At 68.2% G+C, this 57671-nt stretch carries 47 protein-coding genes and 14 pseudogenes (1 of these 61 running past the window's edge); 32 read left to right on the top strand and 29 right to left on the bottom strand.

Going from position 1 to position 57671, the window contains the following annotated elements; genetic code table 11:
* Positions 1-171: 171 nt before the first annotated feature.
* Positions 172-2469 carry a hypothetical protein gene (locus AC5677_RS39505; protein WP_497192665.1) on the bottom strand — a complete coding sequence of 766 codons (2298 nt, stop codon included), beginning with the start codon at positions 2467-2469 and terminating at the stop codon, positions 172-174.
* A gap of 232 nt (positions 2470-2701) precedes the next feature.
* Positions 2702-3280, bottom strand: a complete 579-nt coding sequence (locus tag AC5677_RS39500) for a glutamate-cysteine ligase family protein (protein ID WP_497196924.1) — start codon at positions 3278-3280, stop codon at positions 2702-2704.
* Between AC5677_RS39500 and AC5677_RS39495 the strand changes: the two are divergent.
* Positions 3275-3610: pseudogene (locus AC5677_RS39495) on the top strand (cytochrome P450); the annotation flags it as partial. The gene AC5677_RS39500 and the pseudogene AC5677_RS39495 sit on opposite strands and share 6 nt — an antisense overlap.
* 62 nt (positions 3611-3672) lie before the next feature.
* Here AC5677_RS39495 and AC5677_RS39490 read toward each other — a convergent pair.
* Positions 3673-4032 carry a CAP domain-containing protein gene (locus AC5677_RS39490; RefSeq protein ID WP_497192664.1) on the bottom strand — a complete coding sequence of 120 codons (360 nt, stop codon included), beginning with the start codon at positions 4030-4032 and terminating at the stop codon, positions 3673-3675.
* Between AC5677_RS39490 and AC5677_RS39485 the strand changes: the two genes are divergently transcribed.
* Together AC5677_RS39485 and AC5677_RS39480 are read left to right on the top strand one after the other, a co-directional pair.
* Entirely contained in the window at positions 4016-4306 is a 291-nt protein-coding gene (locus tag AC5677_RS39485) for a hypothetical protein (RefSeq protein ID WP_497192663.1), read from the top strand. The two genes, AC5677_RS39490 and AC5677_RS39485, sit on opposite strands and share 17 nt — an antisense overlap.
* 825 nt (positions 4307-5131) lie before the next feature.
* Positions 5132-6004 (top strand): annotated as a pseudogene (locus AC5677_RS39480) (MFS transporter); the annotation flags it as partial.
* Positions 6005-6424: 420 nt separating this feature from the next.
* Here AC5677_RS39480 and AC5677_RS39475 read toward each other — a convergent pair.
* A pseudogene (locus tag AC5677_RS39475) lies at positions 6425-6565 on the bottom strand (flavin reductase family protein); the annotation flags it as partial.
* Between the two features lie 251 nt (positions 6566-6816).
* Here AC5677_RS39475 and AC5677_RS39470 point away from each other — a divergent pair.
* Both AC5677_RS39470 and AC5677_RS39465 read left to right on the top strand, forming a co-directional pair.
* Positions 6817-7660 (top strand): IS5 family transposase gene (locus tag AC5677_RS39470; RefSeq protein ID WP_497192662.1). Its coding sequence is split into 2 segments (ribosomal slippage): positions 6817-7176 and positions 7178-7660, totalling 843 coding nucleotides; the frame shifts between segments, so codons are not numbered across the junction.
* Between the two features lie 537 nt (positions 7661-8197).
* Positions 8198-8872 (top strand): HdeD family acid-resistance protein, encoded by a 675-nt coding sequence (locus AC5677_RS39465; RefSeq protein ID WP_497192661.1) that lies wholly within the window; start codon positions 8198-8200, stop codon positions 8870-8872.
* A gap of 157 nt (positions 8873-9029) precedes the next feature.
* On the opposite strand, the gene AC5677_RS39460 is transcribed toward AC5677_RS39465, so the two are convergent.
* The 8 genes and pseudogenes from AC5677_RS39460 to AC5677_RS39425 all read right to left on the bottom strand — a co-directional run bounded on the left by AC5677_RS39460 (position 9030) and on the right by AC5677_RS39425 (position 17260).
* The gene (locus AC5677_RS39460) at positions 9030-10022 is read right to left on the bottom strand and encodes a diacylglycerol/lipid kinase family protein (protein ID WP_497192660.1); all 993 of its coding nucleotides are present in this window, start codon (positions 10020-10022) and stop codon (positions 9030-9032) included.
* A 190-nt stretch (positions 10023-10212) separates the two neighbouring features.
* Complete coding sequence (locus tag AC5677_RS39455; RefSeq protein ID WP_497192659.1) at positions 10213-11259, bottom strand: NAD(P)-dependent alcohol dehydrogenase; 1047 nt, start codon at positions 11257-11259, stop codon at positions 10213-10215.
* A 23-nt stretch (positions 11260-11282) separates the two neighbouring features.
* Positions 11283-12551, bottom strand: a complete 1269-nt coding sequence (locus AC5677_RS39450) for a cytochrome P450 (protein ID WP_497192658.1) — start codon at positions 12549-12551, stop codon at positions 11283-11285.
* 58 nt (positions 12552-12609) lie between these two features.
* Positions 12610-14013 (bottom strand): NAD(P)/FAD-dependent oxidoreductase, encoded by a 1404-nt coding sequence (locus AC5677_RS39445; RefSeq protein ID WP_497192657.1) that lies wholly within the window; start codon positions 14011-14013, stop codon positions 12610-12612.
* Positions 14010-14249: a ferredoxin gene (locus AC5677_RS39440; protein ID WP_497192656.1), complete on the bottom strand. Its 240-nt coding sequence runs from the start codon at positions 14247-14249 to the stop codon at positions 14010-14012. Before AC5677_RS39440 ends, AC5677_RS39445 begins: the two co-directional genes overlap by 4 nt.
* Before the next feature lie 690 nt (positions 14250-14939).
* Positions 14940-15585, bottom strand: a pseudogene (locus tag AC5677_RS39435) (integrase core domain-containing protein).
* A gap of 192 nt (positions 15586-15777) precedes the next feature.
* Positions 15778-15987, bottom strand: coding sequence for a transcription antiterminator/RNA stability regulator CspE (gene cspE, locus AC5677_RS39430; protein WP_497192655.1), 210 nt, complete (start codon positions 15985-15987; stop codon positions 15778-15780).
* Between the two features lie 250 nt (positions 15988-16237).
* A complete protein-coding gene (locus AC5677_RS39425) occupies positions 16238-17260 on the bottom strand; it encodes a hypothetical protein (RefSeq protein WP_497192654.1) in 1023 nt (340 codons plus the stop codon).
* A 308-nt stretch (positions 17261-17568) separates the two neighbouring features.
* On the opposite strand from AC5677_RS39425, the gene AC5677_RS39420 reads away from it, so the two are divergent.
* From AC5677_RS39420 to AC5677_RS39405, 4 genes and pseudogenes are all read left to right on the top strand, one after another.
* Positions 17569-17769 carry a hypothetical protein gene (locus AC5677_RS39420; protein ID WP_497192653.1) on the top strand — a complete coding sequence of 67 codons (201 nt, stop codon included), beginning with the start codon at positions 17569-17571 and terminating at the stop codon, positions 17767-17769.
* A 4-nt stretch (positions 17770-17773) separates the two neighbouring features.
* Positions 17774-18217 (top strand): annotated as a pseudogene (locus AC5677_RS39415) (transposase); the annotation flags it as partial.
* A 217-nt stretch (positions 18218-18434) separates the two neighbouring features.
* Complete coding sequence (locus AC5677_RS39410) at positions 18435-18638, top strand: cold-shock protein (RefSeq protein WP_497192652.1); 204 nt, start codon at positions 18435-18437, stop codon at positions 18636-18638.
* Positions 18639-18968: 330 nt separating this feature from the next.
* Positions 18969-19355, top strand: a pseudogene (locus AC5677_RS39405) (transposase family protein); the annotation flags it as partial.
* Between the two features lie 123 nt (positions 19356-19478).
* Here the strand turns inward: AC5677_RS39405 and AC5677_RS39400 are convergent.
* Positions 19479-20102 carry a DJ-1/PfpI family protein gene (locus AC5677_RS39400; RefSeq protein ID WP_497192651.1) on the bottom strand — a complete coding sequence of 208 codons (624 nt, stop codon included), beginning with the start codon at positions 20100-20102 and terminating at the stop codon, positions 19479-19481.
* A 99-nt stretch (positions 20103-20201) separates the two neighbouring features.
* Here AC5677_RS39400 and AC5677_RS39395 point away from each other — a divergent pair, with 99 nt between their 5' ends.
* From AC5677_RS39395 to AC5677_RS39375, 5 genes are all read left to right on the top strand, one after another.
* The gene (locus tag AC5677_RS39395; protein WP_497192650.1) at positions 20202-21539 is read left to right on the top strand and encodes an aminotransferase-like domain-containing protein; all 1338 of its coding nucleotides are present in this window, start codon (positions 20202-20204) and stop codon (positions 21537-21539) included.
* Positions 21540-21795: 256 nt separating this feature from the next.
* Complete coding sequence (locus AC5677_RS39390; protein WP_497192649.1) at positions 21796-21966, top strand: hypothetical protein; 171 nt, start codon at positions 21796-21798, stop codon at positions 21964-21966.
* Between the two features lie 302 nt (positions 21967-22268).
* A complete protein-coding gene (locus tag AC5677_RS39385) occupies positions 22269-22613 on the top strand; it encodes a hypothetical protein (RefSeq protein WP_497192648.1) in 345 nt (114 codons plus the stop codon).
* 365 nt (positions 22614-22978) lie between these two features.
* Positions 22979-23623: a LysE family translocator gene (locus AC5677_RS39380; RefSeq protein ID WP_497196923.1), complete on the top strand. Its 645-nt coding sequence runs from the start codon at positions 22979-22981 to the stop codon at positions 23621-23623.
* 71 nt (positions 23624-23694) lie between these two features.
* Positions 23695-24996 (top strand): LmeA family phospholipid-binding protein, encoded by a 1302-nt coding sequence (locus AC5677_RS39375; protein WP_497192647.1) that lies wholly within the window; start codon positions 23695-23697, stop codon positions 24994-24996.
* A gap of 251 nt (positions 24997-25247) precedes the next feature.
* Here AC5677_RS39375 and AC5677_RS39370 read toward each other — a convergent pair.
* Positions 25248-25507 (bottom strand): annotated as a pseudogene (locus AC5677_RS39370) (response regulator transcription factor); the annotation flags it as partial.
* Between the two features lie 127 nt (positions 25508-25634).
* Between AC5677_RS39370 and AC5677_RS39365 the strand changes: the two are divergent.
* Positions 25635-26090 (top strand): VOC family protein, encoded by a 456-nt coding sequence (locus AC5677_RS39365; RefSeq protein ID WP_497192646.1) that lies wholly within the window; start codon positions 25635-25637, stop codon positions 26088-26090.
* A 59-nt stretch (positions 26091-26149) separates the two neighbouring features.
* Here AC5677_RS39365 and AC5677_RS39360 read toward each other — a convergent pair whose 3' ends face one another.
* Positions 26150-27007: an alpha/beta fold hydrolase gene (locus tag AC5677_RS39360; protein WP_497192645.1), complete on the bottom strand. Its 858-nt coding sequence runs from the start codon at positions 27005-27007 to the stop codon at positions 26150-26152.
* Positions 27008-27107: 100 nt separating this feature from the next.
* Between AC5677_RS39360 and AC5677_RS39355 the strand changes: the two genes are divergently transcribed.
* Positions 27108-27518: a winged helix-turn-helix transcriptional regulator gene (locus AC5677_RS39355; RefSeq protein ID WP_497192644.1), complete on the top strand. Its 411-nt coding sequence runs from the start codon at positions 27108-27110 to the stop codon at positions 27516-27518.
* Positions 27519-27570: 52 nt separating this feature from the next.
* Here the strand turns inward: AC5677_RS39355 and AC5677_RS39350 are convergent.
* From AC5677_RS39350 to AC5677_RS39325, 6 genes and pseudogenes are all read right to left on the bottom strand, one after another.
* Positions 27571-27874, bottom strand: a pseudogene (locus tag AC5677_RS39350) (SAM-dependent methyltransferase); the annotation flags it as partial.
* A 213-nt stretch (positions 27875-28087) separates the two neighbouring features.
* Positions 28088-29584 (bottom strand): D-alanyl-D-alanine carboxypeptidase/D-alanyl-D-alanine endopeptidase, encoded by a 1497-nt coding sequence (dacB, locus tag AC5677_RS39345; protein ID WP_497192643.1) that lies wholly within the window; start codon positions 29582-29584, stop codon positions 28088-28090.
* 583 nt (positions 29585-30167) lie between these two features.
* Positions 30168-30908, bottom strand: coding sequence for a DUF4097 family beta strand repeat-containing protein (locus AC5677_RS39340; protein ID WP_497192642.1), 741 nt, complete (start codon positions 30906-30908; stop codon positions 30168-30170).
* Between the two features lie 11 nt (positions 30909-30919).
* Positions 30920-31105, bottom strand: coding sequence for a hypothetical protein (locus AC5677_RS39335; protein WP_497192641.1), 186 nt, complete (start codon positions 31103-31105; stop codon positions 30920-30922).
* The gene (locus AC5677_RS39330; protein WP_497196922.1) at positions 31102-32439 is read right to left on the bottom strand and encodes an FtsX-like permease family protein; all 1338 of its coding nucleotides are present in this window, start codon (positions 32437-32439) and stop codon (positions 31102-31104) included. The genes AC5677_RS39335 and AC5677_RS39330 overlap by 4 nt, the downstream gene beginning before the upstream one ends.
* Positions 32439-33164 carry an ABC transporter ATP-binding protein gene (locus AC5677_RS39325; protein WP_497192640.1) on the bottom strand — a complete coding sequence of 242 codons (726 nt, stop codon included), beginning with the start codon at positions 33162-33164 and terminating at the stop codon, positions 32439-32441. The genes AC5677_RS39330 and AC5677_RS39325 overlap by 1 nt, the downstream gene beginning before the upstream one ends.
* A gap of 162 nt (positions 33165-33326) precedes the next feature.
* Here AC5677_RS39325 and AC5677_RS39320 point away from each other — a divergent pair, with 162 nt between their 5' ends.
* The 9 genes and pseudogenes from AC5677_RS39320 (at position 33327) to AC5677_RS39280 (ending at position 42885) form a co-directional block, all read left to right on the top strand.
* Positions 33327-34499 (top strand): sensor histidine kinase, encoded by a 1173-nt coding sequence (locus AC5677_RS39320; RefSeq protein ID WP_497192639.1) that lies wholly within the window; start codon positions 33327-33329, stop codon positions 34497-34499.
* Between the two features lie 36 nt (positions 34500-34535).
* Positions 34536-35201 (top strand): response regulator transcription factor, encoded by a 666-nt coding sequence (locus AC5677_RS39315; RefSeq protein WP_331749020.1) that lies wholly within the window; start codon positions 34536-34538, stop codon positions 35199-35201.
* Between the two features lie 194 nt (positions 35202-35395).
* Positions 35396-36993 (top strand): annotated as a pseudogene (locus tag AC5677_RS39310) (ISL3 family transposase).
* Positions 36994-37099: 106 nt separating this feature from the next.
* Entirely contained in the window at positions 37100-37855 is a 756-nt protein-coding gene (locus AC5677_RS39305) for a site-specific integrase (RefSeq protein WP_497192638.1), read from the top strand.
* Positions 37856-38134: 279 nt separating this feature from the next.
* Positions 38135-38821: pseudogene (locus AC5677_RS39300) on the top strand (GlxA family transcriptional regulator); the annotation flags it as partial.
* A gap of 250 nt (positions 38822-39071) precedes the next feature.
* Positions 39072-39854: an alpha/beta fold hydrolase gene (locus AC5677_RS39295; RefSeq protein ID WP_497192637.1), complete on the top strand. Its 783-nt coding sequence runs from the start codon at positions 39072-39074 to the stop codon at positions 39852-39854.
* A 1548-nt stretch (positions 39855-41402) separates the two neighbouring features.
* A complete protein-coding gene (locus AC5677_RS39290) occupies positions 41403-41576 on the top strand; it encodes a hypothetical protein (protein WP_497192636.1) in 174 nt (57 codons plus the stop codon).
* A complete protein-coding gene (istB, locus tag AC5677_RS39285) occupies positions 41567-42325 on the top strand; it encodes an IS21-like element helper ATPase IstB (protein WP_497196921.1) in 759 nt (252 codons plus the stop codon). Before AC5677_RS39290 ends, istB begins: the two co-directional genes overlap by 10 nt.
* A 35-nt stretch (positions 42326-42360) precedes the next feature.
* Positions 42361-42885: a DUF1877 domain-containing protein gene (locus tag AC5677_RS39280; protein ID WP_497192635.1), complete on the top strand. Its 525-nt coding sequence runs from the start codon at positions 42361-42363 to the stop codon at positions 42883-42885.
* Between the two features lie 297 nt (positions 42886-43182).
* On the opposite strand, the gene AC5677_RS39275 is transcribed toward AC5677_RS39280, so the two are convergent.
* Entirely contained in the window at positions 43183-43875 is a 693-nt protein-coding gene (locus AC5677_RS39275) for a DUF6461 domain-containing protein (protein ID WP_497196920.1), read from the bottom strand.
* Here AC5677_RS39275 and AC5677_RS39270 point away from each other — a divergent pair.
* Together AC5677_RS39270 and AC5677_RS39265 are read left to right on the top strand one after the other, a co-directional pair.
* Positions 43863-43967: pseudogene (locus AC5677_RS39270) on the top strand (hypothetical protein); the annotation flags it as partial. The gene AC5677_RS39275 and the pseudogene AC5677_RS39270 sit on opposite strands and share 13 nt — an antisense overlap.
* Positions 43968-44008: 41 nt before the next feature.
* Positions 44009-44155 (top strand): DUF6207 family protein, encoded by a 147-nt coding sequence (locus AC5677_RS39265; protein WP_497192634.1) that lies wholly within the window; start codon positions 44009-44011, stop codon positions 44153-44155.
* Positions 44156-44284: 129 nt separating this feature from the next.
* Here AC5677_RS39265 and vph read toward each other — a convergent pair whose 3' ends face one another.
* The 4 genes from vph to AC5677_RS39245 all read right to left on the bottom strand — a co-directional run bounded on the left by vph (position 44285) and on the right by AC5677_RS39245 (position 50295).
* Positions 44285-45148 (bottom strand): viomycin phosphotransferase, encoded by an 864-nt coding sequence (gene vph / locus AC5677_RS39260; protein WP_497192633.1) that lies wholly within the window; start codon positions 45146-45148, stop codon positions 44285-44287.
* A gap of 52 nt (positions 45149-45200) precedes the next feature.
* Positions 45201-46322 carry an IS630 family transposase gene (locus tag AC5677_RS39255; RefSeq protein WP_497192632.1) on the bottom strand — a complete coding sequence of 374 codons (1122 nt, stop codon included), beginning with the start codon at positions 46320-46322 and terminating at the stop codon, positions 45201-45203.
* A gap of 215 nt (positions 46323-46537) precedes the next feature.
* Positions 46538-49888, bottom strand: coding sequence for a P-loop domain-containing protein (locus AC5677_RS39250; RefSeq protein WP_497192631.1), 3351 nt, complete (start codon positions 49886-49888; stop codon positions 46538-46540).
* Positions 49889-49902: 14 nt separating this feature from the next.
* The gene (locus tag AC5677_RS39245) at positions 49903-50295 is read right to left on the bottom strand and encodes a Het-E N-terminal domain-containing protein (RefSeq protein WP_497192630.1); all 393 of its coding nucleotides are present in this window, start codon (positions 50293-50295) and stop codon (positions 49903-49905) included.
* A gap of 1819 nt (positions 50296-52114) precedes the next feature.
* On the opposite strand from AC5677_RS39245, the pseudogene AC5677_RS39240 reads away from it, so the two are divergent.
* Together AC5677_RS39240 and AC5677_RS39235 are read left to right on the top strand one after the other, a co-directional pair.
* A pseudogene (locus tag AC5677_RS39240) lies at positions 52115-52384 on the top strand (Vgb family protein); the annotation flags it as partial.
* A 131-nt stretch (positions 52385-52515) separates the two neighbouring features.
* Positions 52516-53399: pseudogene (locus tag AC5677_RS39235) on the top strand (IS5 family transposase).
* Positions 53400-53481: 82 nt separating this feature from the next.
* On the opposite strand, the gene AC5677_RS39230 reads toward AC5677_RS39235, so the two are convergent.
* Complete coding sequence (locus tag AC5677_RS39230; RefSeq protein WP_497192629.1) at positions 53482-53901, bottom strand: cold shock domain-containing protein; 420 nt, start codon at positions 53899-53901, stop codon at positions 53482-53484.
* Positions 53902-54102: 201 nt separating this feature from the next.
* Between AC5677_RS39230 and AC5677_RS39225 the strand changes: the two genes are divergently transcribed.
* The 3 genes and pseudogenes from AC5677_RS39225 to AC5677_RS39215 all read left to right on the top strand — a co-directional run bounded on the left by AC5677_RS39225 (position 54103) and on the right by AC5677_RS39215 (position 55366).
* Positions 54103-54345, top strand: coding sequence for a recombinase family protein (locus tag AC5677_RS39225; RefSeq protein ID WP_497192628.1), 243 nt, complete (start codon positions 54103-54105; stop codon positions 54343-54345).
* A 267-nt stretch (positions 54346-54612) separates the two neighbouring features.
* Positions 54613-54771 (top strand): annotated as a pseudogene (locus AC5677_RS39220) (hypothetical protein); the annotation flags it as partial.
* Between the two features lie 136 nt (positions 54772-54907).
* A complete protein-coding gene (locus tag AC5677_RS39215; protein WP_497192627.1) occupies positions 54908-55366 on the top strand; it encodes a hypothetical protein in 459 nt (152 codons plus the stop codon).
* Positions 55367-55430: 64 nt separating this feature from the next.
* Here AC5677_RS39215 and AC5677_RS39210 read toward each other — a convergent pair whose 3' ends face one another.
* Entirely contained in the window at positions 55431-57275 is a 1845-nt protein-coding gene (locus tag AC5677_RS39210) for an FG-GAP-like repeat-containing protein (RefSeq protein ID WP_497192626.1), read from the bottom strand.
* A gap of 67 nt (positions 57276-57342) precedes the next feature.
* Positions 57343-57671, bottom strand: the final stretch of a protein-coding gene (locus AC5677_RS39205) for a hypothetical protein (RefSeq protein ID WP_497192625.1). Its footprint extends 391 nt past the window's final position; only the last 329 of its 720 coding nucleotides appear in the window; its start codon lies beyond the right edge, outside the window; the stop codon is at positions 57343-57345.

Raw genomic sequence — 57671 nt, 5'->3', positions numbered from 1 at the left:
CCGTAGTTGCACCGCGCTTGCAGCACGGCGCGATAGCGACCATTGTCCGCGACCCTCCGCTCGGCCCGCACGGAGGGCCTGACGGTCGTGGGGCGGGCGCCGGGCGGGGCCCGGCGGCGGGACGTCTCCGAAGGCCGTTGCGTGGGCCGGGTGCGGGGCACGCGGCCCGGGTCAGTCGCGGCTTCGCGGGGCCGGGCCGAGCCAGTGCGGCTCCGTCGTCCAGCCGAGGAAGCGGCGGCCGTCGCCCGAGTCCGCCGTGCCGCCGGCGGCGACCTGGCGCAGGCCGGTCAGCGCCGGGGCGAGCCGGGCCGCGACATGGCCCGGGTGACGGGCGGCTTCCTCGTCCAGCCGGGCGATCGCCCGGGCCTGCGCGGCGGGCGCGCAGAGCGAGAGGTGGAACACCATCTGGCGCCATGCGTAGGCCGCGTCCTTGATCGCGGACAGCGGCCGCGGGTTACCCGGAATCCGGGCCGTCATTCGGCAGACGGTGGTGAAGCAGCGCCGGGCGAGGTCCTCCCAGCCGGGCTCGGGGGCGATGCCGGCCCGGCTGACCAGCGTCGCCAGGTTGTGTGTCGTCAGGATCTGGGCCTGCTCTATGACCTTGCCGTTGGCCGCCACCGTCCAGGCGCCGGACGCGCCGGCCCGCTCGGTGCACAGCTTCGCGAATCCGGCTGAGGTGCGCGGCCGGTGGGTACGGGTCAGCGCCTGGCTCGCCTCGACGACGGCGAGGTTGCGGACCGCTGCGTAGTCGATGTCGTAGTAGCGCTCGTACAGCGTGCCGCCGAGCAGTTCCGCGGCGACCCGCGCCGCCGCGAGGAACTTCGGTGTGAAGGTGCCCATGAAGATGTCCGCGGCCAGTTCCTCGACGAGCGGAGCCCCGGACTCGGCCTGCCGGGCGAGCACGCCGAGTTCGCGGATCAGGGGGTTGGGCAGGAGCGTGCCGGGGAACGCCTGGACGGCCAGTTCGCCGAGTTGCCGCAGGGCGGCGCGGGCCGGCTCCTGGCCCTCCGCGCCGCCGCGGTATCGGGCCACCGCCGCCACCCAGGGCAGTTCTTCGGCCCGCACCTGCCGCTCCAGGTGGAGCAGGAGCAGGGAGCGGCGGTTGCGGAACGCCCGGTAGTTCGCGGCCATCAGGGTGCGCAGCGCATCGTCGCGGTAGGTCTGCGCGCCGGTCGCGGCGACCAGTTGCGGTACCAGTTCGGCCAGGACCTCGGCAGACGGCACCACACCGCGCTCCACGAGGGTGCCGATCGGGGCGCTCAGCGCGCCTTCCACGACCTGCCGGACCGCCACCGGTATCGCCGCTCCTGCGGGCAGTCCGGTCTCCGCCGCCTCCTGCGCCGAGACCTCCGCGACCAGCGGCGCCGCATCGGCCACTCCCGTCTCCTGCGGGAGGCCGGACAGGCGGCGCAGCAGGAGTTGGGCGAGGGCGTGGTGCGAGGGCAGTGCCGCCTGCGCCGCCTGACGGGTGCGCAGTTGGGTGTGCCGGCCGGATCCGGGCCGACCGCGCCGCCGCACCATGGATTCCACCGCATGCCGCAGCAGCCCGAGCCGGCGCGCGTCCAGCGGCCGTCGGGCGACGGTCTCCTCCAGGGCGCCGCGCAGGATGCCCAGGTTCTCCTTCGGGCTGCGGTGCTTGGCGCAGCGGGTGTGGGTCGCGGCGAGGTTCCGGTACCGGTGGAGGAGCGCTGCGCCGCGGTCGTGCCAGGCATCGTCGGGGACGCGGGCCAGCACCTGGCCGTCCCCGGCGGTTTCCAGCCAGTGGGCGAGCAGTTCGTCGCCGAACGGCTGCCAGACGGTGAGCGCCTCGCGCTGGGCCTCCACGGCGGGGTGGGGCCGACGGCGGGCCAGTACCGCGCCGGCCTCGCCGGTCGTACGCCGGTGCACCGCCCGGACGTCGGGCGCGGGCAGGGCGGACGGGCGGGGTGTGAAACGCAGCCTGCCGGCGAACGGTTCCAGTACGTCGACGAGTTCCAGCGCGCCGGCCACGTCCCCGGCCCGCACCAGCCAGGCCACGGTCAGCAGCGCGGCTTCCTCGGGGACGGTGATCTCGTAGCGACCGCTGTCGAGCAGGGCGTAGAGCCGGGCCAGACCCGGCTCGGTGAGGCAGTGCGCGAACAGTGCACGGCGATCGGCGGGCAGTCCCGCCAGGGACGCGGCCTCGCGCTCGTACGGCTGGAGCGGCCCCTCGGCGCGCGCGGCGGAGGTGGCGAAGCCGCCCCGTACGACCTCCGGGGTCACCCAGGCGGGCAGTCCTGCCACCGGGGTGCGCGAGCCGATGGTCAGGCGGCCGTCGGCCATCCCGGCGAGCACGGCGTGCCAGCGGTCGGCGCGGTGTGCGGCGCGGCGGCGGGTTTCGGCGTCGCCATGGGTCAGCGACGTCAGGAGGGCCTGGGCCAGCAGGCCCTGCGGGTAACTCGCGGTGGGGTGGGACCCGGCGGAAAGCTGCTGCTCAGCGTCGTCGTTCATAAGCCGACGTGGCAGGTTCCGCCCCTGCGCCCTCCGGGTCTGAAGCCCGGTGCTCTCCTACTGAGCTACACGCCGATGGAAGGGAGGGTATGCGCCCGTGCGGGCCCCTCGCCATTGTTTTTCGGGGGTGACCGGGCCGCCGGTCACCGACCATCCGCGTCACCCGTCAACTGCCATCGGCCATCTGCCACTTGTGTCAGTGCGCTCGCCGGCGCGCGGCCGCGGCCACGGCTCATGTGCCGAGGGGTGTGCCGATCGGTGTGTCCTCCTCGTCCGGGGTGTCCGGCACGTCCCGAAGGGCCAGGGAGAACGGGGCAACCGGCGCTTCCGCCGCAGGGGGCTGCCACGTGGCGGAGCAAGAGGTGTGCTCCGCAACGTGGTTGACGACGTCGAGCAGGCTTTCTCGGGGGGCGTGGGCGGCCCGCTGCCGTTCGGCGCCTCCGCCGTGGACGGCGAGCCGGCGCAGCACGGTGGTGACCCGGCCCAGTTCGCCGAAGCGTTCCAGTGCGAGTCGGGCGTGGTCGAGCAGCCGCCGGAGCACGTGCGCGGTCGGCACGAGGCGGTTGGTGTGCGGCGCGAGGCCGTGTCCGGGCAGGCCGTCGCGGGCGGCGCGCCAGCAGGCGGCGCGCAGCACCGACTCACTCATCCTGGGGCCCGGATCGCCGATGCGTACCCGCCCCAGGGCCTGCACGACCAGTGCCCGTACGAGGATGGCGGAGACGGCCGCCTCCTCGCGCCGCGGTGCTGGAGGAGACCGGGGCCACCCTCGGGGAGCGCACCCTGTACTGGGACATCCGCCCGTGCGCCCCAGCGCACCCCGCTGGCGGACATCGAGGTCGCGGGCGTGACGGTTCCCAAGGGCGCTCCGCTCATCCTCGTACTGGCCTCCGGCAACCGCGACCCCCGGCGCTTTCCCGACGCGGACCGGTTCGACCCGGTCCGTGAGGACAATCCGCATCTGGGGTTCGGCATCGGTGTCCACAGCTGCTTCGGCGCACCGCTCGCCCGCTTGGAGGCCCAGATCGCGCTGACCGTGCTCCTCCCGCACCTCGACGGCGCCCGCCTGGTCGAGGACCCGCCGCCCTACCGGCGCAGCCCGGTGCTGCGCGGCCCCCGCCACCTGCTCGTCGAGCGCAGGTGAGTGGCGGGGGCCGACAGCGTCACGCCCGCAGTGGCGGCGTCATCCGCGAGGTCCGGCTGCGGCTACTGGGCGGCGCCGAAGTCCTGCGTCCAGTAGCTGCCGGGCTGCGCGAGGCCGACGCCGATCTCCTTGAACGAGCAGTCGAGGATGTTGCGCTTGTGTCCGGGGCTGGACATCCAGCCCGCCATCACGCTCTCCGGGGTGTCGTACCCGTAGGCGACGTTCTCCCCGTAGCTGCCCCAGTTGTAGCCGGCAGCCGTGATCCGGGCGCCCGGATCCGAACCGTCGGATCCGGTGTGCGACATGTTCCTGTGGTCCGCCATGTCCCTGCTGTGGTCCTGGGCGGCCTTGGTCAGCTTTTCGTTGAGGGTCAGCGGGGAGCAGCCGGCCTTGGCGCGTTCCTGGTTGACGAGCTGCACCACGCGGGCCGCGACACCGGAGGCCGGGGCGGTGGACGGGACGGCGCGCGGGGTCGCGACGGGCGCCGGGGCCGTCTTCGTCGGGGCAGGCGCCTTGGGCGTGTTCGGCGCCGCGGGCGCCGTCGTCCTCTTCGGCGCCGTCGACGCCTTCGGCTTCTTCGGTGCCGCCTTCGAGTGCTTCGGCTTCGCGGAGCGCTTCGCGGGGCTCTTGGTGGGCTCCTGGCTCCGGGGGGCCTTCGTCGCCCGGTGCCCGAGCGACGAGGCGTTCGTCCAGTGATGGTGGGAGTGACCCGCCTCGTCGGACCCACCCCGGCAGGCAAGGGCGACGGAGGGGACGCCGACGGCCGTTACGGCGAGGGCGGCGATGGTTATCCGCCGGTGGTTCCGCTTTTTGCGGTGCTTTGTCATGCGTGACCTCATTCGCTCATTGCGGATCGCCATCGGACGGCTCGCTCCGCCCCGTCCCGTCCCCCACGCCTGAGCAGGGCAGACGCCGCGCCGGCCGCCATTCTGAGAAGCGCCGCACAGCCGAGGCAACGCGGCCTTCTACTAAGTGCGCTAGTAGTCTTCGACGCCCTTGCCATGGACGGACGGTCATGCAGCCCGGACCCCCGCGGCTCCCGTTCGCATCTGCCGCGCCGTCAGGACCGGGCGCTGCGGGGAGGCGCGAGCAAAAGGATCAGGGCAATCGACGCGCACCCTGCCCTACGCACGCCATTACCAGATCAAGCCGGATAAAGACCTATTTGCCACTTCGGCAAGATCTACTAAACGCCATAGTTGAGAGTCGTCGCCGTATGACGGATGTCACGGGCGGCCGTGGAACCCGCTACGCCTACCCGCACCTCCGCCCGCCACGCACCCGCGGGCGACACGTGACACCCCCGTACCGTCATCCGATAGGACATTCCGGGGAATAATGGATAGCCGAAGGACCGCAAATAAGGGGCACTACGAGGTATTTGTGAGGAATTCATGAGGCATTCATGCGACATCGGATCAGCCCCGACGACGGGATGAAATGAGCCCGGGACGCCGCAAGCCGCCAAAGCCGAGCCGGAGCCGGAAACCGGCCCGAGGTGGTACCCCCGCCACCGACCGCATGCTCCGCATTCTGCTGCGCCGCCGCAAACAGCCGCTGAGCGCGGAGGACGTGACGGTCACCGACCGGCCCGCGGTGCGTAAGGCCGTGTCGGCGGCGGCCCTGGGCAGCACCATGGAGTGGTTCGACTTCGGTGTCTACGCCTATCTGGCAGGCACCTTGGGGAAGGTGTTCTTCCCGTCGAGCTCCCCCGGCGCCCAGGTCGTTTCGGCGTTCGCCACATTCGCCGCGGCATTTCTCGTTCCGGCCGCTGGGCGGTTTGGCATTCGGCCCGCTCGGCGACCGCATCGGCCGTAAACGTGTGCTCGCCGCCACCATGATCATGATGGCGATCAGCACCTTCGCCGTCGGTTTCCTGCCCAGCTACCACACGATCGGCTTCGCCGCGCCCCTCCTGCTACTGATCTGCCGCCTGGTGCAGGGCTTCTCCACCGGCGGTGAATACGCCGGAGCCACCACCTACATCGCCGAATACGCACCGGATACCCGGCGCGGATTCCTCGGCAGCTGGCTGGACTTCGGCACCTTCGTCGGCTACTCGCTCGGCTCCGGACTGGTGACCGTGCTCACCGCCGTGCTCGGCGACGACGGCCTGGTGAGCTGGGGCTGGCGGCTGCCGTTCCTCGTCGCGGGCCGCTGGGCCTGATCGACCTGTACATGCGGTTGAGGCTGGAGGAGACCCCGGCCCTCCAGCGCGAGGCCGAACAGGCGCACCACGACGCCGAGGAGGCCGTCGCCGCGGGCGGGGAGGACCCCGTGGGGGAGGCGCGGCAATCGGGCAAGGGCCGGCTCAAGGAGATCTTCACCCGGCACCGGGAGGCCGTGCTGATCTGCATGGGGCTGGTGCTGCTCTACAACGTCACCAACTATGTGGGCCTTCCTGGGGAGAATCTGGGGAGTTTAGGCGGTGCTGGGAGCGCGTGGGGAGAATCGGCTGAGTAGCACGACACGAGCCTGAAAAACGCTGAAAGGCCTTTCCTCGTAGGCCAGAGGCCCGCATGACCGCATCACCCCAGGTCAGGGCAGCGAGGTAGAGGACTACATGATGTAGGTACCGAGATCGTCGGTCTCTGCATGCCCCGATCCTGGCAGTCCCTACCCGGCTGTGTGCAGCACCGCGCCGACTGCGAGCCGGCGGCGGTCCTCTTCCCCACTCCCCCACCCCCTCAGCGAAGTCTTGACCCGGCGTAGCGCGGACAACAGGTACGGCACGGGTCCGCGTTCACTCACCACACCGTTGCCCACCCTCGCTGACCTGGACTAACGTCAGCGAAGCCGATACCACTTTCCTCAGAACTTCGCAGGTGCCAGATTTGCAGTGCCGTCCGCGGAGATCGTGGACACCCAGGCAATGGGCCGCGGCACGACCACCGAGGTCAGAAGCCTGTAGAACTCGTTGCGGGACATCTCAGCAGGATCAAAGCCAATGCGCATGGTGATCAGTATCCACACAGGCGGCCGCGGATCTTACAGCGGATCCACGGCACCACCAAACCCCTGAGCGCGACGGAAAGTGCCCGGTATCGGAGCCGACGAGCACCAGGAGCCGACACCGCGCCCACAGCAGCCCCCACCATCCGGGAGGACTTCGAGGTCCCCGCCCACGCCCGCGGGGGCCAGGTCACCCTCAACCTCTACGACCATCTAGGCCGTTTCCTTCGGATCATCGGACCGATGGTTGATGTGTGCCGTTGACTGACGCCCAGTGGGCCCGCATTGAACCGTTGCTGCCGGACCGGACCCCTCGGCGGGGTGGTAGGTGGCGGGATCACCGGCAGGTGATCGACGCGATCGCCTTCAAGTACCGCACGGGCACGCCGTGGATGGACCTGCCCGAGCACTTCGGGTCGTGGAAGGGCGCCCACAACCGGCTGCGGAAGTGGGCCGCCGACGGCACCTGGGAGAAGCTCTTCACCGCCCTCCTCGCCCAGGCCGATACCGAAGGCGACCTCGACTGGGTGGTCGCGGTCGACTCCACGATCGTCCGTGCCCACCAGCACGCCGCTGGGCCCGTCAAAAGGGGCCCCGGCCGGCGAGCCGGACGACCATGCCCTCGGACGCTCCCGCGGCGGGCTGACCACCAAGATCCACCTCGCCGCGGACGGCAACTGCCGCCCGCTCGCGTTCGTCATCACACCGGGCCAGGCCGGTGACGCGCCTGCATTCGCCCAGGTAAGGGCCCGGTTGCGGGTGCCCAGATCGACCGGGCGGCCCAGAACGACACCGGACGCGGTCCTCGCGGACAAGGCGTACTCCTCCCGCGCGATCCGCTCCCACCTGCGACGGCGCGGAATCCGGGCAGTGATCCCACGGCCCGCCGACCAGGCCGCCAACCGCAAGCGCCTCGGCCGCCAAGGTGGCCGCCCGCCGGCCTTCGACCGTGACGCCTATAAGCAGCGGAACACCGTCGAGCGGTGCATCAACAAGCTCAAGCAATGGCGCGGCCTGGCCACTCGATACGACAAGACCGCCACCATCTACCTCGCCGGACTCCACATCGCCGCCATCTTCATCTGGTCAGCAAGGTGATCCGAAGGAAACGGCCTAGTTCGACTTCGGTCCGCCGGACGCTGAATTCGCAACGCCCAGGCCAGACCGAGCCTCCAACTCACCCTGTGGGGGCTGGTGGGCCTCCTCCTCACCACCGAGGTGATCGTCAGCGGACTGCTGACGAACGCCATCCGCTACGGTCGCCCGCTGGCGGAGTGGCGTCTGATATGCCACTACGTCCTGGTCGGCGAGGTCACCGAATCCAACAGCACCCAGCCCCGCCTGCGGGCTCACGCACCACCGACGAGGGAGGACGCGGCCTGTTCCTTATCGCTCAACTCGGCGCGCGCTGGGGTTGCCGCCATGGCCAGAACGGCAAGACGATCTGGTCCAAACAATTCATGGAGTGTCCCAGCGGACCGGGGAGGTTCCTGTTGGGACCAACGGACGAACCTCACCACTGCCCGCAGCGGATCAAGGCCGCGATCTCCGTCTCCGCCAAGCGACACGGGGCCGATCGGGTGACGATGGACGTGTACCGACGTGACCACCTGCTCCCAGAAGGAGGCAGACGTCATGACATCCCCTTCCGAGTCCCCCGGCCCCGCTCCCCCGCGCAGCACCGAGGCACAGGACACTCCCCCGGCCGAAGGCATGGCCTTCCTGGCGAACATGGGCTGGCAGATCCTGCTCACCATGGGCCTGGCCACCACCGCCCTGGGCGTGATCGCCCTGGTCTGGCCGGATGCAACGCTGCGGGTCCTCGGTGTGCTCTTCGGCGTCTATTTGCTGGCCACCGGCGTCTTCGAGCTGGCCGGCGCCTTCGGCACGCACGTACCCCGGCATCTTCGGGTGATGCGTTTCCTCACAGGCGCGCTGTCCATCCTGCTGGGGTTGATTTGCTTCCGAGGCGCCCTGGAGTCGATTCTGCTGCTCGCCCTGTGGATCGGCTTCAGCTGGCTGCTGCGCGGCACCATGGAGACGGCCGTGGCGGCCTCCGCCCAGGACATGCCGGCCCGAAGCTGGCACGTGGCCTTCGGGATCATCAGCGCTCTGGCGGGCATCGTGCTGATCGTCTCGCCGTTCGCCTCGATCGCGGCGCTCACCCTGGTGGTGGGCATCATGGCCATAGTCCTGGGCCTGACTGAGGTGGTCCGCGCGGTTGTGATGCGCGTCGAAATGGCCCGTCTTGCTCCGGCACCCGCCGCCCAGCGGCGCCCCCTCTTCCACCGTCCGCACCCCCAGCACTGATCACCGGAGCCGGATCAGTCGGCCACCGGCGAACAGCGAAAAGCCGTTGCCCGTTCTGTCTGGGACCTGCTGCGCGGCTCGTCGCCGGCCAGGGCCGCGCGCTGTGTGCGCATGTCGCGAGCTGGGAAGTCTGCGCTCTGGCCCGGTTCGGCTTCGGTCAGCCGGTGTTATGGCCGTGCACAGTTCGCCCGACAGTCGAGGCTGCCCGCCGGATGGTGCCCCAGCCCGGCGGCCGCCCGGTGGGTGCGGCGCCCGGCCGATGGCGGGGAACCCGTACCCGTAGCGTTCGGGGACTGATCCGGCACCGCACGGGAGTCGGCAGGGTGACGGCTTCACCGTCCAGCCCGACGGGCACGACCGGGACGCCGGCATCGACGACAACCTCGTCAGCGGTGGCCAGACTGGTCAGGCCGTGTGTCTGCCCATCCCGCAGCCGGGCGGCCGTGTCGGCGGGTGTCTCCGCCCGGGCGGCCAGGACCCCCAGGAGCCCGGAGTCCAGTTGCGCACGTCTGCCAAGCCCGGCCGGGTCCTCCAACCGGTAGGGGTTGTTGCTCACCAGCACGGCATCAGGCCGGTCAACAGTGAGCAGCCCAGCACGTACCACCAGCTCCGGGCCTTGGTGGCGGGCCAGGAATTCCGGGAGGATCCGCACCGTCGTGCCGATCTTGTCGTTCCGATAGGCCGGGTCCTGCACCAGGGCGGCATACGCGCCGAACGACACGTTGTTGACGAACGCCCGCTCGCCGGCGAACCCGAGGTCCACGCGCAGTTCGACGCCGTCCGTGAGGGCCTCCAGCGCGGCCGAAGGGTCGTCACGGTCCAGCCCGAGGTCCATCGCGAAGTGGTTGCGGGTACCGGCCGGAATGACCACGAAAGGAAGATCGCTCTTCGCAGCCACGCCGGCGACAAGTGCCTGCGTGCCGTCTCCGGCGGCCACCCCCAGCAGATCCGCACCGTCATCCACCGCGCGCCGAGCGTCAGCCACCAAATCCTGGGGCCGGGAAGGATCGAGCAGGAGGACCTGGGCCCCCAACGCACGGGCCTGTTCCGCGATGCGGAACCGGCTCGCCTTCCCGCCTCCTGAGCGGGGATTCACGATCAGATACGGCCGCCGTGCAGCGGCCACCGGTCGGAACGCGTTCTCGGTCATGACAAGGACCGGCAGGCTGCGTTCATCGGCCCGGCGCCCGGCACCGTCACAGCCGCCGTTACCAGGCCCGCTGCTGGCTGTGCCGTCCGCCACCGGCCCGGTCCAGCGATCGCACCGGCTTCCGCCTTCATGACGTTTCCTCCGGCAGTTACGGCGTCCGGCGCCGGCCCGGTCGCCTTGATGACAGTACTCATGGGTGGGGGGTGATGACGGCGCGTCCTTGGATCTTGCCGTCGTGCAGGAGCTGGTATGCCTCATTGGCGCGTTCCAAGGGGAAGCGCTCGACCAGCATCTTGATCTTCTGCTGCCGGGCGAGGGTGATCACTTCCATCAGTTCGGGAAGGGAGCCCCAGTAGGGCGAGGCGACCGAGCACTCGTGCGCCGGGCTCGAGAAGTTGACGGGTAGGGCTCCGCCGCCGAGACCGACGATGGTGAGGTGGCCGAGCGCCCTGGCCACCTGAGCAGCCATGCGCAGAGTTGGGTCTACGCCGACCATGTCGAACACGAGCTGAGCGCCCTGTTGCCCCGTCATGTCCTTGATGCGCGTGACCGTGTCCTCGCCCGAGAGCAGCACCTCGTCCGCCCCCATGCGCCTGGCGGTTTCCAGCTTGCGGTCATCGGTGTCCACGGCGACGACGGTGGTCGCCGCGCTGAGCGCTCGCACCATCTGGATGGCCATCTGGCCCAGACCGCCCACCCCGATCACCACCGCCGTCGAGCCCGCCCCCAGCAGGTGCACCGACCGCTTGACGGCGTGATAGCTGGTCAGCCCCGCGTCGCTGAGCGGGGCGGCCTGGCGGGGGTCGAGGGTGCCCAGCGGAATCAGGAATCGCGCCGCCGGGACCAGCAGGTACTCGGCCATTCCGCCGTCGTGACCGCCTCCCAGGCCCCCGCCCTGACCACTGGCCTCCTGGCAGTAGTTCTCCTGGCCCTCCCGGCAGTTGGCGCACGTCCCACAGCCCCAGGGACCGTAGATGATCACGGGGTCTCCGGGCGTGAACCCGGTGACACCCGGGCCCAGGCTCTCCACCCATCCCGCGTTCTCATGGCCGAGCGTGAAGGGCAGTTTTGTGGCGAGACCGGGTGGTGGTCCGGGTGCCTCCATGATGTGCAGGTCTGAGTGGCACGCGCCGGCGCCCCCGACCTTCACCAAGACCTGTCCCGGCCCGGGCTCGGGGACCGGCACCTCGCGCAGCTCGGGCGGTTGCTGCCATCCGACCAGTTGAAAAGCCCGCATAGCGATCCTTTGCGCATGCCGAGTCAGTTGCGGATCCCGTCGATGTCGACCAGGAGGTGGCGCGGCCCGCGGAAGATCTGGTTGTGGCGGTACGGCGGGGGGTCGTCGACGAGCCGGGGGTTTTCCACCCGACGGACGAACTCGCCGACCGCGGCCTGGACCTCGAGCCGCGCGAGGGGAGCGCCGAAGCAGAAGTGGATGCCCTGGCTGAACCCGAGGTGCTGGTTGTCCCGGCGTTCGAGGTCAAGCTCGTCGGGGTTGGCGAACCGCTTCGGGTCGCGGTTCGCCGAGCCGTATGCCAGGAAGATCGGGGCGCCCTTCGGGATGGTGGTGCCTGCGATGTCGATGTCTTCGACGGCGGAGCGGGTGTGCCAGAACTGGACCGACGACTCGAAGCGGAGCAACTCCTCGACCGCGGGCACGATCAGCTCGGGTCGGCGGCGCAGCTTCTCGAGCGCGTCGGGGTGCCGCAGCAGGGTGAGCACGCTGTGGGCGATGAGATTGACCGTGGTTTCATGCCCGGCGAAGATCAGGAGCAAGGCATTGCTCGTGAGCACGCCCGTGGGCATCCCTGTCTCCGGGCCGTCCTGGTTCACCATCGCGGAGAGCATGCCGGGGCCGGGCTGCCGGGAGTACCGGTCGAGCAGCTCGGCTGCGAACTGCCCGAACTCCTTCACGGCCTGGCGGCCCCCGGCCAGTCGGCTCCGTATCTCCTCGGAGGCGGCCTCGGGGCCGAAATCCAAAGCGTCCAGGGCCGTCTCGATCCAGCTGTGGAAGCGTGGCTCGTCTTCGAGGGGTACGCCCAGGACCTTGCAGATCACGGTCACCGGCAGGGGGTAGGCGAACTCGTCGACGGCATCGATCCGGGTCTTGCCCCGCATGGTGTCCAGAAGGCCGTCCACGATGCGGCGGATCTCCGGTTCCAGGTCGGAGATCAGGTGAGGGGAATGGGGCGGGCCGACGAAATGCGGCGTCATCATCCGGCGATCTCGATCGTGCTCTGGTGGATCCTGGGTGATGATGTTTGGCTCCAAAGAGATGACCGCCTCCGTGATCGGCTCGGCCTCCGTCGAGCCCTCGGCCGGGGTCGCAACCGGGGCGGGGAGCTTCCTGACATCCGAACTGACCCGGGGGTCGTGCAGCAGCGCGACGATCTCTTGGTAGGTGCTGACGACGTAGGTGCCGTCAGGCTGCCGCGCCACCGGTGTCCTGCGGAGTTCCTCGTAGAACGGGTACGGATTGGCGCGGTTGGCGTAGCGGAGGGCCTGCTGCCAGGGGGTTTCCTCGACCACGAGGCTCCCTCCTTCTCCTGTCGATGATGTCCGCTTGCACGCCCATCCGGCGGGCGCGTCAACGAGGGCGAGGCCGGAACTCGGCCCCCCGCTCGCTCGGGTCGTGACCGGTCAGGACGACGTCTGGGATCGCCGTCGGGACGCCGGGGTGCGGGAACTCGGCCGGAATCGGCTTCATGTCGGGGGGCTGGTCCCAGCCCGGCGGCGGAGGCGGGAACGGACCCGATTGCTCGATCAGCTTCCCGTAGTACTCCAGCCACTTGCCGTGATCGAATGTGACGGCGGCGACGATGCGGCCCCGGCGACCGTACGCGGCGGCGAAACGGCGCTCCGTGACGGACCCCTGCGTGAAGACGATCTCGTCGCCGAAAGGCGGCACACCGACGGACTTGATGTTGAGGCCGAACTGACCGGACCAGAAGCCGGGCAGCAGCAGATGCGGGCGATAGTGGGGCTCGAGGTTCACCATGTTGTGGGCCGCGACCTCGGCGCCGAGAACGGCATTGTCCCAGTGCTCCATCGCGAGGAACTGGTACTCGTACAGCACGTGGGGCGCGCGGGCCACGTCCCCTGCCACGTAGATGCTGTCGGTGACCACTCCATTGATGTCGAAGGCGCGACCGCCGGCGTCGCAACCCACGCCCCAGAAACCGGACGCCAGCCCGGCGCCCTCCAGCCATTCCACGTTGCGGATCGACCCCAGCGAGGCCACCACCACGTCGGCGTCGATGGTGGTTCCGTCCGAGAGATGAGCACGCCGCACGTGTCCGCCGGAGTCGCCCTCCAGTGACGACACGCCCAGCCCGCAGCGCAGGTCCACCCCGTGGTCGCGCTGCATCTCCGCGGCGATCTCACCGATCACCCCGCCGAGCGCGCCGACCAGCGGCGCCGAGCCCCGCTCGACGACGGTCACCGGGAGATCGAGTTCCCGGCAGACGGAGGCCACTTCCGAGCCGATGAACCCGGCGCCGATGACCATGACCCGCGACGGCGGGGCGGCCAGCGCCTTTTGCAACCGTGCGGCATCATCACGCGAGCGCAGCGTGTAGACCCCGTCCAGCGCGGCTTCGTCCGGATTCGGCCACTGTCGCGCCCGGGTGCCCGTGGCGATCAGCAACCGGTCGTACGGGATCTGCTCGCCGTCGGCCAGGCGCACCTGCTTGGCGGCCCGGTCCAACCCGGTGGCGGTCACCCCGAGCCGCCACTGCGCATTCACTTCTCGCAGGCGGGGCAGCTTGGTGTGGTCGGCCGGTACCCAGCCTTTGAGCACCTGTTTGGACAGCGGGGGACGGTCGTAGGGCTCGTACGGCTCGTCCCCGATAATGGTCAGAGACCCGGTGAAGCCCTCCTCACGCAAGGCTTCGGCGCCCCGCAGTCCGGCCAGGGACGCACCGACGATGACGATCCGGCCATTGGCTCTGAACTCGCGCACCAGCTCTGCGACCGTTGCCGGCACGGTCATGACGTCGCGCTCCCCTTCGCGCCGTCCAAGCGGTCCGCCTCGCTGTCCAAGCGGTCGATCACGATCGCCTGCACCGGACACGCCGCAGCGGCTCGCTCAACCTGCAGGCGCCGCTCGTCATCGGGATTCGGCTCGTAGGTGAGCGCCTCCTGGCCAGTCAATCTGAAGACTTCGTTCGCCAAATACACGCATTGTGCGTACCCCTGGCACCGATTCAGGTCCACGGCGATTCGCATGGGCAGACTCCTTCCGATCTGCCGCCCAGTGCCGATGCCACCGGCCGAGGACCCGAATGTTCGATCTTCATCGCCACGGCGATAGCTTCGCGGTGACGCTTACTGCCGGTGAGTGTCACGGTCTGAATCGCGGTAGACATTCGATGGCGTCGACATCAAGCTAGCTTTGCCCGGCCGTACCCCCTAAAAAAATGGTCACCCCGTCTTGCGGCGACCGCAAATGTGCTGTTACGGAAACCATCTCTCAGGGCAGCCCTAGTTCTTGATCACTGACCGGTTCGCGCAGGTCCGGGCGCTTCCGGAGTGCCTGCCCGCTTGAAAGCGGCCGCCGGGATCACGAGCGTTTGGGGAGCCATTACGGCCCCGGCCGGCCGAGCCGGCTGAAGCCGCTGGTACTCGGCGCACCAGCCGAGCCAGCACAGCACTGCCGCCCGGCGGTCCAGGTGACCCAGCTGCGTGTGCACGACGCCGGGGACGGGCCTGAAGCCGGGGTTCGCTGAGCCTATGCGCAGCCAGCGCAAACAACTGACGCAGCGTGGCTAACCGCACCAGGCACCCGGACGCTTCCACACCGGGCTGAGCCGCTCGCCAACCCCACCTCGTTGCAGGTTAAATCAGTGAAACGGCCAGCCGTCTCGCCACAGCCATCCCTGAGATTCGGTAATCCGGTTCGCCACTGGTACTGACGGTCTAGATGTGCTGACCGGAGAGGTTGGTGACGCGGCTGGCTGGGGTGTGGCCGCTGATTCCAGTGTGGGGTCGGTGGTAGTTGTACCAGTCCAGCCAGTCGGGAAACACTGCCTGTCGTTCGGCGTCTGAGGTGTAGGGGCGGTGGTAGGCCCATTCGTCGAGCAGGGTGCGGTGGAAGCGTTCGACCTTGCCGTTGGTCTGCGGGCGCCAGGGCCGGGTCCAGCGCGGCTGGATGCCCAGGTCGCGGCAGGGCGCGTTCGTAGCGGCGGATGGGTTCGCCGGTGGCCCGGTCCACTGCGGCCAGCGGCGGCAGGCTGCGGCGGGTGAGGATCCGGTGGGCGGTGGATGCTGCGACACCCGAGCGGGCGGCCAGCCTCAGCGGGCCGATGCGGTGCTCGCGTCGCATGCGCACGACTTCGTTCTCCACCGCTGTCGATGTGCGGTGAGGCTGGTGATGGGGTCTGCTGGAGCGGTCCCTCATCCCCGCGTGCCCGTGCAGTTGGTAGCGGCCGGCCCAGCGTGCGGCTGTGGTGTGGCTGACCTGGAACCGTTCCGCGGCGCGGCGCAGAGGCCGGCCGTCATCGACAACGCACCGGGCAAGCCGCAGCCTGCCGGTCGGTGTCAGCGGGGCGTTACGGTGGATCACGAGGGCCTCCTGCACTCGGCGGTAGATGTCGCAATCCCCACCGAGCCAGAAGGCCCTCACCTCGTTCAAGCACCCAGCACGCGTGTCACCAACGTGCCGGGACAGCACATCTAGAGCGTGTCCGACGGGTTGAGGTGCGCTGCTGCGCCGTCTCGACCCGTCGGAAACAGTGCTGGCACGCGCCCGGCGCTCCTAGATGGCCGTGACGTTGGCTGCGGACGGGCCCTTCTGGCCGTCCTGGATCTCGAACTCGACGTTCTGCCCTTCAGCGAGGGTCTTGAAGCCGTTGCTCTGGATCGCGGAGAAGTGCACGAAGACATCTTTGCTGCCGTCAGCGGGCGTGATGTAGCCGAACCCCTTCGACTCGTTGAACCACTTCACCTGGCCTTTTAGCTTCGCCATGCGACTCCTTCGGTCATGCTGACAAACCTGTGAGTCTTGCTGAGCATCTTTCATGCACTCTGGCTGAACTACAGCAGCCGACCACCGAGTGCTGCACATAGGAACGGGCTCACGACCCGCCGGACTTCCTCACGCCGGGCGCTGAGTCGTAACAAGCCCTTCGCGCCCCGCGGTCTCCCGTGCTCAGCCCGCGGACGAGCGGTTCAGGGCCCGCGGAGTCCGGCCGCCACCGGGGGTGTGCGCGGCCGGGTCAGGGGAGGGTTGGTCCGGTGGTGCCGTTGAGGGCGGTGATGTCGCCGGTGAGGGTTCCGTTGTTGCCCAGGCCGCCGACGCCGCCGGGGCGTCCCTCCCCGCCGTTGCCTCCCTGGACGGTACCGGCGGGACGGGCGGGGCCGGTGACGACGAGCTGATCGTTGTTGCCGTGGCCTCCGTTGCCGCCTTCCGAGCCCTGGTGGCCGGCCCTGCCCCCGTTGCCGCCCCGGATGTCCACGGTTCCGGTGACCTCGCTGACTCCGTCGGTGCCGTGCCCTCCGTTGCCGCCTTCGCCGGAGGCGCTGGCGTGCCCGCCCGCCCCGCCGGTGATCACTGCCCGGTTGTCCGGGTTGCCCAGCAGGTAGATCTCGCTGTTGCTGCCGTCACCGCCCGCTCCGCCGTCGGTGTCCCAGTTGGCCGGCGCCATTGCGTTGCCACCGGGGCCGCCGGCGGCGATGACGGTGCCCTGGGCGGTGATGTTGCCGTCGTTGCCAATGCCGCCGGCGCCGCCGTCTCCCCTGCGGAATCCTCCCTCGCCTCCGCTGCCGCCGAGGACGGTGATGGTGTCGATGCCGCCTCCGCCGATGATGGTCCGGTTGTTGCCGTCCCCGCCATTACCGCCGTCATGGGTCACGGCTCCGCTGTCGCCTTCGCCGCCTCTGACGAAGATGGTGTCGTCGCCAGGGCCGCCGTCGATCGTCCCGTCGTTGCCGATCTGGCCGTTGCCGCCCAGGGTGCCCGACGCGGGCTCTCCCTGGACGATGATGGTGTCGTTCCCGGCCCCGGCGTCGATGGACATGCCGCGGGCGACGCCTTCGTAGCAGCGGATCGTGTCGTCACCGCTGGTGCCGCTGATCGTCGACCCCGACACATGGACGGAGTTGACAATGCAGCTGATCGACGCGGCCGACGCCTGGCCGGGTAAAGCAATGACCAGGCCGCATGCGGCAGCCAGGGCGGCGGTGGCGGAAAGCGCGGCTCTCCACGACGGAGAACAGACGGACGGACGGTGTACAGACATCGGATCCTCCCCAAGACGGCAGGTCTGCGGGCAGGATCATCAGGAGAACCGCCCACGCGACCGAGTTCACCCCGATCGCGCGATCATCTCTCCCCCTGTGATCGTCCGCCTACTCCGGCGACGGGCACACTGGCCGCAGAAGATCGACTCACTGATCTCGTTGACCGGCGCCGGACCAGGGCGAGCGCGGCGCTGACCGTCGAGCTGGACCGCGGTATCGGCCTTGGTGATCACAGCCAGAACCGACGCCATGGGCCACCCCACAGGCTCCGCGTCCAGACGACGGGCTCAACGACCTGTACCGGGACATGTACAAGCGCCCGGACCCCGCTGTCCGCCTCCGGCTGACCGAGCGCAAGGCGGCCCTGCTCAACCGGACCGCCATTGAGGAGGGCCATCCCGAAGCTGCCGTCCAGGCGGAGGAAGCCCGCGCCCTCGACGCCCAGCTGCAGGCCGATGCTCGACGGCAAGCCGCCGACCCCAACTGGCAGGCCGAATACCGGCACTGATGGCCGGGAGCTCTACCTGCCGAAGTCCTGGACAGGTGACACGGATCGGTGCCGGGCGGCAGGTATTCCGTCGAGCCGTGGGTTTGCGACCAAGGGCGAGCCGGCCCGCGCGATGATCCTGTGGGTCCTGGCCTCGTCCCTGCCCATCGCCTGGTTGACCGGCGACTGTGCCTACGGCCAGGAATGGCGCATGCGCCGCACCCTGGAGGAAGCCGGTGTCGGCTACGTCCTGGCCGTGCCGAAGTCCCAGCAGCTCCACGCTCCCTTCGTGCAGATCGACCAAGCCATCGCCCAGGCACCACCGGATGCCTGGGCGCGGATGTCCTGCGGCGACGGCGCCAAGGGCCCGCGGGTCTATCACTAGGCCGCCGCCCGTCTGCCGGCCATCGACGTCTTCGACGGCGACATACCGACGCACCAGCGGTGGATACGCCGAACGCTTCTACGGCGACGGCAACCGCTACCGCGACATCGCCGCCGCCAGCGGCATCGACAACCCGGACGTGGTGAACGTAGGCCAGGTGCTGACGATTCCGTGATCCAGCGGCCCCTCGGCGGGTAGAACGCACCAGGCGCTTAGCCCGCTTCCTCCACCTACCGGTCGGCCACGGTCAGGCCGCAGAGGCCGCGCCGATGTATCAGCAATCACTGACCGTAGTCGAATATTGGCAACTGGCACTGTCAAGTCGTTCGACAGCGAGAGGGGCTACGGATTCATCGCCGTGGACGGCGGCGGCCCCGACGTCTTCGTTCACTTCTCCGCGGTCCAGGGCAGCGGCTACCGAAACCTGGAGGAGGACCAGACGGTCGAGTTCGAGATCGCACAGGGCCCGAAGGGCCCGCAGGCCGAGCAGGTCCGCGCCGTGTGACCGGGTCGGCGGAAGCACTCGAATGAGGGGAACCCTTCAGGAGACTTCCTGAAGGGTTCCTCGCTACTCAGAACCTTTCCGCGAACCTGCTGCATCCTCGTACCACTCGGAACTCCCCTCTCGTCCCGTGCTCCTGTCTCCCGCAGGCCCAGCGCATCTGACACTCGACCTCGACTGCGCGGCCTGGACGACTACCCGGCGGTGAAACGGTAATGCCTCTTCCAACCCGTTCCGGCCGGGCGCTGAATCGTCGGACAGGCCCTAGGGTGAATCAGGTACTTACAACACTCATCGCAGCGGCAGGAACTCTCCGGCGCGCACGGCGCCCGGGGCGAACACACAGGTCCAAACCCCGCGGACCGGGCTAAGCCGGGTTCCAAGATGCCCGTCCTGTCGGACGCGAACGGACTGCCTCTGGTCGTTGGCGTCTCGACCGCCAACGTCCACAACAGCCTTGCGCTGAAGCCAGTGATCGAGAGCCACCAAACGAGACACGACCCCCAGCGAGGCCGACACTTCAATCCTCAACGCCTTCACACCGACAAGACCTAAACGTTCCCATACCTGCAGAAATAGCTGCGTGGCAAGCACATTGGCGTCCGTACGGCGCGCAAAGGCATCGAGTCCAGCGAACCTCTCGGGTGCCGAAGATGCGTCATTGAGCGCGCCAGGTCCTGGCTGACCGGGTATCGCCGGCTCAACCACCGATACGAACGTCTCATCCGACTCACCACACAGGACACCGTCCAAGAGTCCGGTAGGTGTTGGGGCCGGGAACGACCGGCCAGGCTGTCGGGGGGCGTAGTTTCCTGGCCAAGGTCATTGCTTGCGACTGGTTGTTCAGACGAGCGCCGGTGCGGGAGCGGGCAGGTAGGGGGTGATGTTGCGCCAGGCGCGCTCGACGTATTCCTCTTTCTCGCCGACCGGGGCGACATAATGCAGCGCGCCTTCGGCGGCGTCGTTGCCCTCGAGGCGGGCGATGATCCAGGCAGCGAGGTAGTGCGAGGCCAGGCAGCCGCCGGCGGTGGCGATGTTGTCCTTGGCGTAGAAGGGCTGGTTGAGCACCTCGACGCCGGCGGCGATGACCCAGGGCTTCGTGGTCAGGTCGGTGCAGGCGGGGATGTCGTTGAGCAGGCCGAGCTTGGCCAGCACGAGCGCACCGGAGCACTGTGCCGCGATGAGTTGGCGCGATGGGTCCAGGCGGCGCAGGATGTTCATGATCGCTGGGTCTTCGACGACCTCGCGGGTGGCGATGCCACTGCCGACGATGACGGCATCAGCGGCGCACGCCTCCTCGAGAGTGGACATCTGCTCGATGACCACCCCGTTCATCGACGTCACCTCGGGGCTGGGGGTGGCGATGGTGACGCGCCAGCCGTCGGACCTGATCCGGTTGAGCACGCCGAGTGCGATCAGGGAGTCGAGCTCGTTGTAGCCCTCGAAGGTGAGGATGGCGATGTGCACGGCGGCCGTCTTTCCGGGTGGTGGGTCGGTGGGTGGATCTTGACGGTAAGGACCCACGAGCAGGACAGTCAAAGAATTGTCATGCATACAATCCGGTGCATGGCAGCCTCGCGGTACAAAATGCTGGTCGATGCCCTCGCATCCGACATCCGGACCGGACGGCTCGCCGCGGGTGCACGACTGCCGACACACCGTGGGCTCGCCGCCCGTGAGGGCATCGCCGTGGTGACCGCGACTCGGGTGTACGCCGAGCTGGAAGCGATGGGACTGGTGAGCCGGGAACAGGGCCGCGGTACGTTCGTGCGTGACATCGCCCTTCCCGCCGGTCACGGCATCGATCAGCAGGTCGTCGCCACGGATGCGGTCGACCTCAGCTTCAACTATCCGTCGCTGCCCGGGCAAGCCGATCTCCTTCGGCAGGCTCTGCGAGAGGTGGCCACCTCTGGTGATATCGACTCGCTGCTGCGCTACCAACCGCATCGAGGGCGTCCCCAGGACAGAGCCTCGATCGCACGGCACCTGAGGCGTCGAGGAATCACCACTGACGCGGATCAGGTCCTCATCGCAGGCGGTGCGCAGCACGGCCTGGCCATCACCGTCATGGCCACGCTCAACGCCGGCGACGTCGTCGCGGTCGACGCACTCACCTACCCGGGGTTCAAGGTGCTCGCGTATGCCTTTCATCTCGACCTGGAGCCCATACCCGCAACGGCCAACGGGCCGAATCTTGAGGTCCTCGAGAAGCTGTGCGCGACCCGCCCTGTGCGCGCGATCTACACCATGCCCACCTTGCACAACCCTCTGGGCTGGGTCATGCCGGCAACTGACCGAACCCGCCTCATCGAGATCGCTCGACAGCACGGTCCTCTCATCATCGAAGACGCCTCCTACGCCTACTTGGTGGAGGACCCTCCACCACCTCTGGCGGCAACCGCGCCGGACATCACCGTCTACGTCTCGGGGCTGTCCAAGAGCGTCGCCACCGGCCTCCGGGTCGGCTTCGTCGTCGCACCGCCATCTGTGGTGCCGTCGCTCGAACGCGCGATTCGGGCGACCACCTGGAACACCCCGGCCCTCACCACCGCGATCGCCTGCCGCTGGCTCGAGGACGGCACGGTCGACCACTTGGAAGCGCAGAAACGAGACGACGCCAAGGCCCGCCAAGCACTCGCCGGACAAGAGCTGGCGGGCCTACCGTTCATCAGCCACCCCTCGTCCTACTTCACATGGCTACCACTGCCCGACGACGCACGCGCCGATCGCCTGACCGCCACCCTCGCGCGTCAGCACATCTCGGTATCCACGGCCGAGCCGTTCACCACCTCGATGCACACACCGCAGGCGATCCGCCTCGCTCTGGGTTCGACCGATCTGGACAGTCTCCGGTCGACGCTGCGTACCGTGCGACGAGTCGCTGTCGAGGACGCCTACGCTTGAACTCCCCTCCACCAGCCGATTCCTGCCCGCACCGGCGTCCGTGTACGAAAGGTCGCCGGCGCTGAAGGCTTGGAGAAACCCGGTCGGCCTACGCCCCGAGACTTCGATGCCCGGTGACCGTGACGGGGTGTTGCACACCTACGCCGATCACACCCCTGTCGGGTGGGTCCACGTTCATGACAGCAGAACGAGCCGATAAGCCTGTGGTGACGGAAACTGCCTGTGGACCGGGCAGCTGATCGGCGAGCATGGGGGCATGCCGCGCACGCTGAAGCTCACGGGGAAGTGGAAGAACATCACCTTCGAGGAGCTGGAAGACTTCGTCCGCGCCGCCCGGGACGCCGGCGTCCACCACCACACGGAGATCACCGCCGACGTCAGCAGCAGCAGCGGGAAGATCAAAGAGCTGGAGATCGAACTCGACTGAAGCGTCAGGCGTGACGGGCGCCGACGCTGGGCAAGGTGTCCGGGCCGCTGCGTACAGCGCTCTGGCGCAGCGGCCCTCAAGGCCGCACCCGTCAACGCTGAACGGTCGGGCCCCCAAAGAGTGGTTCTCATCATGCCTGCAGCCAGGATGCTGGGATGCGGCGGGCAAGGAGCGCCAGCACGAACCGGACATGGTCTCGCCGCTGGGAATCGCCTGGTGTCTCGCGTTCCATTCCGTATCACGTGCTGCCTGTGCGGCAAGAAGATTCCGCTGGCGAGCGATGCCTGCGCCCTGGACCGCGAGTGGCAGCGGCGCTATCCGGCGATGCGGGGCACCATCGCCTGTCGGGGCTGTGCCACCAGCACGGAGGGGATCTGCACCGCGGCTTCATGGACGGCCACATCCCCACGTCCAACAACGGATCCGACATCGACTCGTGGAGCCACATCATTGCCGAAGGCACCCACCGCGCCATCGTGCTGAGCTATCCGCGCTCCGGGCTAATCCAAGGAGCCGGGGCCTATCTGCGTGACGTCGCCACCGGCAGCAGGATCAGCCCCCGGCTGGCCGCCAACCTGCGCGCCGCCCTCCACGACGAGGACACCCAGCGACACGGGGCGCGCCGGTTCCGGCCGGGTCAGGCGTAGATCACGCGGACGACGTGACGGTCAGCACAGCGACGCTGGCGGCGACTTCGCACCGGAATTCCGGTGTCACCCGAGCCCGGTGCGCGAATGCCTGAACTGCCGCCATCGGCCCCGTCCGCGCCATTGCCACCCTCCTTGCCCGGGCTGCCCGGATCCGCAGGCGGCCTCCACCCGTCGCCACCCCGCCCGCCGGCACCACCAGCACCACCGGCAGGATCCGCCCGACGTGGCCGCCGGCCCGACCTGCCTTCGCAGCCTGCTCACCTCATTCTGAGAGGATCAGTTAGACGCGGTGTGAAGCAACAGGTGTCTCACTCGGTGGAATTCAGTCGACGCGCTTCCGCATGGTGATCAGCATGGCCGCCATGGTGGACACTTCTCTGTACGCGGCTTTCTTGGTCGCCGCCTTTGCGCTGTGCGTCACCCCAGGACCCGACATGATGTTCGTCGTGGCCATGGGGGGTCGTGGAGGGCTGACCGCAGGTGTGATGGCCGCATTGGGGGTGGCGTTCGGTGCCCTGGTGCATGCTGTTGCCGCCGTGCTCGGTCTGTCAGCACTCTTCACCACGCTGCCGGTGCTGTACCACGTGCTGCGTTGGGTCGGCGCGGCTTATCTTCTCTACCTCGCGATCAAGGCATTTCGTGACCGCTCCGGCCTCGGAAGCGACGACGGGCAAGGCGAGGCCGAAAAGAACGACGGTCCGGGGCGGTTGCGCGCTTTTTGGCAAGGGACCATCACCAATCTGCTCAACCCAAAGGTGATCTTGTTCAACGTGGTCTTCCTGCCGCAGTTCGTGAACCCAAGCCTCGGGCACGTGGGGTGGCAGCTCCTGATCCTCGGTTTCACCCTGGTACTCGTCGGCCTCGTCGTCGACGCCTCGATCGGCCTGCTCTCCGGCCGACTCTCGTCGATACTGCGGCGCAGTCGCCGCGTGGCCCGCGGGCTCAACATCTTCAGCGGCACGGTCTTCACGGGCCTCGCCATACGGCTCGTCGCTGCACCGAAGTAGCGCGACGGGCATGGTGCGCGGGTGGCAGAACGACTTGGTTCGAGTGCCGGGGCTGTGGTCGCATGGTGGCGATGCCTTCCAACGAACCTTCCACAGATTCCAAGGCGCGGGTACCGGCGAGCCGTGCTGCCCAGGGCGGCGAGGAGCCAGACGCCTCGTCGCCCCAGGGCAACACCGCCGGCGCCGACTCCGCTACAGGCACCGGCGGCCCCACCGCCGCTGACACCGCCGTCACCGATAACGGCACCGACCCGGGCGCCGGCGCTGACGTCGGCGCCAGTAGCGCCGCTACCGCCACCGCTACCGCCGCCGACAGCGGCACGGACTCGGCCACGGCCACCGGCGCCGATGCCAGCGTCGTCGGCGCAGTTGGAGCCACCACTGCAGCCGACGCAGGCACTGACAAGACGATTACCGGCGACGAGAAGGAGTACCCGAGGGCCGGGCGCAAGCCGCGGCGGTTTGTGCGGAGGACCGTGAAGGTCGTCGTCGCGCTGGCCGTCGTTCTTGCGTTTCTTGCGCTCGGGGACCGGTGGGCCGTGCTCTACGCGGAGAACCTGGCGGCGCAGCAGGTGCAGAAGGCGCTGAAGCTGCACGCCGAGCCCGAGGTGCACATCGACAGCTTCCCGTTCATCGGGCAGGTGCTCGCGGGCAATATCGACCACGTCGAGGTCAACGTTCCCGATGTCGACGCCGGGCCGGTCTCCGTCGCTCAGGTGAAGGGGAAGGTGGACGACATCCGGATCGTCGGCAGCCTGCCGTCCTCGGTCAAGGGCGCGGTGCTGAGCCGGGTGCGCGGTGACATCCTGCTGGACTTCAAGGACCTGAACCGCGAAGTCGGCGCGTCACAGATCCACTTGATGCCCGGCCCCGAGAAGAACACGGTGCTGGCCGGCGGCAACCTGCCGGTGGGCGACAAGCAGGCCCGGATCCGGGGTCGTGCGCAATTGCAGCGCACCGGGGATCGCGGCCTGCGCATGACCGTGCAGGACACGCGCGTGGTGGTGCCCGGCCTGCTCACGTACGTACCGGGCAAGGGCGGTGGCCTGCAGCTGACGGCACCTGTCGCCGACAAGATGGACGAGGGCGAGCTCCAACAGGCGACCGGGAAGCACGTCCTTCCGCAGCAGATGATGAAGGGCCGCGTGCTGGACACGCTCGTGGACCATCCGTCGCTGCTCAAGCCCACCGGCATCGATCCCTCACTCATCCAGGGCCTACAGAAGCTCCGGGAACCGAAGGTCGCGCAGCAGATGGAGTTCTCTGCGCAGCTGCCGGACAACCTGCCGGGCGACATTCGGCTGCGCGGCATCTCCGTGACGAAGAACGGCATCCGGGCGCAGCTGACCGGCAAGGACATATCGGTGGGCTAGGACGACTGCACTGACGCAGGCCCCGTCACGCCGGCGCGTTCGGGCAGACGCACGGCGGCGGCACGGACGCGGATACAGCGCCCGTGCCGCTGCCTTTCCCGTACGAGCCGATCGCTCCCCGCTTTGCGGACACGCGCCCACGAGCCGCGCACACCGCAGCCGCCCGAAGACAGCCGTACGGCCTCATGACCACAGAGCCGAACCGCAGACGGGATAAGGCCGTGTCACCCCACGCCCACCTTCTGGCGCCATCAACTCGGAAGAGTGCCTGGTGCCGCGTGCGGTAGGCAAGCGTGCGCTACCCCGCCGGCCGGCCCCGGGCCGACCATGCCCGACTCGCAGGCAAGCACCACCAGCCGGCTGCGATCGGGTACGCCGAGTTTCGTCATGACGCGGCTGACGTGCGTCTTGGCCGTCGCGGGGCTGAGTACCAGGCGCTCGGCGATCTCGACGTACGACAGGCCGCCGCCACCAGCTGCATTACTTCCCGCTCGCGCCCGGTCCGTGCCTTCGGACGCGCCGGCAACGCTGGGGCCGCCCCCGACCCAAAGCCGCGTGACCAACCCCAACACACTGGCCACGGATCCCCGCGCTGATGCATCGTGCTTATCCGAGATCGTTCGCCGAACGGAGACGCAATGACCGATGAAGCTCCCTTCCGGGTAGGACTTCGTGTCGAGGACGTGGCCGAAGCGGCCATCTTCTACGCGGGGCTCGGGTTCGAGCAGGCTGGATCGATATCAAGTCCGGACGGCCAGCCGATCATGGCGATCCTGAGACGTGGTGACCTTCAACTGCTCGTCGATGCCTTGACCGGCATGCCGTTTCCTGACAGCGACCGCGAACACATGACCAGAACCGGTCCGCGGGGCCCCGGTATTGTCATCGGTATCGAGGTGGACAACGTCGACGCGACCGCGGACTACTGCCGCTCAGCCGGAGCCACGGTCACCACTGGCCCGCTCGACGCACCATGGGGCGAGCGATACGCCGAGTGCCTCGATCCGTACGACTACGCATGGAAGTTTTATCAGCTGCTCCCGGACCCGCCCCAGGACAGCTTGAGCACCGCCTACGACAGCTGGTTCGCCTGACCCCCACCGCTGGGACGAACACCCGAACCGCCGACCGTGATCCTTCGGCCCCGCTCCGGTCACTTCGGCAGATCGGCGGAGAGGAAGGGAGCAAGGAGCGCGAATAACGCGTCGGGGCGGTCCAGGGGGATGATGTGCCCGCAGTCCTGGAGATGGTGTCCGACCAGGTCATCGGCGATGGGACGGAGTTGGCGTTCGAGCCCGGTGCCGACGGGGTGAGAGCCGACGGCCATGGTGGGCATGGTCAGCCGAGCCGTCGCGACTGCGTCCTGGATCTGCTGCGCGCTGGTGGGCAGGGCCCGGTAATAGGAGAACGCGCAGCGCAGGGCCTCACCCCCGGTGTACGCGTGGACGAAGGCCGCACGGATATCGTCGGGTACTCCTCGCCCGAGCGTCCCCGAGTCGAGGAACCAGTCGACGTACGGGGCCTCGTTGCCGGCCAGGACGGTCTCGGCGAGGCCGGGGACGGCGTGGAAGCCGAACCACCACGGGGCACCCCCCGCGACGACGTCCTCTGCTCCGGGCAGGCGGCCGAGCAGTGCCTCCATCACGACCAGGCGCCGGACGAGGCCGGGCCGGCGCAGCGCGAGCAGGACGGCGGGGGCAGTGCCCGCGTCGATGCCGACCACCGCTGCCGAGGGCTCGCCGAGTGCGTCGAGCAGCCCTTCGGCGTCGGCGGCGAGGGTGCCTGCGTCGTAACCCTCGACGGCGCGTGCACTGGCACCGAAGCCTCGAAGGTCCGGGGCGATGACCCGGTACTGCCCGGCCAGTCGGCCCATGATGCCGCTCCAGAGTTGCCAGGTGTGCGGGAAGCCGTGCAGCAGGAGAACCGCAGGTCCGTCCCCGGCGATTGCGACATTGAGTTGGACGCCGTTCGTCGCGATGCGGCGCAGGTGGTGTGCGGTGGTGACGGGCATGACGGCTCCTCCTGACGGTTACCATTGGTGACCACAGAACGATAGGTAACTGTCCGAGCGCTTCCTAGACGGCACTTTCAGGGAAGGTGGTGAGCCACAGGTGACCACCCGAGGAGCCCGGGCCGCCGGTCGCGGGGTACGCGGCGATCTGTTCGATCCGCATTGCCCGACGCGGCAGTTGCTGGACCGCATCGGTACGAAGTGGACGTCCATGGCCGTCAAGACGCTCGCCGATGCCGCACCGGACGAGGTGCGCTTCGCGGAGCTGAGACGCCGGATGCCCGGCGTGTCGCAGAAGATGCTGTCCGTGACGCTGCGAAGCCTGACCCGCGACGGGCTGGTGGCGCGCCGGGTCGAACCCACCGTGCCGCCGCGGGTCTTCTACCGACTCACCGGACTCGGGCTGTCCCTGGAAGCCGCGCTTGCGGGGCTGCGGACCTGGGCGGAGGAGCACATGGCCGAGATCGACCGCGCCAACGAAGCCGCCGCCCAGGAGGCCGATGAGAGCTAGGCAGGCCGATTCCGCGCTCAGTACTGGTGGCTGGGGTACCCGATGTAGCCGGCATCGCCCGGCCGTGGGCCAGGACCGCTGGGTCGTTGTCCACATAGACGACCCGCGAGTCCGGGGTCACCCGCTGCACCACCTGATGGGGTGTTTTCCGCGGTCGGCAGGCCCGAGCCGCAGTCCAGGTACTGGGTGATGCCCGCCTGGCCTGCCAGGAACCGGCAGGCGCGGATCAGGAAGGCCCGGTTCTCGACTGCCAGGTCCGCGACCTCCGGAACGGCTTTCTGCACACTCCGAACGACCTCGCGGTCCACCTCGTAGTTGTCTTTGCCATTGAGGAAAGCGTCGTACACCCGCGCGATACTGGGACGTGTCGGTCCGCGACCTGGACCGCCTGAGGAGCACCGGTGGTGGCATCTTCGGCGAAGAACGGCGCCCGGTCACGGCAGATGACGACAAGGCGTACGCGGTCGCACGTGACCCAACCCCCTCGCAATCGAACGCCAAGGTGACGCTCTGCGACCGCTCCCCAAGATCTGTGCCAGAACCCAGGACTCGTGATAAAGCCAGGGAGGTTAGTTTCTCCCTTCGGGGTTCTGGTAGATGCTGGCGGCCATTGATCCCAATTGCTTGTTGGCCTTTAGCGCCAGGTCGATCGCGTCGCTGACGCTGTTGCTGGGGACCGGGACGTTGTTCACATAGATAGCGAAGACGAGACGGTGACCATCTTTCGCGTCAACGTATCCTGCAAGCGCCTTGGTGGTGAGAGCCAGCTTGCCCTTGAAAGCGCCGACCAGGGTGCCGGTCTTCGCGCGAATGTGTCCTGCGGCAGGGTCGGTGTGCGCGATGACATCCGCGAGTGATCCATCGACACCCAGGCTCGGCATAGAGTCGTAGAAGGTGCTGAAGTCGCGACTGTGGGAAAGATGCCGCAGCAACTCCGTCTGTGCGGCTGGTGTGGCCTTGTCCCCGGTCAAGCCTTGGGCATCGACGAGAGTGAACGAATTCGGGTCAATCCCTGCGTCGGCGAGAAAGTTCCGCTCGATCTGCATTCCGTCGGCATAGGTGTGCTTGCCGTGATGGACTGCCATCAGCGGTGGCAAGAGGTTGGCGCCGAGATTGTGGCTGACCTTATTGATCAACTTGGCGTATTCCCTGAAAGGCGGTGACGTGTACGTCGCCGAGACAGGCAAGGCCTTCACCTCCTCCGATGACGGAAGGTCGGAGCCGGGGTTGGATCCGAGCGTCGGGGCGCTGACGGTGACACCATTCCGCTCAAGAGCCTCGATGAGCACGGTGCGGGCAAATGCTGCGGGGTCTGGTACTTGGAATGTCGCCACGAATGGTGCGGTGGCGTCAGCGGGCACCGAGCCTCGAACCCGGATGTGCCCGGGGGCGTTGCTTTCGGTCTTCACCGTCGGCTTCGTGCCGGCGGGCGTGGTTGTGACGTTCGCGTCGACGGTGAAGGCTGCCGTCTTGGGCCGCCAGTCGACCTTCGCCGGGTTGCCGGGCGTGCCGGGCGTGATGAGCAGGTCAATGAGGTTGTCGTTGACCACCGTTGGCGTGACAGGCGTCCCACCGATCGACACCGGGTCCCAGAGCCGATTGTCGATGATCACGTTGCCGTCCACTTGACGGATGCCGCTTGCCGCGACCTGACGAGCCAGGTCATTGATGCCTGCCAGCGGGTCTTCCCGGGTGATGGTTGCCATTCCTGGCACGGCGTTCGCGTCGTAGTGGTCGAAGTCGGGGACGTCCAGTTGTCCTGCTGCAATCGTCCGTCCGCCGAGAGCCAGATCGCCACTTCCCACCATGATCAGGTTGCCCGTGAGTCGTCCGGCCTCCGATATCGAACCGCTGTGCACGATTGGCGTACGGAAACGGTGGTCGCTGCCGAGGTCGTCGAGGGCTGCGCCTACCGCGAAGGTCTTGGCTGTCGATCCAGTCATGAACTTGGATTCGGCGTTCTTCGACTGGAGGACTTTTCCTGTCTTCAGGTCGGCGACCTGCACGCCCCAGTCGCCCGTTGCCCACGGTGAGGCGTCCATGAGCTTTTGCAGCTCGGCGCTCACACCTGGAGCGTTCGGGGACGCGGAATTCGAGTGATCCTTTGAGTCATTGGAGCACGCCGACATCGTGACGGCCGCAAGGGCCGATGCCACAGCTACTGCGGCTGCGCGGGTACGCAGTCGGCGTGAGCCGTATCCAGTAGCCTCCCGCCGTGTGGTTCCCGCCCTCCGATGGACTGCGGGCCCGGGCTCCCTTCGGATGCGATTTCGCATGAGATCGGGGGCTTTTATAAACATTGCGAGGATACCTTTTAATTTCTAGCGTTAAACGAGGGGGGTGCCATGAATGCCAGCGGTCGTGCTTTAGGCGATCGAGATACGCCAGCGCATGGGGCACGATTTCAAGAACGTAATGCCAATCCGCGCCACCGATAAATTCCTTTTCTGTCTTGATGGGATAGCCAAGGAATGTTCGGGAATCGGCGGAAACCACGGGTGCGCGACTCACTGCACTGCCAGTGGCGGTGATCGCCCAGCTGAACCGGGCAACCATTGGACTTGTCCAGTCCGGCCGAAGGGAATCGCCCGAACAATGCGGGCAGCGGGAGAAAGCATGGTAGGGAAAACCCCCGTTCCTCATATCTGACTAAGGCGCCTTTCTCTTGCCGATGACGATGTCTCCGTTACGGGTGTGAATCCTCACGGCATGGTCACTTGTGTCGTCTTTCATGACATCCACTGTGATGTCGCCCTGCTTGGCGGCCGTGTCGACTGCGTACGTCGCCTCCGGCAGGCTGAGCCGAACATCGCCGTCCTGGCTTCGCACATCGACGAGGTCAGGTGCGGAGACGAAGTTCAGCTCGTTGTCGCCGTTCCGTGAGGCGACAGTGACCGACCTTGCGAAGATCCTGTCGCCCTCGATGGTTCCGTCGCGGCCTTCCAGATCCAGATGGGGCCCGCTGAGGTCCGACAACCGCATGTCGCCGGCTTTGGCCGAGAAATCTGCGGTGAAGCCCGTGGCTTCAACAAGACCCTTGTCGTTCTCGGCAGTGATCGCGGCGTCGCGCGGTACCTTCACGGTGTACTTCGCACCGCAGTTGACGGAGAGGCCCGTGTAGTCCAGCGAGAGCGTGAGAACGCCCCCTTCGAGCTTCCATCCGGATTCTATTTCGCCGCCTACTTTCGTACCGCTGACCTGCCGCGTCACCCGAACGCCCTTGACATCGGCGGCTACGAGTTCCAGGTCGGCGGAGTCGGACTTCACGGTCAGGCTGTCCCCACTGAAATCAAACATTTTCGATTCCACGACGGTGTTCGCCGGGGTACCGTCCGGGCTGCATCCCGTTGCTGCGACAGCGAGGATCGCGACGCCCCCGAGGGCGAGCACAGGGTGAGGCCTCATTCCCATTGATTCATTCCTTCATAATTCTGGACATGCAGGTGACGCATGCCGTTCATGGTGGTGGTTGGTTCGAAGGACGCGATCGCGTCGGTGGCGAGTTCGTTCCGTGGAGTCAGCAGGCAACCTGAATACCGGCCGAGGGATTCTGCTGTCGCGGCGGTACGGACCTCGCCCTGCTTCACGAGCGAAGAGCCCGAGCTGCGACCGTGCGCGACACACGGGCGGCTTGGAGGGCCAGAGCGAGGCAGGTGGTCACGAGCGTCACGCCGGCGAGCACGCCGAGAGTCGCCCAGGGGAGGCCGTCCAGAACCCGGACGACGCTGATCTCGGCGCCCACAGCGATAGTGGCACTCGTCACCGCGATGGCGATCGCGCCGAAGACGATCGCCGTCCCCGCGTAGATCACTCCCTCATAGATCGTTGATCGGGTGACCACACCTGGTCGCGCACCGGCGACCGTCACGATGGCGGAATCACGTGTGCGTTCCCGCCCGACCAGAGCGATCACAGCAAGGCCGCCGACCCAGGACACGACGAAGACCCAGCCCAGCACGACCAGGACATCGCCCAGCCCGGCAGTGCTTCCGGGCATGACGTTCCCCATGACCATGAAGAGTCCGACGAACGACAGGGAGAGGGCGAAGGGCAGCACCGTGGCGACGCTTCTCGCCGCGCGGGTACGGCACGATTGCACGGCAAGGTGCCAGGCGACACCGTGCGAGGGCACGAGTGCGGTCCAGAACCTCATCAGAGGTGTGAGCACCCACGGCCCCATCAGCAGCAACAGGCAGATGAGAAAGAGGTCGCCGGCGAAAGCGAAGGCCGTCCGCTGTTCGATCCCGCCCTCGAGTTCGAGTCCCAGCCCGGGAATCCACATCCCGACCACACCGGCGAGGAGGCAGAGGGCGAGAACGCTGCGCGTGACGCCGGGCCGCGCCGGTGGATCGGCGAGGTCTCGGAACGCGCGCATCTCCGGTGTCTTGGCGGCACGGCGCGTGACTCCCCAGCCGCCGAGCAGACACGGAACCACCCCGGAAAGCACGCTCGCCCCGACATGCCAGAGGTGGAATCCGGCCGTGGCTCCGTGCAGGTCGAGTCCCGTGGTCGTCCACTGTGCGAGGGCGGTGCTCGCGACGAGAGGGGCCAGCGGTACTGCCAGCGCGCCGGCTGCAGCGCCGAGCACGACCAGTTCTGTGCGCAGAATGAATCTGATGCGATTGCGAGGGATCCCGAGGATCGCCCACAGGGCATGATCGCGTCGCTGGGTCGTCAAGGTCAGACCGACGGTGGATGCGACGATGCCCACGGCGGCAAGCACGGTGAAGAAGACGATGTTGCCGCCGAGCGCGATCGACGCGGAGACCATCCGCGCATCTCCCGCCGCCCGCGCTGTCGAGACGGCGGTGAACATGGCGATGACCGAGCCCGCTGCGCATGCCGCACCGACCACTGCGCACAGGAACGTCCACAACCACATGGACGCCTGCATCCGAATGTCCGACAGGACAAGTCGCATCACGACGCCTGCTCACCCGCTTCGTCCTGCGACTGCGCCGCGAGGACGGCATCGCTCACCGCGTGGGAGTCGCCACCAGGAATGACGGCGTGCACTTGCCCGGACCCCAGCACCACGACCTGGTCAGCACGTGCGGCCGCATGAGGGTCGTGTGTGACCATGAGGACCGTGGTTCCCTGCGCGGGAAGTGCCTGCAGCCAATCGAGCACGGCATGACCCGACTTGAGGTCGAGCGCGCCGGTCGGCTCGTCGGCGAAGACGATCCGCGGCTGATTCGCGACGACCCGGGCCACCGCGACGCGCTGGCGTTCACCTCCGGAGAGCCGGTCGGGGCGCCGCCGCGCGTGCTGGGCGATACCGAGCCTCGACATGGCGTCGCCGACCCTCGACCTGGGCACCCGATGTCCGGCGAGTCGCGCCGGCAGGGCGATGTTGTCCTCGACCGTCAGCGAGCTGACGAGGTTGTACTCCTGGAAGATGAATCCGACGTTCTCACTGCGGAATGCGGCCTGCTTGCGAGGGGGGAGCGACAGGACATCCGTTCCCAGGACCTCGATGGAACCCGCGGTCGCTTGCTCCAGACCAGCAATGCAGAGCAGAAGCGTCGACTTGCCCGACCCGGAGGGGCCGACGATGGCGGTCAGCCGGCCTTCGGGAATGTCCAGGTCGATATCGTGCAGGACGCGCGCCGTCTCGCGTCGACGGCCCGGAACGGGGAAGTCCATATGAAGGCCGCGCAAACGGATGCACGGCGCGGAAGCAGCAGCTGAGATGGGCATGCATCGAGCTAAGCAGGGCACGGCGGGAGCCACACGGGTGCCTGCACTGCTTAAAGGTAGACCTAGGTCTACCTTTTGCGCGATCCGCAGTATGGGACAATGGCGGGCATGGCGCAGATTCGAATTGCCCGGAGGGTTCTGACGGAATGCATCGCGGCAATGGCTTTTCCGATTCTGCTGCTTTCCATTCTCGTTGCGCCGGTCTCGGCCCCGGTGGTGACGGAGACGGACCGTTCGAGAGCCCGGTGGTGCGGCGTCGAGGCGATGCCCCTGAAACCCTCTGACCACAGCTGGGCCCAGTGGGTGGCAACCCGGCTGCGTTCACGGTCGATGTGGCGCACCGACCTGCCGGTTTTCGTGACCGCCGTGCTCCTGTCCGCACTGTCACTGCTGGTCGCTTTCTTCGGATTCATCGGCGCTGCCGCGTTGGTGTTCTCCCCCGTCTTCTGGCTCTTCGGCATCGCCGCGCAGGTCGGTCCATTCACCCCTGAATCCGTTGGGGAAACCCTTCTGGCGATGCCCGCAGGCATCGTTCTCGGCGCGGTCACCACTACCGTACTGACCGGCACATCATTTCTTCGCGACCTTCTCCTGCGCACCTTCTCCAGAAGCCGGGACCCGGATCTGCTCGCGAAACTGGAGGAGCTCCGGACCAGTCGGGCTTCGCTGACCGCGGCCTTCGAATTCGAGCGACAGCGCATCGAACGCGATCTGCACGACGGCGCCCAACAGGAACTCGTCGCCGTCGTCATGCGTCTCGGGATGCTGGAAGCCACGGCCACAGCCACAGCCGCCGACCAGGAACGAATCGTGCGGCTGGCACGGCAGGCCCAGGCTCACGCGGAGCGCGCACTCGAACGGCTGAGGGACACGGTGCGCGACATCCATCCCCGTGAACTGAGCGACCTCGGTCTCATCGCCGCCGTCCGAGAGCTGGCCGCGCGATCACCTTTGCGGGTCGAATTGACCAGCACCGGCGATGATGCCCAGCTTTCGTCACCGACTGCGACCGCCGTATACTTCACGGTGTCCGAAGCCCTGACGAACATCTCGAAACACGCAGGTGTGGGAAACGCTCGGATCGACCTACGATGCGCCACGACAGACGTACACGTGCGTGTGCACGACGATGGTGTCGGCGGTGCGAGAATCGACACGGGCTCCGGGCTCGCCGGACTGCGCGAGCGAATGCGAAGTGTCGGCGGGAATATCGAAATTCTCAGCCCACCGGGTGGCGGGACGCTGGTTGTGGCGTCCGCTCCCAGCCAACCCCCGTGGTGATAAATTGAAGCAGGACGTTCCCCGGGGAGGGGGGTCATGAGAATTGTTCTGGCAGATGACAGCGTGCTGATAAGGGCCGGCATCCGGGAAATCTTGACCTCCCACGCTCATGATGTCATCCGCGAATGCGAGGACGCCGACGAACTGGTTGCCGCAGTCGACGAGCTGGTGCATGCCGGAGCCGCCCCGAACATGGTGATCACGGATGTCCGCATGCCCCCCAAAAACACCGACGACGGACTGCGTGCCGCGATCGATCTGCGCTCCCGGCACCGGGACCTGCCGGTGTTGGTTCTCTCCGCCTACGTCACGGGCCCCTATGTGAGGGAGCTTCTGAACGGCCCGGGTGCCGACGGAGCCGTCGGGTACCTGCTCAAGGAGAAAGTGGGCAGAGTCGCCGACTTCCTGCGAGCTGTCGAGACGGTCTCCGCAGGTGGCGTCGTGATCGACCCCGAGGTTGTTCGCCACGTCACCCGCGCGGACTCGCCACAGGGGCCGCTTGCCCGGCTCACCGCTCGTGAAAGGGAAGTGCTCGCCCACATGGCCGAAGGGCGCTCCAACGCAGAAATAGCGACGGAGCTGTTTCTTTCCGGCGCTGCCGTGAGTAAGCATGTGGCGAACGTTTTCGTGAAGCTCGGCATGCCTCCCGACGAGGACAATCGGCGCGTCAAGGCCATTCTGGCCTGGTTCGAATACAACTGAGGATTGGCCCCGGGCACCGTCCAGCAGCTCCCACAGCTCCGTGAGCCCCGCGTCGGTGCCGCAGTTCTAGGAGGGCTCTGGCTCAACTTCTTTGACGTGGCCACTCTCAGTGACTGCTGGGCCTTTTCGAGCTCTAGGTGAAGTCGCCCGAAATTGGTCCGTGGGCAACGCAGTTGGGCTGAATGTTCAGGGCTGTGAAAGAGGTCCTGCTCCGGCTCAAGGAGTTGTTGTTCCCGTCGATCGCGGACGTCGCGGTGCTGTCGGTAGACGTGAACATCGCGATAGTGCGCGTTAACGCGTAATGCACCGCCGGCGGCGCCGCGTGCCCGGTCTGTGGCGCCTGGTCGAACCGGGTTCACGGTTCCTACCTGCGGTTTCCCGCTGATGTTCCCAGCGGAGGCCGACGGGTCGTCCTTCAATTGAGGGTCCGGCGATTCTCCTGCGGAAACTCGGGCTGCGCACGCCGCACCTTCGTCGAGCAGATACCTGGCCTGACGCTCCGGCACAGTCAGCGGACCGAACGGTTGCGCTCGACCCTGGCCTCGGTCGGTCCGGCCCTCGCGGGCCGGGCCGGGGCTCGCATCGCCAGCGTTCTCGGCGCTTCCGTCAGCCGTAGCACGGTGCTTCGGCTGGTTGATGCGCTTCCCGAGCCCGAGGTGGCCGCGCCGCGGGTGGTCGCTGTCGACGAGTACGCCACCCGGAAGGGCCGCCACTACGGCACCGTCCTCATCGATGTCGAAACCCGCCGCCCAGTTGACCTGTTGCCCGACCGGGAGGCGTCCAGCCTGACGGCCTGGCTCGCCGAACGGCCGGGCGTTGAGGTCATCTGCCGTGACCGGGCGCCGTTCTTCGCCGAAGGTGCCACCACCGGTGCTCCTCAGGCGGTCCAGGTCGCGGACCGGTGGCATCTCTGGCACAACGTGAGCGAGGCTGCCGAACGAGCTGTCGCTCAGCACTGCAACTGCCTCCGCGCCCTTGTCACGGCCGCCCCCGAACCCGATCCGGAGCCTGCGCTGGAGGAAGATTCGTCTGGCTCGCCATGGCCGACCGGCCATCGTTTCGCCGACCGCACCAGGGCCCGGCACGCCGACGTCCACGCACTGCTGAAGGCCGGGCACAGCCGTCGATCGGTCCAGCGGCAGCTCGGTATGACCTGGCGGACCGTCAAGCAGTTCGCCGATGCAGCGAGGCCGGAGGAGCTTTTCACAGGGCAGTGGCAGAACCGGCCGTCGGTCCTCGATGACTACAAGCCCTACCTGGACGACCGTTGGAACGAGGGCTGCACCAACGCCTGGAAGCTGTGGGAAGAGATCGTGCCGCTTGGCTATAAGGGCAGTTACCAGCGCGTCCGCGCCTACCTGCACAAGAAGCGCACCTCCCCGCGACCGGTGGTCGCCCGGCCGCCCTCGCCCCGAACAGTCGCCGGATGGATTCTCCGGCGAACGGAAACCCTCCCTGAGGCCGAGCAGCTGCAGCTCAAAACCGTCCGCACCCACTGCCCCGAGATCGACGCGCTCACCCGGCACGTCCGTGCCGTCGCGGTCATGCTGACCGAGCGCCAGGGCGAGCGTCTTCCGGACTGGCTCGCCGCCGTCCGACGGGACGATCTGCCCAGTCTCCACACGCTTGCCGCCGGCATCGATCGCGACCGCGTGCCGTCATCGCCGGTCTCACCCTGCCCTGGAGCTCGGGCGCGGTCGAAGGCCATGTCAACCGGATCAAGATGCTCAAGCGCCAGATGTTCGGGCGGGCGGGACACCAACTTCTCCGCAAGCGCGTCCTATTAGCGTGACGGAGAGTGGCCGCGTCACAGAAGTTGAGCCAGAGCCCTTGCACATGAACAAAGCCAGCTGCTGTTGATACGGGCCGGGCGGGTAGGAACCCGGCACGTTCGGCTGTTGCTGGTGCGGGCCGGGCGGCTGCGGCGCAAACCCGGGGGCTGGAAAAAGGGCAGCTTTACCGCCCCATCCACCATCGACCGCTGGATCACCGGCACCGTCGTCACGGCCCGCGCCGACCACGGCGTGACGACCGAGAACGGGGTGGCCCGCCTCGCCCGTAACCGGCTCAAACAACTGGTCAAGGAGATGGAGACCAACGGCGAGCAGCGCGGGCGAGGCCAAGCCCCGCCCCTGCTGGTCGACCACCTCATCCGCATCAGCGCCGCCTGTCCGGACAACCTCATGGGCATCCGCGACCGCGCCGTGGTCCTCATGCACTTCGCCGTCGCCGGCCGCGAGCACGAAATCGCCTTCACCCGCGGACGCGACTACACCGACGACCCCGGCGGACTCGTCGCCGACCTGCGCGTCTCGAAGATCCGCCCCCGCATCGTCCCCGTGCCGTACGGCTCCCGCCCGGCGATCTGCCCCGTGCGGGCCTGGCAGGCGTGGAAGGATGCCGCCGGCCTCGCAAACGACCCGGACGGCTTCGCCTTCCGGCGACTGCACCCGCGCTGGACAGCGGGCAGGAATCGAGATCCGCTTCACCGGCCACAGCCCCGCCGCCGGCTCGCGACGTCCGCGCGTCTCAAGGGGCACGACCAGATCGTCATCGCCAAGCAGGGCGGATGGGCCCCGCACTCCAAGGTGCTCGCCGGATACCTCGAAGTCGTCGACCAGTGGGAGGACAGCACCCTGATCGGCGTGCTGTAGCAGGAGCAAAGGGGTAACGCCACCACGTGGTCCTGGGAGTCGGCCGACTCGGGGGCTGGCTACCGCGCGTATCCCGACAGAGGGTCTACGTGGGTGGTGTGGCGGGGCTATGGTCGCGGGGTTAGCGCATCGGGCATGAGCTTTGGGGGCGGGGATGCTGGAAGAGGCGCTGGTGGCGTTGGCGACAGCGGGTGGTACGGCTGTGGTCCAGGCGGCGGGGACGCAGACGTGGGATGGGTTCCGGGTCCCCTGAGCCGGACGCTGACCACCGCCGCAGACGACACCCGCCTGGTCACGATCTGCACCGGTTCCTTCGTGCTCGCCGCCGCGGGTCTTCTGGACGGCCGCCCGGCCACCACGCACTGGGCCTACACCCAGCACTTCCGCTCGCTCTTCCCCGACGTGGAACTGCGCCCCGACGTCCTCTACGTCGACGACGACACCATCTTGACCTCGGCCGGAGGCGCCGTCGGACTCGATCTCTGCCTGCACATCGTCCGCCGGGACCACGGCAGCGAAGTGGCCAACGGCGCCAGCCGAGGTTGCGTCGTGCCACCCTGGCGCGAGGGCAACCAAGCCCAGTTCGTCGAGATACCGGTGCCCGAAGTCGCGGAATCCACCACCGGACCGACCCGACAGTGGATCTTGGATCACCTGGCCGACCCCCTCGCGCTGCCCGACCTGGCCCGGCACGCGCGGATGAGCATACGCACCTTCACTCGGCGGTTCCGCGACGAGACCGGGATGAGCCCGGCTCAGTGGATCCTCCAGCAGCGCATCACCCGCGCCCGCCATCTCCTGGAAGGTACCAATCTCCCGATCGACCAAGTGGCCATCGACGCAGGCTTCGGTTCCGGGACCACCCTGCGCCAGCACATGCGCGCCGCGCTAGGAGTGTCGCCCGGCGCCTACCGTAAGACCTTCCGCCATGAAGAAGGCGAGTTCGGGGAGCGACGCGCGAACTGACGGCAGTGACCAGGCCCGCCGAGCCGTGCAGACGTGCCTTCGGCACTGGGCCGAGAAAGGGATCGCTGAGCGGGTACGGGACGGGCTACGGCTCGCCCCGTACCCGCTTCGTTCCTTCTGACGAGGCAGGCGTCGTCCGGACGTCGTGACTTCGCGTTACACCTCGTCCTCCCCCGCCCCCTGACTCGGCGCCGCAGGCTCATACGGTGGTGGTAAGACGCCACACGTCAGCATGGAACAAAGGAGCCTTGTGACCAGTCCCTCGGGCGCTCATGCCGACCTCCACTACACCGACCACGGCAGCGGAAGCCCAGTGGTCCTGGTACACGGGGTGGCCGGCGGCATCGCCACCAGCTGGGGGAGCTTGCTGGAGCGGCTGGCCGAACACCACCGCGTCATAGCCGTGGACAATCCGGGCTCGGGCAACAGCCCGCTCCCCGACGGCCCCCTGCAGCTGGACACCATCGCCGACAGCATCGCGCTGACGGCGGAGCGTGCCGGTCTTGAGCGCTACACCGTCGTGGGCTACTCGATGGGCAGCGCCATCGCTGTACGCCACGCCACCCGGCACCCTCACCGCACAGCGGCCCTCGCTCTCCTCGCCGGTTTCGCCCACCCCGACCCCCGCCTACGGCTGGCCCTCAGCATCTGGCGCGATCTGCTGAACGTCGACGAGCGATTGCTCGGGCGCTATCTCCTGCAACAGTCGTGCGGCCCGGCCGGCCTGGCACAGCTGAACGGCACGGACATCGATCGCCTCGCGGAGGAGACGGCCGCCGGGCTACCGCCCGGCACCCGGCGACACATCGACCTCGCGCTGCATCTCGACGTTCGCGATGGCCTCCCCCATATCGATGCGCCCGCTCTCGTTGTCGCCGCGTCCGAGGACATCCTTGTCGCCCCCAGCCATTCCGACGCCCTTGCCCAAGGCATCAAAGGCAGCCGCCTCGTCCATGTACCGGCCGGCCACGACGCGCCGGCGGAACAGCCGACGGCCATCGCCGCACACATCCACGCCCTCACCCACCGATGACCTGAAAGCCTGTTCGCCGCTCCTCAAATTCAAGCCGACTCAGGACACGTTCGCCCTGCTCACGACCTTGCGGAGGCGTTCGTCGACGCCCCGGAGCCGCAACCAGCCCCTGGTCATGATCCCAGCGCGTGACGTCGAACAGGTCCACAAGATCCTGCGGACCGCGGGTGGAGACGTATCGACCAGTTGGCGATGCCCGCCAGCTGAGGCACTCCGTTTCCACCGATTCCTACTTCCCGGTCAGGTTCAGCAACGGTCAGGTAGGCGACGAGGTGATGGTCAGGGTGACGGACTGGTTGCGTAGCCCCTCAGCCAGGTAGGCCATTTCCACGGATGTGCCGACCAGGCCGACTTGCTTGAGGTCGGCGGCCATCCGCCGTGCTTCGCGCCGTAGTTGGTTCGGCACTCACCGTCAGGCGGGAGTCATGGTAGCTACCGTGTCGTTGAAAAAGTTCGCAAATAATATTCTTCCTCATGTTGGAGCCAACGAACAGCTTGCGAGCTCTAACTCCCCGAGCCGCGCCGTCGATTGGAGACCACGGAATGAGCCCACGTACGAGCAACGGCCTTCGGCTGCGGCACGCGGTGGCGTCCGCAGCAGTAGCCGTGGGGGTCTTAGCAGTATCGGGGTGCGGCACCGATGGCACACCGAGCTCCGATGCCGCACGCGCCTCCAGTCCGGCCGGAGCACGTCCAACAGACCCGCCTGACTTCAGGAAGGCTTATGCGGCGGGATACATGCAAGGCGAGAAGCTCAATGACGCAGGGGGCAAGGGCGCTGCGGTCCGTGAGGTAGTGGGAGGCGGTTGCACTCGCCGCGCCCTTGACGCAGGGGACAATGCCGCCCACGACCGCGGAGCTTGGGTAAAGGGCTGCCAGGACGGGGTCAGTGGCACTCCGCAGCGTCCCCCGTCGCATCCCCTGACCAAGCGGGAGCCGAACCCGCGACTCCTTAAGGACTTTCGCGAGTGGGCGCGTGCTGAGGGTGATACTGCGGCCGCCCGCCACGCCGGCAGAGTGTTCACCGTCGAACTCACGGGCCCCGACTACGACGTGGAAGTATCCACGGACTACCGCTCACGGGCACAGGCTCAAGCGTTCGCAGGCAGCTTCGCAAAGTGGTGGGACGCAGACGACGGGGACGGTGTGGCGAGGAACCTCGTCATTCTCGACGCACGCGACCTGCATATCGCCACGAAGCCATTGTGAAGTAGACCATTAACTTTCCCCGTGTGGCCTTTTCCCTTGCTTGGGGCGCTGGGGCTGCCTACGCTCCGCACGCACCGCTGGCACGTCACGGACCCATGCCGGCCTCTCCGCAGACGCCTCCACAGGGGAATCGCCTCCCCCGACTTCGGCCGGGCCAGGCCCTAACCGATCACGGCGCCGGTGTGGTGCTGGTCGTAACGGTCCCGCAGGCGCATGAAGGGGGCACCCTCACCCCAGGGCCCGTACAAAACGGCTGGAGGACGCCACCAAGGCCAAGCTCGGGGTATTCCTGTCGAACAGCAAGACCAGGCGCGGCAAGCTGGCAGCCCCAGGACTGGAGTGGCCGGCACCGAGACCGATCCTGAGCCCGAGACCAGCGGAGCCGCCGGGGCGGCGGCCTTCCTCCATGGCCCCGCCCGGCTCTTCGCCACCGTCGCGACCCCCGACGCGACGGACGACGACCACGACGACCACGTGCAGGACGAAGCCGAGGTGGAAGCCCGATTGCCGTGATGGACGCCGCCCTGCGGGAGTCACTCAAGACCCTGCGACTGTCCGGCATGCTGGAAACCCTCGACGCCCGCCTCGCCCAAGCCCACGGCAGTGAACTCGGCCACCTCGACTTCCTCCAGGTCCTCTGCCAGGACGAGATCACCCGCCGCGAGACCGTCGCCTTCCAACGCCGCCTACAGAGAGGCAAGTTCGAGCAGCAGGTCACCCTGGAGGAGTTCGACTTCACCGCCTCCTCGAAACTGCCCGCAGCACAGATCCGGGACCTGGGAGCCCTGCACTGGCTGCATGCCGGCGAGTCGGTCATCCTCTTCGGCCCCGTCGGCGTCGGCAAGACGCACATCGCCCAGGCCCTCGGCCACCTGGCCGTCCGCCAGGGCGCCCACATCCGCTTCGCCAAGACCAGCCGCATCCTCGCCGACCTCGCAGGCGGCCACGCGGACCGCACCTGGGAGAAACGCATCCGCGAACTCATCCGACCCGACGTCCTCATCCTCGACGACGTCGCCATGCGCCAACTGTCCGCCGCCCAGGCCGACGACCTCTACGAACTCGTCTCGGAGCGTCAGGGCCGGCCCTTGATCATCACCAGCAACCGGGCACCCAGCGACTGGTATCCCCTCTTACCCAACCCCGTCGTCGCCGAGTCCCTCCTGGACCGGCTCATCAACACCAGCCACCAGGTCATCATGAACGGCCCCAGCTACCGCCCCGACAAGCGACCGAGGAACCCCACTGACAAGCCCAGGTAGGGCAAACCGGTGGACGTCGTCGGGATACTGCCGTCATGGCCGTCACTCAGCAGCTTGCTCGCATCCCGGCGGAGTATCTCGCCTCCTGCCGCCAGTCAGCCGGCGCATCGCCGGATGGAGATCACCTCTGGGATCCACCATCGGCTGACGTCCTCGACCTGGACTGGGCACCGTTCCTGCTCGAACAGGTCTGCGAGCTGGGAGGTCTCGGTGACGTCCATCGGAATGCTCTCCGGCAGGCTCTCGACGGCGACACTGCCATCGACCTTGCCTTCCTCAACACGCATCCGCATGCCATCGGCCCCTTCGGGTCAGACCACACGGCCCTCTCCGCGGCTCAAGTGGCTCGCGTTGCGGAACTGCTTGGGCAGATCGACTTTCCGGCCCTCCTGGCCGCGCTGCCGACAGACGAAGCAGAAGCCAGCTCCTTGATCGGCGACGGTGCAGACAAGATCGTCGGCGGCCCCAAGAAGTACCTGCAGGAGCACTTCAACGCCATGCGCGAGTTCTACCGTGGTGCATCTCAACGGCAGCTTCTCGTCGTGCTCTGGTGGGACTGACACAGGCCACCTCACCGTCGGCTCACGTCAGTGGCTGGGGAATTACGTGAACTTCTGCCTGGGGAATTTCGCGATCGTCCACAGGCGGTCAGTCGCTGCCAGCAGGTGGTCAAGGCCACGGCCGCTCTGCGGCGTCTTCGCGGCCGAGGCTTCGGCACACCTTGGGGTCCTTACGCGGCCGGCGGGCCGAGAGGCTGGCACGGTCCCTCCCAGGAGCGGCGTGCTGAAGCACACTGCCGAGCCGTCAATCCGTGACGTGCCACCGCTCATCAGTCACAGGCCAGTGACGGCCAGCGCCTACAGCTCTCCGTCGCCCGCCGGGGCGCGCCTCGAGGTCGGCACCGCGGGCGGGCCGGCCACGACAGGGCCTAGCGCACGCCCCAGCGGCCGGGAGACTGTGGGGGGTGCGCTGACGGGTGGGTCAGAGGTTCGGCTGCCGTCTTCGAGGAAGAGGGTCAGCAGCGGGCCCTCCAGGGTGTCTGCAGCGAGAAAAACCGCACCGGTGTGGCGGGCTACAGCTTCCACAACGGGCACCATTGTCCAGCGCTGTGCGTTTGCTGTACCGAGGTGTTCCTGCACCGTGTCCCACCAGGGGTGCGGGGGCTCTGGCTTGGTGTAGGAAACGTCCGGTTCGAAGCGTTCGGTGCAGCGTCCGTCGCGCCAGTGCGCGAAGCCGCTCATACCGTCCGCGCTCCGGCGGATGGCGAAGGCCTCGCTGCCGTGTGACAGGGCGGACAAGGGGCCGGGCATGATGCCCATGACTCCGCTGTCCTCGAAGCAGAACGACCAGTCGCCCAAGGCGCCGGCGCGCAGCAGCGACCCCTCCGGGCCGTCGCCCCCGCCAATATGGTCGGCTTGCTGTCTGGTGAGGATCCGGGCGTTGCGGGGGTCGGCTCCGTAGCGGGCGAGTACGTCGTCGGGGGTGATGCCGCGCGTGAAGGTTACGCACCACATCGCGCTGCGCGGATCCGTAGCCCATGTCCACCAGATGCATGCTTGGCTGCACTCCTCCAGGCCCGCGCGGCGTCTGCCACTCCATGAAGATCTCCGAAGGACATGTCAGCGAACCGGGCCTGCTCGTGGTCGACATCACCGCCGCCGACGAGGAAACCGCCACCAGGCCGTGGCCGCTCTGGGCGGACTGTGGCTTTCCAGCGGACCCTCCACCCCCTGGCGCACCCCCGGCCAGCCCGGCGTCACCGTCCGCGCCTACGCCGACCTGCGCCGCGCCCCGCTGACCGGCGGCAGCTTCGACCCCGGTGCCCCGTAGCCACCCGCGAGCCGTCCCCCTGCATGTCGCAGGTTTGGCGATATTGGTACGACTAGCGCTATGACCGCATAGGTTCGCCGGGTTGCTGTTGCTGTGAAGTGCTCGATGCAGCGGATGTGCCGGTGTGCCTCAGCGGTAGTCGGCCAGGCCGTCTGCCAGTTCGTCTTCGTCGCCGTCTCGGATTGCGTAGAGGGCTTGTTGCAGTGCGAATGTGCCGCGGATCGTGGCGATGCGGGTGAGGAGTCCGTGGTTTGACCAGCTGCCCAGGGCGAGCACTCGCTCCAGGAGCTCAGGGCCGTGGCTGGCTCCGATGGCTGCGAGGTCCTCGGCCGGGTCGCTGAGTGTGACGTCGTCCCAGTCGAGTACTCCGGAGAGGTGTGGCAGGCCGTGCGTCCACTCCCATAGGACGTTTTCGGCACCGAGGTCGCCATGCACCACTGCTCGGGTGAGGTGGGGAAGGCTGTCGAGTGCTGTGAGTTCCCGCTCGGCGCGTAGGCGTCCGCTGTCGGACATGAGCCGGAACAGCTCTGCGCGCACGTTCTCCGCGAACCGTCGCCACTGGCCTTCTGGGGCCTGAGGTAGAACTGCTCGTACCGTCTCTTCGGTGCCGGCACGGGCCAGACCGGACAGCAGCGTGGCGTACTGCGCTGCCACGGTGTCGACCACTTGGGCATTGTTGAGTGCATCGGTCTCCAGCGGTTCCCCGGGAATACGGCTCAGTACCAGGAACGGCACCTCGTCGGTGCCGTGGGCGCCGCCCTGGAGCAGCGGCTCAGGTGTGCGGAAGCCGAGGTCGACGCCGGCGAGTGCGTGTAGTGCGGCCGCACGCTGGGGCAACCGGGCGGCCGCTGCCCGGGTGCGAGGCAGGCACACGACGCGGTCTGAGCCAATGACCACGATGTGGAATTGCCCCTGACGTACGGCCAGGTCGTCCGGTTTGTCGTCGGGCAGCAGACGGCTCAGCAGAGCGCGATGCGTCGTACGGATGCTCACGAGTGTCCTCTGGATCCTTCGATGGGTCGGAGGCGATGTGGACGAAGTGCTGTCAGGCCGCGCCGGCGAGCGGGCGTCCGCCCCAGCGAATGCCCTTCTCGCTGCGGATGCCGGCCCGTTCTCGGCGTTGAGCGGCCAGGACGTCGGGATGGCGGGCGTTGGCGTTGCGCCAGCGCAGATAGGCGTGCAGGGCCTGGGTCTGCGCGGGGCGGCTGCGGTGGTGGGAGTTGGCCAGGGTGAACTGCCGCAGCGGGCCGAAGTGGGCCTCGATCGGGTTGGCCCAGGATGCGTAGGTCGGGGTGAAGCACAGCTCGACCTTGTTGTTCTTCGCCCAGCGGCGGATGTGCGCGCCGGTGTGGGCGGAGAGGTTGTCCAGGATGATGTAGATCGGGGCGCCGTCGGGTCGGGCTGCGCGGATCGACTTCAGAGCGGCCAGGGTGTTGGCGGTGCCCTTGCGGCGCCGGTTGACGCCCCACAGCCGGTCGTCGCCCACGGAGTAGCAGCCGTGGAAGTAGGTGACGCCGTGGGGGCGGCGGTAGGTCGCCGGCAGGCGGTCGGGCTCGCCCTGCTTCGCCCAGCAGGAGCCCGCGGTGGGCCGGATCCCCAGCGGCCCGAACTCGTCGAAAGCGAAGGCCCGGTCCGGGAAGTGCCCCAGGACGTCCTCGATCCGGTCGAGCTTGGCGTCGCGTTCGGGGTCAGGGGACTCCTTCCAGGTCTTGGTGCGCTGGAAGGTGATGCCGCGGCGCAGGAGCAGGCGCCGTAAGGCTTCGCGGCCGATGCGGATGACGCGTCCGTGGACGCGGCGCAGGTAGGCGGCGAGTTTGCGGATCGACCAGCGGGTGAAGGGCTGGCCGAGTTTGGTGGGGCGGGTGGTGGCCGTCTGGACGACGAAGTCCTCGTCGTCAGGGGTGAGCAGGCGGGGACGACCTCCCGCCCACTGAGGGTCCAGGCAGGCCAGGCCGATCTCGTTGAACCGATGGATCACCTCCCGCACCGTGTCCTCGTCGGCCTGGACCAGCTGGGCGATCACCGGGACCCGGTTCCCGCCGGCGGACGCCAGCAGCATCATCGCCCGGCGATAGCGCACCGAGCTGGTGCTGCCGCGGCGCACGATCCGCTGCAGTTTCTGCCCTTCCTGGTCGGTGTGTCTGTGCACCCGCACAGGCTCGGCCACCACACCTCCAGCGATCGGAACGGACGTCACCGCCCATCCAACCGCTCCAACTACCAATCCGGCGAACCTATTCGGTCGTTGCACTAGTCACTGCAGACTTCGTCATGCACACCACCCGGTGACGGGCGGTTAGATGTCGTGTACGGCCCCGCCGCGCCTCGTTCCCCTCGTGGGGCAGGGCGGGGCGCCGACTCCCTGATTCACCTGCGGAGCGGCTATGTCTCCATTGCAAGCAGTTCCTCCGCGACCGCCAGAAGTACGCTGGGCTGCACGGTCGCGAGAGCCTCGGCGGACGTCTGCCAGTCGTCAAGGCGCAGGGCTTGAGCAATCAGCCGCTGGGCGCGGGCGTGCTCGACGTGCAGAGCCACGGCGGCCAGTGCCTGCGCCTGCAGCCCGGGGGCGGTGAGGGTGCGGGCTGTGCTCAGGGCGTGCTCCGCCTCGCCCACGCGAGCCAGGACCTCCACCCGCTCGGCAAGGGAGGCGGCGCGGTCTCTGTGCTCCGCCACAGTCCGGGTCACGGCCGTGGCCTCGCGGGCTATGTCCCTCGCGAGGCTGGTGTCGCCGGCTTCGGCCAGGGCTTTTGCCGCGTCAGCCAGGGCCCGCCCCCGCTTGCCCTGGTCAACGAGCGACCGCGCCAAGTCCACGGCATCTTGGGCCAGCTGTCTGCAGTATTCCGTGCGGCCTGACGGAACGACGGCCTCGGACAGCCTTGACAGGTCCAGCGATCGTGAATAGTCGTCGTTGCCTCTCCACGCCGCGTCTTCGGCCTCCTCAACGAGTTCGTCCGCGAGGCGGGCGTCTCCGGCCGCGGCCGCCGCCTCCGCCGCCTCCGCCAGTGCCTCAACCCGCAGCCCCGCGTACTTAATGGTCCGGGCCAGGGCGACGGCTTCCCGGACGATGCCCGCCGCGCGCTCCGTCTCTCCTTGCCGCGCCCGTTCCCCGGCCACAGTGGATAGAGCAGTTACCCGGCGCGTCGTATCTCCGTGCTCGATAGTCCGGGCCATGCCCTCGGCACGGTCGGTCTCGCCCGCTCTGGTCAGCGCGCCCACGAGGGCCACCAGAACCTCGGCTTGGTCCCGGTCCCGGACATGCGTGATAGTCCGTGCCACCGCCGCGGCGCAGGCTGTGTCGCCCGACCGGGCAGCCGCCTTCGCCACCTCCGCCAATACGTGGGACCTGTGGGCCTCCTGTGCGATGCTCTCGGCCACGACCACGGCTCGGTGCGCTTCGCCGCAGCCGGCCAATGCTTTCGCCAGCACGAACTTCTGCGGGGAGGGATGGGTGGCCTGGCGCGCGAGAACTTCGCACTCGTGGGCGAGAGCCCGGGCACGGTCCGTCTGCCCCGCACGGGTCAACGCGGCCGCCACCTCCGCCACAGCCCTCGCTCGGTACGACGTGATGGGGATGGCCTGCGCCGCTCGCAGGGGGCGCTCGAACTCCCCGGCCCGCACCGCCGCACCCACTGCGGCAGCCAGCGCTTCGGACCGTTCCCACGACCCGGTGATGCCCTGTGCCACGCTGAAAGCGCGTGCGATGTCCCCCGCCCGCGCAGCCGCCTTCGCGATCCCCGACGCTTCGCTCTCCCGCCGTTCGGTCTCGTTGAGCATCTCAACCTCGGCCCCGAGGCCGGCGGCGCGCACCTCTACGTCGTACGTGTTCTCCCCCCGGGCCAGAGCCCGCACTACAGCCGCCTCGGTGAGCGCCAGTTCTCTCAGTTCGTCGTCTGTCTCGTTCCCAGCGACGGCCATGGCCTCGCGGATGATGTCCTCGGCGTGATCCGTACGACCGGCGCCGGTCATGATCTCGGCCACCTGCCTCAACGAGCTCGCCTGCGTAAAGGGGTCACTCTCGGCCCTGGCAGAGGTCACCGCCTCATTGGCCAGAGCATCCGCCCGGTCAGTTTCCCCCGCCCGTGCGTACGCCGCCGCTATGTCCGCCAGCGCCCGCGACCGCCAGCTCGGGTCGGTCAGAGACCGTGCCACGGCCTCGGCCTCCTCTGCCATCTCGCCCGCGTTCAGGAACCCTTCGGAGTCCAGCCGGGCGCCCCCCTCACCGTGGCCGAGTACCGCCGCGACAGTGCCGCGCTCCCGCATGGCCTCGCTGAGTAAGGCCAGCGCCCGGGCTCGATCCGGAGCAAGCGGGATGGACCGCGCCAGCGCTTCAGCACGCAGCGGACACCCGAGAAGAGCCCAGACAGCGGGCAAGTCGGTCGGGATGTCGCGGTTGCGCTGCGCGAGGTGGTCACGGCGCAACGCGAGCAGGGTCATGGCGCGCAGATCCGGTTGCTCGTGGCCGAGGATCACGTCCTGCGCAGCCAAGATCTCGGTCAGCGCGACATCGTCAGCGCCGCTCACCTCCAGCAGGCGGTCGTGCCGCGCCTTGTCCAGGGCCAGGTCAACCATCCCGGCCACGTCCCTCTCGCCGCTCAGCAGCTGGAACCAGCCCCGCAGCAGGTATCCGGGCGTGCCGACGGGCCACTTCTGCCGCCGGTAGCCGTCCGCCCAGTCGCGCAGCCGCTGCCGGTATTCCCGCAGCCGTTCGGCGCCGAGCCGGCGCAGGGTCTCTTGTTGGATCTCCTCGTGGCCGAGCACGTAGATCTCGTAGGCCGTCGCCGTGTCGGAGCCGCCGTGGGCGAGCCGGCGGGTGATGCTGTGCCCGGCGCCGGCACGCAAGGACTCCTCGATCTCCGTCGCCGCCCGCCCGGTCAGTTCTGCCAGGTCCCGGCTGCTCAGACCACCGCCGGCCGCGGCAACGAGACCTAGCAGGTCCCGGTCCGCCGCGCCGCCCTGCAGCAGCCACTCCAGTTCCTGTCCGGCGTCGGCCTGGAGGGCGCGGGCGTGCGCAGACGCCTTGAGCACGTACTGGATCGCGGTGTCCCACAGCGGATGACCGGGCGGCACGTCGGAGGGAAGCAAGTGCTCGCTGCGCCCCGCCACCACGACGCGCATGCCCGCCGAGGGCCGGGCGGGCAACAGGGCGGCGATGCTGTGTACGACATCCCCGGCCGCCCCGCCGGGCGCCACGGCCCCGATGTCCTCGTCCAGTCCGTCGACGACGAGCACGAGCCGGTGCCCTTGCCTCTCGCAGGACACCGCCGCGGCGTCGAGCAAGGCCCACAGGTGCGAGGGGCGGGTGACGGGGGTCAGGTTCTGCGGTAAGGGTTCGCCCAGCAGGGCCGCCAACTGCTCGATGACCACGTCCAGGAACGCCTCACGGTCGTTCTGGGCCGCGAGACGGGCGGTGATGAAGAACGAGACGATACGTGTCCCGGGCGGCGGGTTCAGGACCAGCCAGGACATGAGGGCGGTCTTCCCCGCCCATGCCTGACCACGCAGCCAGAGGTAGCTGGCACCAGCGTCCTGGGTGCAGAAATCCCTGAGGACGGCCAGCTCCTCATCCCTCGCCAGCAGCACCTCGGGCGCGATCCACCGCACCTGGTGGCAGTACGCGGACCGGGCGGCGGCGGGGCCGGACGCGTACACGTTGTACTGGACGTTCCCCGACCCGATCTGCAGTCCCTGGGAGCCGGCGGCGTTCACTGAGCGGATCGCGTTACCTTCGTCCACCGGGTGGGCCTTCGTCAGTCGGACGTGTTGTGGAAGGTGTTGGTCTGGGAGTTGTGGTCACCCACCTGTGTGCCTTGCGCGTGGCTTACGTTGACGACGTACGTTCCCTTGAGCTGAGCAGTCGCTTGGAGCTCTTCAAGCAACGTCCGGGCGGCGGAGACGAGTGCGTCATCGCTCTCCGCGTCGGCCTGCGTCAGCGCCCTGTGCAGCCGTGGTTCCCAGATCCCCGGCTCGACCTCACCCGCCTCAAGGACGTCCAGGTCCTCGTTCTCCCCATGCGCCCCGCTTCTGAGTCGCCGCCGTACCGCAGTACGCAGACTGCGGTACGCATCCCCCACCGCACCGCTCGCCGCATCCGTGAGCCCAGCCGAAGTGCCGGCTGCCAGCGCGGCAACGATCAGATCCACCCCAGTCACAATCTGCCCCCATTGCCTAGATGATGTCGGCAACGATTCCCCACCGCTGCTGCCCAGGCAAGCGGATCACGCGATTCTGGGCTTGATCCGCTTTGACGAACATTCGGGGTCAGAGGGCCAGCCTCGGGAGAATGTCCATCATGGATGAGCACGGCGGAGAAAAGGGGCTTCGCCGCCAACGCCGTTCGCGCACGCAGGAGCCGTCCCGCTACCTAGGAAGCCTGGAGCAGGACACCTCAGGCTCGCGATGTGCCAGGCCCCGCCCGCCCGACCCCACCCCTCTGAGCGCCCGCTCGGCGCAAGGGAAACACCGCCCGAACTGGTGAGCCCCTGCAGTCACAGCACTAGCGATTGGTGAGAGGGGACTGGGCGATCCGGTCACTGATCTCGAAGTGGCCGCCTTCGGGGCCGGGGTGGCGGGCTCAGCGGAGGTGGAGCCGAGATGGTGGTAGAAGGCGCGGCCCCGCTGGCGACGGGCCGCTCGTCCATGGGCGTCAATCGTCAGCGTCCACGCGCAGCTCAGGCACTCCTTCGACAGATCGAATCAGCTGGTCTGAACGGATTCCGGTGAACTGCCGGTATCCAAGCGGGGCTCCATGGTGGATCGGCCAGCCGAAGTGCCGAGGGAGCGTTGATGGCGTACGAGGTAGTGACTGTGCGGTTTCGCAGCGAGCTGCATGCCCGCTGGTCGGTGTTCTTCGATGTTCTCGAGGTGCCGTGGACGTATGAGCCGGTGACCTTCCACGCCTCTGACGGCACATCGTGCACCCCGGCGTTCTGGCTGCCGCGCGAGCGCATCTGGTTCGCTGCCGAACAAGACCGTGCCCCGTCATGGTGGGGGCGCTTTGCAGCAACTGCCAGTAATCGCGAGTACCACGGGGGCCTGTGGGAGGAGCCCGAGGAAGAGGACGAGGAGAGCGTCCCGGACGGGCCGCTGATCGAGGTCGGGGAGGAGTGGCAGGGGGAGGCACTGCTGTGCCTGGGGCCCGTGCCGAGCGGATACAACTGCGATGCCTTCAACGGCCCGTGGGACCATCACGAGGCCTACGGCATGTACACCGACTGGGACGCGGCGTATCGGTGGACCCTCTGTCCTGAATGTGGTTTGTTCGGTGCTCAGTACTTCGGTTATGCGGAGCGGCTGCCCTGCCGGTGCATCGATGACCACGAGCGCCGCAAGATCGACAACAGTGCGGACAAGCGTCTTCTGGCGGCCTACAGAGCTGCAGCCACGGAGCACCTCCTCTCCTTCGGTGAGGACGATGCGGTGCCGTGCACACCTCGGGCCTTTCCGATCGCCCGCCGAGCTGTGGTGCGCCAGCCCGGCGCGGCCCGTGCTCAGGAGCTCTGCGTGTGGGAGTGCGGGTCGGTCGGGGAGCAGTTGCGCGCGGATCTGCCCGCCGGGGCGTATGCCGAGGTGACTGAGGATGCGGATGTGCTGTGTGGAGGGTGCCCGGGGTTTGTGTGCGTGGTCTGCGGCGAGCGGCCGGCCTCGGCGGCCGGAGCGGCATGCTGGGTATGCGAGCCGGTGAATCTGCTCACTTACAGCCTCGCCCGGCAACGGCTCAACGACAAGGCCGGCGAAGCGGGCCACCGTGCGAAGCGGCCGGCGCGGGACATCAACACGCTGATCAACCGCGCACAGGGGGTTCGTCAGCGGGGCGAGGCTTCCTTGGAGCAGCTCGCCGAAGCCTGGGACTCCGGCGCCTCCCAGTGGACCGCCGCCCGCCGCCCGGCCTACGCCAACGACCTCGACGCCGAACGCAGCCTCGTCGCCGTCACCGCGAAGACCAACCGCTCCAAGGCCGACCCCGACGGGCGGATCACCGAGTTCCCGTTGCCCGACCGCGCCGCCCGACCGCACGCCGTCACCGTCGACGGACAGGGCACCGCGTGGTTCACCGAATGGGGCGGCAACCGCGTCGGCAGGATCACCCCCGACGGCTCGGTCACGGTCCACGACCTGCCCACACCCCGCTCCGAACCGCACGGCATCACCGTCGGCCCCGACGGCGCCCTGTGGACCGCGCTGGAGATCGGCTCACTCGCCCGCATCGCCCCGCCGGACAGCACCGCCTGAACAAACCGCCCCCTCCCACACCGTCAGGAGTGGTCGCCCGTACGGCGGCCGGAGAGGAAGTCTCATGAAATACGCACTCGTGATCTTTGCGACGGACTAGGCATTTTCGTTTGGATCAGCCGGTCGTTGGTCTGGGCGTGCCGTTGACTGACGCGCAGTGGGCGCGGATCGAGCCGTTACTGCCGGACCGGACACCGAAACGGGGCGGCCGGTGGCGGGACCACCGCGAGGTGATCGATGCGATCGCCTGCAAGTTCCAGACCGGATCGCAGTGGGTCCACCTTCCGGAGAAGTACGGCAACTGGCGGGGCGTCTACAGCCGGCTGAGGACGTGGGCCGTCGACGGGACCTGGGAGCGGGTGTTCACCGCGCTGGTGGCCCAGGTCGACGCCGACGAGGACCTGAACTGGGCTGTCGCGGTCGACTCCACGATCGTGCGCGCTCACCGGCACGCGGCCGGGGCCCGCAAAAAGGGGCCCCGGCCAACGAGCCAGACGATCACGCCATCGGACGGTCCCGCGGCGGGTTGACCACGAAGATCCACCTCGCAGCCGACGGCAAATGCCGGCCCCTGGCTTTCCATCTGACTGCCGGACAGGCCGGCGACGCACCAGCCTTCGCGGACGTGATGGCCGCCCGCGTGCGCGTTCCCCGCCGCTGAGGGCATCCTCGCACCAGGCCCAACATCGTCCTGGCCGACAAGGCGTACTCCTCACGCGCCATCCGCGAGCACCTGCGCAAACGCGGAATCCGAGCAGTCGTTCCGGTCCCAGCCGATCAGCAGGGACACCGTTTGCGCCGGGGCAGCGGCGGCGGCAGGCCACCCACCTTCGACCGCGAGATCTACACGCAGCGCAATACCGTCGAGAGGTGCATCAACCGCCTGAAGCAGTGGCGAGGGATCGCCACCCGCTACGAGAAGACCGCGACCATCTACCTGGCCGGGACTCCACATCGCAGGCATCTTTCTCCGGTCCGCCCGGTGATCCAAACAAAACCGCCTGGACGACGCTGATGTGCGTTGCCTACCTCACGTGGCCTTCGCAGTGCTAAGGGGCGGCCTCGCCCCGCCGCCCACGGCCTGCTCACCTACAAGATCACGCGTCGGCGATCTCCTTTACGTCCTTGGCAACGTCAAAACGTTTGGGCCCCTTCGCAACGATGAACGAGACGATGTCGCCCTGCTCCAGAGCGAGAGGCTTTTCGACCCATTGGAAGTGCGTGAAGAGTTCCCTAGAAGCCCCACCTGCCGCCTGGTAGGTGATGAAGCCGAACCCCTTGGCCGCATTGAACCATTTGACCTGCCCCAAACGCCTTTGCTTGTCCTTGGCGATCTCGCTGCTCGCGGAGGCTGCCTGTGCTGTTGCTGGCGTGGCGACGACGGTCACGGCGCCACCACCGGCGATCGCCAGGGTCATGACCGCGGCGACGATGCTCTTGCGCATTCGGATCACTACTGGTTCCTCCACTCGTGTGACGGAGAGGGGCGGCAGGGTGCGGCCCGGGCCGGCTTCCATAGCGGTGCGCTCCTTTGTGCCGGATCGGATGATCCGTAACGGGAGCGTCCAGCCCCATCGCTCTCCTCGGGTCTCAGCAGACACCGTGCCGTAGGGGCACAGTCAAGCGTCACGTCGCGAGTACGCGAACCGCGTCAACACCCTCGCAGGCGACGCGCTGTCGGGAGCCGCCCAGACTCCAAGATCATCCCAGGGCGGGATTTGCCCCACGAGACCCTCGACACGACCACCCCCGACGGCCGGCTCGTCTTCCACGCCTTCGCCGCCCTGGCCGAGTTCATCCGCGAACTCATCGTCCAGGGCACCAACGAATGCCTCGACGCCACCCGCGCCTGCGACGCCCACCTCGGCCGACCGCCCGCCATGACCGCCGAACAGGTACGGCACACCCGGGACCTGCTCACCCGACCGGAGAACACCGTCTTTCTCTGGTCCGCCCGGTGATCCAAACGAAACCGCCTAGAGCCTGTCCGATTGGTTCTGTTCACGGGTCCAGGCACGGCCGCCGCACCGGTCGATCAGGACCGCGACAGCGGCCAGCTGCTCCTCGGCGGGCTCGCCGTCCCCGCGGTAGAACTCGGCCAGGCGCGCACTGTCGCGGTGCCCTGATTCCAGGCACGCCACGACCGTGGGCGTGATCTTGCGGCGGCGGACGTCCCCGTAGCGGATCCGGTTCAGCGGCTCCGCCGGCCACAGATCCGACAGATCGTTGTGGTATTGCACCGCCAAACCGAGGTCGACGCGGTGGACGGACAGGGCCTGTTCGGGCAGGTCGAGGGACGCAACGCCGCCGCCTTTGCCGCCTGGCTGACAGCCCAGCCGACCTGGTGGACCACTTCGATCCGCTACGTCGCCATCGACCTGTGTGCCACGTTCCGCTCCGCCGTACGCACCGCGCTGCCGCATGCCACCGTGGTCGTGGACGCCTTCCCATTCGAAGACCCCCTTTCCCAGGATGAAATTTCGCGGAAAGGTAGGACCTCCCTCCACCGGAAGGACCTCCCCCATGCGCCTGACGCGCACCGCAGCCCTGACCACCGCCACCGCGCTCGCCCTGCTGCTTCCCGCCACCAACGCCCACGCCGCCGCCATCGCCTGCGGCGGCTCCGTCTCCACCCAGGGCATCGCCGCCAACGGCTGCATCAGCGCCGAAAAGGGCAAGGAAGGACGCATCTACACCCGCGAGATCAAAGCCCACGTCGTCCTGACCAACACCCGCCCCCACGCCACCTACGTCGACTACGAAGCCTTCTTCCGCGTCGTCTCCGGCGGCCACTGGGTCAAAATCGGCAACGGACGCACCCTCGTCCCCCGCCGCACCACCACCGGCCCCACCGAAATCGGCAGCACCACCCGCGTCTGCTTCGTCGTCAACGCCAAGGTCGAGATCCGCGTCCACGCCAAACCCGCAGGAGGCGCCTGGAGCAACTGGACCGGCGCCGCGACCTCCCAGTGCCAGACCTGACCGCCATGTTTGCGGCACGCCGATGACGCGTCGTCGTGTTGCGGCTGTGGAGGCCCTCCGAGGGTTATCGGGTCCTGAAGCGGCGGTAGAGGTTTCGGGCCACGTACACCCCAGGGCCGCCGAAGCCGACGATGTCGACGCGCCCGTCGCCGGTGATGTCGGCGAGGAAGCGGGGGTGGCGGTCGACCCGCCAGGCGCCGGCGTCCTCGTTGTACCCGAACCCGCGGCACACCAACTGGGCCTGCTCGAACTGGCCGTCGCCACGGCTGTGTGACACCCAGACCCCCTCGTTGCCGAAGCCGACGATGTCCGGCTTGCCGTCGCCGGTGGCGTCGGCAAGGAATCGGAGGTGCTTCCCGCTCGTCCACCCCTGCGCGTCCCCGAAGTCGTTCAGGACGAGTTTTGCGCGCTCGAACGTGCCGTCACCGCGCCCGCGTGAGACGACGACGCCCAGCGGGCCGAACCCAACGATGTCCGGTGTTCCGCCATCGGTGGTCCTGAGCAGGAACCGGGGATACTCCTCGACCGAGCTCCACCCCTGGTCGACCCCGAAGTCGTCGAGGACGTACAGGGGGTCGGCGAACTCTCCTTCCTCGTCCTGGAGCGAGACCCAGACGCCGTCGTCGTGGCAGCCGACGATGTCGAGCCTGCCGTCACCGGTGGTGTCAGCGAGGAAGCGGGGATGCTTGTCGGCAAGCCAACCGCCAGCCTTCTCATCGTGGCCGAACGACCGGAGAACCGGCTCGTCGGCGAGCGGTGCGAACGTTCCTTCCTCGTCCTGGAGTGACACCCAGACGCCGTCGTCGTGGCAGCCGACGATGTCGAGCCTGCCGTCACCGGTGGTGTCGGCGAGGAAGCGGGGATGCTTGTCGGCAAGCCAACCGCCGGCCTGCTCGCCGTGTCCGAATGCCTTGAGGACCGGCTCGCCCGCGGGCGCGAACGTCCCGTCCTCGTCCTGAGGGGACACCCGGACACCGTCGGCGGCGAGCACGACGACATCAGGCTTGCCATCGCCCGTCGTGTCCGCGAAAGTCCACAGGTCCTCGAGGCCCGCGGAGGGTACGGGTGGGTGCAGGACGCGCTCTTCGTCGTCGAACGTGCCGTCGCCTCCGCTGGACGACGTCACGGCCCCCTCCTCGGGCTTGAGCCCTACGATGTCCGACCGCCCCGCTCCCGTGGTGTCGGCAAGGAACCGCGCACCGGCCCCGGCCCACCAGCCCGGTTGCCCGCCGGCAGAGCGGGTGGCCCCTTCGCTCTTCCACTCCCCGGCGTCCTCGTTGCTCCCGAACTGCTCCAGGACCAACAGCATGTTGCTGAAGGAAGGCGTCGCATCGGGTGCCGGCCGCAGTGCGGTCGAGGGGGCCAGCCGCCAGGACCGGCGGCTGTTCCAGTGGTCCAGTCGTGCCCAGCGCAGCACGGGGTCGCTGGTGCGCTCGGGCTCGGCCGGCACCAACCGCCACCGCTGGCTCTCCGCGCTGTCGTCGTGCTCGCGCAGGACGACCCGGGTGTCGTCCGCGCCAGGCTCGTCGAGGTCGAGCACGGCGCCATCGGCCACGCCCTCGATGAAGTAGAGGCCCGCTTCGCCCTCGGCGGGGACGACATACCAGTGCTGGCTCTGATTGCCGTCGGCAGCGTTTCCCTGGCGGACGGCGCGGTCCGCGGCGGCGGGGTCGTCGAGCACCTGGCCGCTGACCGCGTTGCGGATCACATATGCCTGATTTTCCTCTGCTTCCTCGCCTTCCGCGGCCTGCACGGGGGCGAGCTGCCACTGCTCCGGGCTCGGGCCGCCTTCGGGGAAGTCGCGGACGACGAGCACCCCGTCCTCGCTCGGCTCGGCCTCGGCACCGAGGGTCTTCCCCGTGGCGGCGTTGACGATCTCCAGCTTCAGTTCTTCGATGGGCACGGGCATCGTGCTGCCTCTTCCAGGCGGTGCGGGCGTTGGCTCGGGACGGGTTCGGCGCGACGGTGGCCGCGGATCACGTGAAGACGTGGTGGTAAGGGACGTTCCACTCGCTGGGCAGCCGCGGGTAGAACGTGTTGATGACCGTCCCGGTGAAGTCCCCGCCCCAGTTGTAGGTGAGACGCACCTCGCTCTCGGCCGTCACCGCGTGGTCCTTGAACCCGAGGATGGCGTCGGGGTGGGTGATCGGCACGAACGTGATCCCGCCCCACGGCGTCACCGTGACGACCCAGAGCTGGGTGTCCTCGGGCGCGCCGTTCTTCCCGCGCCACTTGTCGCCGACCTTGTCGGGCAGGCCCACCTGGACGGTGTCGGCCGTGCTCTTGGGGGCCTCCTGGTGGACGG

The sequence above is a fragment of the Streptomyces sp. JLSY215 genome, from assembly GCF_059682825.1.
This window is presented reverse-complemented; position numbering and strand designations above follow the sequence as displayed.

Excerpts from the sequence above, each read along its gene's own strand:
- AC5677_RS39505 (WP_497192665.1), bottom strand. The coding sequence starts at position 2,469 with ATGAACGACGACGCTGAGCAGCAGCTTTCCGCCGGGTCCCACCCCACC.
- AC5677_RS39465 (WP_497192661.1), top strand. The coding sequence starts at position 8,198 with ATGACATCCCCTTCCGAGTCCCCCGGCCCCGCTCCCCCGCGCAGCACC.
- AC5677_RS39460 (WP_497192660.1), bottom strand. The coding sequence starts at position 10,022 with ATGACCGAGAACGCGTTCCGACCGGTGGCCGCTGCACGGCGGCCGTAT.
- AC5677_RS39455 (WP_497192659.1), bottom strand. The coding sequence starts at position 11,259 with ATGCGGGCTTTTCAACTGGTCGGATGGCAGCAACCGCCCGAGCTGCGC.
- AC5677_RS39445 (WP_497192657.1), bottom strand. The coding sequence starts at position 14,013 with ATGACCGTGCCGGCAACGGTCGCAGAGCTGGTGCGCGAGTTCAGAGCC.
- AC5677_RS39440 (WP_497192656.1), bottom strand. The coding sequence starts at position 14,249 with ATGCGAATCGCCGTGGACCTGAATCGGTGCCAGGGGTACGCACAATGC.
- cspE (WP_497192655.1), bottom strand. The coding sequence starts at position 15,987 with ATGGCGAAGCTAAAAGGCCAGGTGAAGTGGTTCAACGAGTCGAAGGGG.
- AC5677_RS39425 (WP_497192654.1), bottom strand. The coding sequence starts at position 17,260 with ATGTCTGTACACCGTCCGTCCGTCTGTTCTCCGTCGTGGAGAGCCGCG.
- AC5677_RS39420 (WP_497192653.1), top strand. The coding sequence starts at position 17,569 with ATGTACAAGCGCCCGGACCCCGCTGTCCGCCTCCGGCTGACCGAGCGC.
- AC5677_RS39395 (WP_497192650.1), top strand. The coding sequence starts at position 20,202 with ATGGCAGCCTCGCGGTACAAAATGCTGGTCGATGCCCTCGCATCCGAC.
- AC5677_RS39390 (WP_497192649.1), top strand. The coding sequence starts at position 21,796 with ATGCCGCGCACGCTGAAGCTCACGGGGAAGTGGAAGAACATCACCTTC.
- AC5677_RS39380 (WP_497196923.1), top strand. The coding sequence starts at position 22,979 with ATGGTGGACACTTCTCTGTACGCGGCTTTCTTGGTCGCCGCCTTTGCG.
- AC5677_RS39375 (WP_497192647.1), top strand. The coding sequence starts at position 23,695 with ATGCCTTCCAACGAACCTTCCACAGATTCCAAGGCGCGGGTACCGGCG.
- AC5677_RS39365 (WP_497192646.1), top strand. The coding sequence starts at position 25,635 with ATGACCGATGAAGCTCCCTTCCGGGTAGGACTTCGTGTCGAGGACGTG.
- AC5677_RS39360 (WP_497192645.1), bottom strand. The coding sequence starts at position 27,007 with ATGCCCGTCACCACCGCACACCACCTGCGCCGCATCGCGACGAACGGC.
- AC5677_RS39330 (WP_497196922.1), bottom strand. The coding sequence starts at position 32,439 with ATGCGACTTGTCCTGTCGGACATTCGGATGCAGGCGTCCATGTGGTTG.
- AC5677_RS39325 (WP_497192640.1), bottom strand. The coding sequence starts at position 33,164 with ATGGACTTCCCCGTTCCGGGCCGTCGACGCGAGACGGCGCGCGTCCTG.
- AC5677_RS39320 (WP_497192639.1), top strand. The coding sequence starts at position 33,327 with ATGGCGCAGATTCGAATTGCCCGGAGGGTTCTGACGGAATGCATCGCG.
- AC5677_RS39315 (WP_331749020.1), top strand. The coding sequence starts at position 34,536 with ATGAGAATTGTTCTGGCAGATGACAGCGTGCTGATAAGGGCCGGCATC.
- AC5677_RS39280 (WP_497192635.1), top strand. The coding sequence starts at position 42,361 with ATGGCCGTCACTCAGCAGCTTGCTCGCATCCCGGCGGAGTATCTCGCC.
- AC5677_RS39230 (WP_497192629.1), bottom strand. The coding sequence starts at position 53,901 with ATGGAAGCCGGCCCGGGCCGCACCCTGCCGCCCCTCTCCGTCACACGA.
- AC5677_RS39215 (WP_497192627.1), top strand. The coding sequence starts at position 54,908 with ATGCGCCTGACGCGCACCGCAGCCCTGACCACCGCCACCGCGCTCGCC.
- AC5677_RS39210 (WP_497192626.1), bottom strand. The coding sequence starts at position 57,275 with ATGCCCGTGCCCATCGAAGAACTGAAGCTGGAGATCGTCAACGCCGCC.